The following is a 56,893-nucleotide window of genomic DNA, read 5'->3' on the forward strand; positions in this document are numbered from 1 at the left end:
TGAAGCCATCATAACCATGGATCAGAGGCCAATCATGCACTAACAATCATCTTGGCCCAGTCAGATGAGGCTGCTCAGTATCGGCTGCCCGAAATGAACTGAGAGCTGCCCGCGAAAACGAACCGGGATGCTTGCGTTTCGATGTCCTTGTTTTTGATGAACAGGAAGGAACTGGGGCCGTCGTTGCGGTTTTCGCTGACCAAGCTGCGTTTGATGAGCATCGCGAATATACTCATGTCAAAGATTTTTTCGATGCAATCAAGGATATCGACGTGAGCTGGACCGTTCATCGTGGAAACGCGCTCGTTTGATTGAAGACGAGTGATTTCGGTGCCGAAATGGGTCGTCGCAACCAGCTCCGGCAGGCATGGCAGTCGTTCGGCTAGCGCGCGGCGAATAGTTAAAAGAGCCCTTAGCAGACATAAACAACATCACCGATTAGCTATGCAGCTATTGACGGTGTGGGTCCTTTTCCGGAAGTGCATCGCGCAAGTCCTCGGCGTTTTTCCATTCTGGTTTAGCGCTGGCCCCGGTCTCGTCCGGTATAAAGGAGGAAGCAGCAGCTTTGGTCAAATCGGGGATATAGCGCGGACAGTTTGGGAAGATCTCGTCGGCGTCGACACGAACGGTCATCTTGTGGCCTTCCTTCGTTGGGCCGTCGACAAGAGTGCAATTGCCATTGACGCGCAGACGTTTTGGCTGAGCCCCATATTCTATGAATAGAAGTCCAATTCGCGGTGATTTCAATGCATTGCCGAGGCTGCGATACATTGAGTTGCCATCATAATCCGCCCACTCCAATCGCGTCGGACCTGTGACACGCACAAATCCGGGCGCACCGCCCCGAAAGGAACAGTCGACGCTTTGCATATGAGCAGTCGCTATGAAGAAAAACTCCGCGCCCTCAATGAATGCGACATCTTGCTCCCGGAACTCAGAAAACCGACGATGCTTTTCCAAAGCGTCTGCCATTCGGCGCCCGTCAAACCTATCCTGCAACTCGCGATGACCTTCATGAAACATGCTTTTTGATAGAGACGACATCCGATACCTCCCAGTGTGACCAAGACAGAATATCCGGATATTGCAAAAATTGCGAACGGCGGCTCCGTCCCGCTTTTTGCAAATGCTGCGCTACTTTGCCAACGGCCGCTTTCGTGACGCCGCGTTGCGGCGGAGGCAGGTCGCATGGAGGTCCCCATTGGGTCGACGGCGGCATATTCCGAACCGAGCACCGAGGCCAGCTTACCCGCAATCCAGTCCCAATCCCGTTCTCAATGAACGCCCATTGCGGGAGACGCGGCCGTTGATTGTTTATTTGCCTTCACCTCAAAGGACTGCCTCAGCCGGGCAGAGAACGCCCACCAGGCAACACTGTAAAAGAGTCGGGCGCAGGGTCGCTTATTTCTACATATTTGTACCTAACGCCATCTGACTTTACACGCTCGAAGCCAGCGCGCTCCATATGCTCCCTCCAGCGATCCGATGGCATGGCATGCACACTGTTTTGATGTGCCCAAACTTTGTAGTTATTGTACAGTTCGGAGGATTTTGGCCAGTTCACGTTGCTGCGGCCATCATCTGAGGCCTTTTTCAGGCACTCTGAAATCCAATTCTCAGGCGTAAGCTGTGTTTCTTTCCAATCGTCGAGTTCCGCTTCCACGGCTGAACACGTGGGCACTGACTTGCCATTCTCGAGCCACTTTCTGTGACCATCTATCAACCATTGTAAAACTGCCGGAGCTTCGTTCTTTAGCATTTCCGGCAGGTTCGGGTCAGCGGTGCTGGCGAAATCAGCTCTGAATGGCAAGATTTTCAAGCGTCTGGTGAAGGCTCTGTCCGCGTTGCGGCTTTTGGGCTTGTGGTTTCCAACAACGCAGAACTTGAACGTACGTTTGAACTCGAAAGTGGGGCCATGCATGAATCTAGCAGTCAGAGTCTCATTGCCCGTGATTTCTTTGAGAAGTGCCTCAGCAAAATGGGAATTTGCTTCAACCTCTGAGGCGATCACCAACCTCGCGCCCTGGAGGCGAGCAATACCTTCCCTATGGTCTGAGTGCTTCTTTTGCGCGATCAGACTTGAAGGGGCTACTTTCGCGTAATCTCCCAAGATCCGCTTGATCAAGTCAAACAACACGCTCTTTCCGTTCCGACCAGTGCCGTAAGCAAAACAAAACCAGTGTTCTTCGATCGCTCCGCTGAGGCAGGCCCCCAACATGGCTTGAGCAGTTTCAATCAAGTCTGCGTCACCACAGAAGACTTCATCTACGAAACTGGACCACCGCGTGTTTTCCATGTGTCTTGGGCCGACCACAGTCAACTTGGAAATCATGTCTTCTGCCTTGTGAGGCCGAACTATGCCAGTTCGCAGATCGACGGTCCCATCAGGTGTGTTCAGCAGGTAGTTATCCCTGTCGAAGTCGTCCGACTTTCGAGAAAAATCAGTATCGGCTTGAACGAGTGTCTCGACGTTCTTGATGAAGTTCGTAGATCGTGGGCTCTTGGCCTCTGGAAGGCTATTTCTGTCACAAAAAAAACGTATATCGTGAATGACGGCACCCTTCTTTTGCTCGCACCAGTGGGTGCCTTCGAACCGAAGCCAAACATTCTTGTCGTCGTTGTAGAAAAGATTGCCACGGTTTTCATTTGCATACGCTAATGCCATATCGTGATGCGTACGCCACGCAACCAACCGGCGGCTTGTAGCGTCGTCGACGTTGGTTTCCGTGGCTCCGGTATAGACGGCACCGACTTTCTCAGCGGCACTCTCGATCGTCCTGGAAACGTAGTCCTTTCGTTGTAGTTTCTTTTTGTCGGGTCGGGACGCAGCAAGCGGTGACTGCAACCACAACTGTTCGATCCGCGCGACGTCTTTCCCTGTCCAGAACGCCAGATGCGAACACAAAGCGGCGTCGGCTGACGACCGATCGAAATCGTCATCACTGTATGCTGGAAACACACGTGACAGCGCTTCAACGTCGCCGGTCCAGAGTTGTTTTAACGTCGCTTTCGATCCGAACGCTGCCGCGGGGCCGGGTCGTGACTGTAACATCATCCGGATCAATTCCGCGTCGTCTGTCGGTCCGGTATACTCCGGCACCGGACCGTCACCGGGCACCCCTGCCCCGGCCTCGACGGGACGCGGCGTCAACGCACCCCGCAACGCCTCGGTGTAATCCCGCCCAGGATCACCGCGCATGTCGGTTCCGAGTGCGATAAATCGACCGGACGTGTAGAATTCATATCCGTCGGCGCGATTCATGTATTCCTTGGCAATTGCCTGGTCGCAGCATCCCCAGAAGTGCAGACCCGTACCGGATCGGGACAGTTCGACCCCGGCCCCGGCAAGCACCCGGTGCCAGTGGTGCGCCCGCTCGTCATATGCACCGGACGCGTCGCGGCATTTGTCCAGATCAACGACAAAGAACGGATCCGCAGCGGTCAGGACGAACCCGACTTCAAGACCACATCGCGCCGCTTCCGCTTGCGCCTGGTCATGCGTCATCCATTGCGCCGGATTGTGCGGATCGATGTTCTGCCCGGTGGAGTCGCACGGCACCTTGTCGCGGTGCAGGATGTATTGCGGTCGGTTTGGATAAGTCATGATTGTGCCCTCCGGCAGTCTGCCAGTTTGAAAGGTGTTCATATCAAGTAACCCATTGATTCTAAGGGGATCTGTGTATATCATGAGGACATTCCAACGACCACATGACTATGTCGCCCGTGCCCGGTTTGAGGGGTGCGGGTGAGTTTACGCGACGGCCCGTTCGCGACTGTCCATCCAGGCTAGGGTAGTGCTCCACCAGTTCGATGGATCGTTAGAAATTTTAGCTGCGTCGACGGTCGGACCGCATGGCGCTATCGCAGGATTCGATTTCCCGCTCGCATCCATGAACTCCCACGTGATGAAGCGGTCAGGAAAGCACATCATTGGACTCCCGCTGCGCCGTCACCTTGCTACACGTGGCCTCCCATTTGATGATTTCTGAAAGTCGCCAGCGGCGGACTCGCTCAGAAAGCGCAACAGGCTTGGGAAATCTCGGCTTTGACTGCAACCAACGCCAAACGGTAACACGGTTGATGTTGTAGCGTTCGGCAATTTGAGCGTCCGAAAGGAAAAGGTCTTCTGAATACTGCATTGTAGCACCTGCTTCGTTGAAGGTGCTTCCCAATATTCCCATTTTGAGCGTTCAGGGAATATGGCAGCGCTCGCAATTTCAAAAATGCAAATCGGCTTTCTCTCTATCGGCCGAAGATTTCCGAACGGTTTTTCGAACGGTTAGTGAAATTCACAATTGCTTTTTCTAGATTCGGAAACTTGCCTAAGGACCAATATAAGCGGGCTTCATTGTGCCATTCGCAAACTACCATTTTGGCCAATGCGTCAACGGTCAAAGTCTCAAGACTGTCAGTCTGAACCACGATACTGCGGAGAAACACAATCCTTTCGTCTCGGGTGATACCGCCACGCCCCTTATTAGCACCGTGAAACGCAAGTCGTCCTTCTAGAACCCCATAATGCGCAGCCATCGCCCTGTCGCCAAAATCGGCCATCATCTCAAAGGCCATTTCAAGAGACGCGATCTTCTGCTCGACCGTTAGATCCTTCGAATTTGCGTTTTCTCGCAATGCCAATGCATCGCGTCTCAGCTTCAAGTCGGAAAACCCAAGAGGCGTCAGCTTTTGAACCTCATTGTGAACCTTGACCGCACTCACTGTTTTGCCTCCGAGTTAACGTCTTCCCAGTACGTTTCGCCCTGCAGAAAGCAAGCCCAATCCGCCATGAGGTTGCGCCGTCGGTCAATCATGTCAGAGCGCCGATAAGCACGCTCGGTTTCGGATCCCACTGCATGAGCTAGCACCAATTCAGCCAGGGTGTGATCAACGCCTCTATCGGCAGCCCAGTCGCGAAACGTGCTACGCAAGCCATGAACCGTCGCTGGTCGTCCCGATTGGCGATCTAGGTACCCGCCAGCGCGTGCTTCATTGATCCGCCGCATGCACGCTGACATCGCGGCGTCAGAGAGTGCACCGCCACGTGCAGCCGGAAACACGTACTCGGAATCCAAAACGCGCGGCGCATCAACCAAGAGTTTTACCGCCCCTTCAGTAAGTGGCACAATATGCTCGCGGCGTGCTTTCATTCTCTGTGCCGGGACAGTCCACTTACACCTATCCAGATCTATCTCGCTCCAAGTTGCTCCGCGCACTTCACCTGACCTGGCAGCGGTAAGGGCAAGGAATTCCAGCGCTCGTGTTGCAATACCATCGCGGTTACGAACGTCTGCATACCACTCGACTGCCTCGTCGATTGCTAATGCAGGTTGGTGGATGACCTTTGCTATTTTGCCAGGCTTTGCCAAAGTCGCGTCAAGGTTGCCGCGCCATCGCGCCGGGTTGTCACCTTCGCGGTGTCCATTGACCGTTGCCCAGGCCAGCACCATCTCAATGCGACCACGCAGCCGTGAAGCTGTTTCGGTTTTTTCCTCCCAGATCGGATTGAGGACTCGCAAGACATCGGCCACCGAGATCTTGTCGACCGGCATAACGCCGAGGACGGGAAGTGCATATGTATCCAGCGTCACACGCCATTGCTTGCGATGTTTGATGTTTTCGAACTCTGCGAGTTTCACCTTTAAAAATTCTTCCATCGCATTTGCGAATGTCATCCGACGCTTTGATCGTTCGGCACTTGGGTCAATTCCTCGCCAGACTTTATCCGCCATCTCTCGAGCACGGTCGCGCGCCATCGCCAGCGTCACGTCCGGATAAGGCCCAATGCCCATAGCTTTGCGCCGGTTGCAAAAACTGTATCGCCACAGCCATGACCTCGCACCGCTCGGGGCAGCAACCAAGTAAAGACCATTCACGCCACCCACGGGGAAGCGGTGCTTCTGGCCGCTGGCAGGATTTGGGTGCTGTAAGCGCTTAACATCCAACGCCGTGAGTTCCCGCGCTTTCTTCGGCATAACTTTTACTACCCCAATCTCTAGGGTGCCTTCTGGGACACCATAAATGTATGTAACTGTATGTAATACTGTGAGCGACTATGCAACAGACAATTCTGACTTATTGCGATATCTTAGTAGCTTAGAGCTATCTGAGTGGACCAATGTGTGTCTATGCATCACTGTCTCGGCGGCCTGTCTCTCCGCCACTACGCCCGCAACGGGCTTTCCCGGCAGCCCAAATCAGCGCAGGATGCAGGTTATGGTTTTCAACCTGTTCGCACCACTTGCCATCGCAATCCGATGGCAGGGCACATCGCTTGCGCCCTGCCCGTCTCGCTTGCCGATAACCGTCCTTTCGAACGGCCTCAATCCAGCGGCATGTTCAGCTTGAACCCAAGCCCCCAGGCCTCGTAGTCGCGCCGGCCGATGCCGTCATAGTTGGCGCTGAACTCCAGGGTCGTGTTGGTTCGCGTCTTCAGCGTCACCCCGGCCTCGATTCTGGCGCGCAGCCCGTTGGTCTCGTTCGAGGTATCGTTGGCGATCACGGCCCCCTGGCGATTGCCAAAGTTGTAGATCCCGCTGATCGAGATGGTCGGTGAAATCGCAAGGTGGTTGCCACGGTAGTATGTGGTGCCGAACGTGGGACCGAACCGGACCTGCCCCAGCGACACGGTCTGCGACGGGATCGCCACCCCAAGCCCATCGATATAGGCGCGCTGGTTCTCTTCGATATAGGCCAGGCTGAGGTTTGGCGATACGGTCCAGTTCTTCCATTCGAACTCGCCAGAGATGGTTGCATCCACCAGCCATCGCTTGGTCATGAACGTGTCGACATAGGTGTTGAACGGACTGATGTCGTTCGTGGATTCACCCACTTGAATCCGGCCGTCAAAATAGAGCCGTTCACCTAGTCGCGCCGTGACATAAGGTCCGAACATCCAGCCCTTCCCGGAAACGCTCGAATTGGTGACGGCAGACTCGTCTGTCATGGTGTCATAAGACAGGACCACCCCGGCCAGAACGTTTTCATTCACCAGATAGTCGGCACCCAGATGGGCGATGCCGAAATGCCCGCGCGACCCGCGGCTGGCGTTAAACTCGCTGTATTTGGCCTCGAACCACATGTCGAACCGGTTGGTGACAATGGTTGCTGTTTCATCCACCCCGTCATGGGCTAGCAGAAACATCTTATGTGCCCGTTGGGCCTGGCTCAGCGAGGTCGAGAACTTGTAGTTCCCCGAGCCCAGCGACAGGAAGTTGAAGCTGAACGGTGTCATCGACCCCAGATCGCCCTCCTGATAGGCCAGCCGTTCGACCGTACCATACCCACGCGACAGCCGCTCCATCCGGCGGGACCGGCTGGGCCCGTTGGTCAGGATCAGGTTGTTGCGCCGGTTGAGGAACGAGTTGATAACCTCGGTGGTGTGGGCCTGGGTCGACTGGCTGTCGAAAGTGCAGGTCACACTTTCCAGCCCGCTCAATCGCAGGGTCACGGTGCCCGAGATCACATCGACACTACTGTCGCCATCCGAGCAACTCACCGAGGTATTGCCAACACCTGCCGGTCGGGTTTGCTGCACCACATAGGTACCTTCGTTCAACGAGACCGGTCCGTGGCTGCCGGTGCCGCCGGCAGTAACGATGGTGAAGTTCAGGGCCGCCTCGGACGAACTGAACCCAAAGCTGCCATCGTCGCTGCTGTTCTGCACAAAAGTCACCTGGCCGATCGGGTTGCGGATAACCGACAGGGCATTCCCGACGACAAGCGCGCCGCTGCCCACATCGGTGTTCAACGTCGCGGCATTCGGCGGATAGCTCCCGATGATCGCCGAGGTGACCTGAACCGAAACTGTACAGGTGCTGCCGGTCGCCACCGTGCCACCGCTGAACCCGATGTTGCTGCCGCCCGCAGGCGCCGCTACCGTGCCGCCGCAAGTGGTCACGGGCGAGGACCCGGCAGCCACTTCCAACCCGGCAGGCAGCGTGGCGTCGAACCCAAGCCCGCCAACAGGCGCGGCAGCCGCAGAGTTGTCGATGGTGAATGTCAGAGTCGACACTTCGGTCTGGCGGATCTCATCCGGGGCAAACAGGCTCGAGAACCCGGGCACCGGGCTGGGCGCAACAGTCAGGCTGGCACTGGCCGTACCCCCCGGCCCTTGTGATGAGGCCAGGATGCCCGAGGTGTTTCCATAAGTCCCCAGGATCAGAGAGGTGACGTCGACGGATACGGTGCAACTCGCCCCGGCGGCCACATCGCCACCGGAAAAGGTAAATGCTCCGTCACCGGCGACGGCGCTGACCGTTCCGCCGCCACAGGTGGTGCTGGCATTGGGCGGCGTCGCAACCGTGACATTGGCTGGCAGGGTATTATCAAAGGCCAGCCCTGTGGCTGGAACCAGGATACCGGCATTGTCGATGGTGAAACCCAGGGTCGAAACCCGCCCCTGTTCGATCGACGCAGGTGCGAACCCGGCGCTGAAGGCAGGGGCCGCCGCCGCCGTCACCGTCATCGATGCCGTCGCCGAGCCGCTGTTGCCCAGCGACGAGGTCAGGTCCTCGGTGGTGTTGATATACCCGCCGACCGTGTCGGTGGTGATATCGACCTGCACCTGGCAACTCGCCCCGGCGGCAAGGCTGCCGCCGCTCAGCGACACGCTGGACGCACCAGTCGCCGCCGTCAGGGTCGCCCCGCTGCACGTGGTCGAGGCGTTGGCCGGTGTCGCCACAACCATGCTGGCGGGCAGGTTGTCGACAAAGGCCAGAGCGGTGGCTTCGACCAGGGCAGTGCTGTTGTCGATGGTGAAGGTCAGGTTCGTGCTGTCGCCCTGCACCATCGAAGACGTGCCGAACGCCTTGGAAAAGCTTGGCGCAGGCGCCGCTGTTACCGTCATCGACGCAGCAGCACCCGGGCTGGTGCCGAACCCACTGGTCAGGTCGGACGTTGTGCTGCTCACACCGCCCACCGTGGTCGAGGTCACGTCGAACTGGATCGTACAGCTTGCCCCAGCCCCGACCGAGCCACCGGCAAAACTCATGGACGCGGTGCCGCTATCTGCGGTCAACGTCCCGCCGCAACCCGTGCTCGCCCCGGACGGGCTCGCGATCGTCAAGCCGCCCGGCAGCGCATGGGTGAAGCCCAGTCCGGTTGCAATGCCGGAGCTGGCGCTGTTGTCGATAGTATAGGTCAGGGTGGAGATGTCGCCCTGGGGAATGCTGTTGGGGGCATAGGCCGCGGCCAGAGTCGGCGGCAACGGGTTCACGGTCAGCGCTCCGGCGACCGGATCGGCCACTTTGATGCCGCCATCGGTCAGGTCGCTTGACGTGCTCGACCCGGACTGGCCGGCCGCGCCCGCCGCGGCCTGCAATGTGACGGTAAAGCTGCAACTGTCACCCGGCGCAAGTATGCCGCCGCTGAACTGCACCGGGCTACTGCCGCTGATGGAAGACCCAGCCCCGCAGATCCCGGTTTTCGGCAAGTCGGTTATCGTAAGACCCGTCATCATGCCGCCAAGCCCATCGGTAAAGCCCAGCGACGCAAGCGACGCACCGCCCGGCGGATTGGTGATCGTGTAGGTCACCGTCGCGCTGTCCCCGGCGTTGATCGTACCGGGCGCAATGGACTTGGTGAAGGTCGGCTGGTCTGCACTGCGCACTTCGAGATTGGCACTGCGCGCATCACCGGTGACCGGTGTGGACAGGATAGTGCCGGACAACGTGCTGGTGGTATTGGTGTAGCTTCCCGGTGCCGTGCCACCCGGAATGGTCACATTCACTGTCACCGAACAGGACGCCCCGCCGGCCAAAGTGATTCCCGACAGGGAGAGCACGCCGCTTCCCGTAACCGTACCGCCGCAATCATCGGCGGTCGGCGCACTTGCTGTGGCGCCGGTGACAAACGCCCCGAGGTCGTCCGAAACAGCCAGGCCGGTTGCGGTATTGGCCGCATCGCCGTTGGTCAGGGTCAGGGTCATCGGCACCGTACCGCCCTGCAACACATGTGCCGCAGCGAAGGTCTTGTCGAGAAGCAGGCGCGCGCTGTTCACCGTCAGAAGCGGCGAGGCCGTGTTCCCAATCACGGTCGATGCATTGACAGTGGCGACAAGGTTCGAGGTCGACGAGGAATAATTTCCGCTCGCTGTCCCCCCCGGCACGGTCACGTTCACGTCGATGATACAGCTGCCCGCGGCAGGAATGGTCCCGCCCACGAACAGCAGATTGGTCGTTCCCGACATGGTGCCGCCGCAGCTGTTGCTGGCCGGTGGCATGCTTGCCGTCAACGCGGCTCCACCGCCGCCGAGGGCATGAGTGAAAAAGGCCGACGTTGCATCGACAGGGCCGGTATTGCGCAGGGTGTAGCGCAGCAATGCCGTGCCCCCAGGCAAAACCGGCGAATTCACATATTCCGCTTCGATGGCGATTGCCGAAATGGTCAGATCAGCCGAAGCGCCGGGGAAAGAATCGCTCCCCACCCCGTTCAGACCGGCAGTGAGGTTCGAGGTGGCAACGGAATGCGTGCCGCTTGGGGCTGCTGCCCCGACCACCAGCGGTACCGAAATCTGACAGCTCTCAGCCGCGTTCAGCGAGGCGGCGGACAGGTTGACCGATCCGGCGGTCACGTTCAGCGTTCCGCCGCAATCACTGGTCGGGGACCCTGCCGAGTCAAACAGGGTCGACGTTTCCGAAAACGTGATGTTCGTCGCTGTGCCCCCGGATTCCGGCTGGTTGTGAATGGTATAAAGCGCGGTGACGGATCCGCCCTGCCCAATCACGCTGGGCGTAAACAACTTGGTAAAGGTCATCTGCAGATCGCCACCAACGGCGAGCGTTGCACTCGCCGTTGGCGATGCCACCGGCGCTCCGGACATCGTGGCGGTAACCGCATTGCTGTGGCCAGTATAGGTGCCCGGCGGTGTGCCGGATGAAACCGTCCCTGTTGCCTGGAACGTACAGCTTGCCCCGGCTGCCAGGGTACCCCCTGTCATGCTCAGGGCCGCGGGTGTCACGTCGCCGGGCGGTGGCGGGTTGAAGCGCGATGTTGCCGCAAAGGTACTTCCGGCACCGCAATCGCCATTTGCAGGCAGAGCCGAAAACCCTTCAATCGGGAAATCCCCGGGGAAGTTCGTCGAAAACTCAATTCCCGTCGCCGATGAGACCGCGCTGCGGTTGGTAATGGTCACGCTCATGGTCGTATCGGCCCCGATGGCCGCATCGGTAAAGGACATCGTCACCGAAGGCGCCTCGGGATCGGGGATCGACAAGGTGGCCGAGGCTGTGTTGCCCGTGACCGGAGTCGCACCGATCATGCCGGTCACCGGGGTGGACGTGATCGTCTGCGGCCCGCCCGGGGTGGTTCCCGGGATGGTCAAAGCCACAATGATCGTGCAATCACCGGCGCCCAGCGTGCCGCCCGCAAGGCTCACAACTCCGGAGCCGACCGTGCCAACTGCACCGCCGCAACCATTGCTGACAACCGACGCGACCTGCGTTCCGGGCATGACTGCGCCGTAATCGTCGCTGAAGGCAAGATCGCTCAGCGTGCCATCCCGACTGGTATTGGCAATGGTATAGGTGACCTGCGTGCTGTAATTCGCGCCAACAATGCTGGGCGGGTTGGGCGCATAGGACTTGGTGATCAGGGGAGCATTTGCCGCCGTCCCGGTCACTTCAAGCGTCGCCGCCGCCGGACCGGTGGCTTGCGTTGCGTTGTAGACAACCGATGGCGCGACGAATGTGTGCTCCCCGATCGTGGTCCCTTTGACAGGGATGGTCATTTCACAGCTCGTTGCGGCCGATAGCGCCGGGAAATTCGGAAGAAACCCGTTGGCAAATAGATTGATGGTTCCGGTGGCCGGATCAGCCGAAAACGTTGCCCCAAACGCACCGCTGCAAGTGTTTGACGCTGGAAAAGCCGGGTCGATGGCAATTCCCGGCGGCAGGGTCCCGTTGAAACTGAGGGAGCCGATATCGCTGCTTCCGACCGCCGTGTTGTCGATTTCCAGCGTGAGAACCGAAGATCCGCCCGGTGAGACCTGGCTTGGAGCAAAGCTCGCATTGAATACAGGCCTGGTCGCATCAACCGTCAGCGTCACTTCCGCGCTGCTCGAGGTGCCGCCGTCGGTGGTCAAAGTGACTGGCGCCACCAGATGTGCCCCGGCGGTGCTGCTGGTAACAAAGGCCGTGAGAGTGCAAACAGCGCCCGGGCTCATCGAACCGGCCGTGTAGGTCACGGTGGAACTGCCCACCACGCCACCGGCACTGGCTCCCAGGCAGGTCGTGCTCACCCCGCCGGTCCCGATTGTGACCGCCGCCGGAAGATTGGCGGTGAAACTGAGGTTGCGCACCCCGACCCCGACCGAATTGTCCAGGGTGAACGTGATCTGCGACGCGCCGCCAACCGCGATTGTGTCCGGAACCAATGCGGCCTGGAAGGTCGGTGTTGTCGGTGCTGCCTGAGCGATTGCCGCCCCTGCGCTCAGCAGAAACGCTGCGCCCGCGGCCAAAAAAGAAGTCAATTTTTGAAACGAAATAAAGCCTGTCATCTGGGTCCCCAATATCCAGAACTATCCAGCGGTAACGTATTATCCCCAAAACTTTTTAAACGCTGATTTTTTCTTGTCATCAAATCTGCACGTTTTGCTTGAATTCGCAACGAAAAGCTTCCCAGCGAAGTCGGAAACCGTGGACATGCGACGGATGTAGCGCGGAGCATCGCCCTTGGACCTGTTGTTGCTCTTCGCAAGACATGAAAGGACAATTGCAAAATCGTCCTGCCGGAAAAACCGGGATATGTCGCATTCGGTCAAGATCACCGGTCGAATCGACGGCTCACTTGGCTCTAGTCATAGCTGCTCAGGAAAGGCCGTAAGACGATGTCCTTTGAACCCGTCGCCGATTTCATCCTTGGCGCCCCGACTATTCCCGACACTGCGCTCGATATGGGGGCAACCCTGCTTTTGGACACGATCGGCATCGCCGCCGCCGCCAATGTCATGCCCGCCGGCCGGATTGCGCGCGACCATGTCGTGAACTTCCATGCCGCTGCCAGCAAGGAAAATGCTGCCAGGTTGATGTTCGACGGGCGCAGCGCATCGATCCCCGGCGCCGCTTTCGCCGCCGCGACCCAAATCGACAATTTCGACGGACACGACGGCTATAACCCGACCAAGGGCCATATCGGCTGTGCCGTGGTGCCCGCGCTTTTTGCCTTTGCCGAGCCACGCCCTGACCTGTCGGCGCGCGATGCACTGGTAGCTCTGGTCATCGCTTACGAGGTCTCGGCCCGTGCCGCGATCACGCTGCACGCAACCGTCAGCGATTATCACACCTCGGGGGCATGGAACGCGCTGGGTGTTGCCGCCCTGGCCGCGCGACTGATGGACATGAGCCCCGATCGGCTCCGCCATGCCATGGGCATTGCCGAATACCACGGCCCACGCAGCCAGATGATGCGCGAAATTGCCAACCCGTCGATGTTGCATGATGGTTCGGGCATGGGGGCGTTGGTCGGTTCAATGTCGGCCCTCCTGGCGCGTGATGGCTTTACCGGTGCCCCGGCGATTACCGCCGAAGGTGACGAGGCCACGCCATTCTGGGCGGATCTGGGACAGGACTGGACGGTGGAAAAGAACTACATCAAGCCCTACCCGATCTGTCGCTGGGCTCATGGTGCATTGGATGCGCTGGCGTCGATCCTGCACGATCACGCGTTCTCAGCACATGATGTCGCATCCATCGAAGTCAGCACGTTCGCTGAATCCGCCGCTCTGGCGCCGGGCATGCCGGACAGTTCCGAACGGGCGCAATACTCGCTGCCCTTCCCGCTTGCGGTGCTGCTGCTCTACGGCAAGATCGGGCCGGGCCACATTACCGGCACGGGCCTGTCGGATCCGCGGGTTGCCGAAATCCTGCCGCGTATCTCGGTGCGCGAAGAGCCGCGCCATTCCGTCCGCTTCCCGTCCGGACGTTGGTCGGACGTGAGCGTGACGCTGTTCAACGGTGACAGCTTCCATTCCGGCGATGTAAACGCCCGCGGCGGACCCGAAGCCCCCATGGCGCTGGGTGAGGTCAAGGAAAAGTTCCGCACCATGACCGCGGCATTGACCCAGGACCGCGCCGAAGCGTTGTGGCAGATGCGTGAACGGATGATGGACCCAGAGATGCCATTTTCGGCGCTGGCGGGCCTCGTCGCTCCGGCCATCTAAAGCGGTTTCGGCAGCAGTTTCGCAGACTGCTATGGCGGTGTGCGCCGCCGCATGATGCCGGCGCGCGCTGCTGGTTCCCTGCCCCAATTCCCGGCCAAAAACCACGAAATCGGTGTGATTTTGGACCGAATTTGCCGCATTTCCACGTGATTTTGAGCCTGATCCAGGCCAGATCCGGCCGTTTTATTCAGTTTCAAGGGACCAAGTAAAGATGACACACGAGATGCCGATGACCAGCGAACCGCGGACCGCACGCCATGCGCGGCTGTTCGAATTGATCCGCCAGTCGAACCTGGCTGCAATGCAATCACAAAAGGCGGCCCGCCCGCCCCGCCCGACAGCTACACGGAGATTTGCCCATGAGGCGCGTAAATCGCTGACTCCGCAAGAGCAACAGGTTCTCGGAATCTCGGAAAGCTTCGGCCGCTGAGCCAAGACGTTCAATCAACATGAAAAAAGCGCCCGCCAGAACGGGCGCTTTTGTCGTTTTCAAGGATCACCAAGTCGGCTTATTCAGCCCCTTCATCCACGGTCGCAATCCGCGCGCCCGATTTGTTGGTTGTCACAACACCGAGGCTCTTGAGTTTCCGGTGCAGCGCCGAGCGCTCCATGCCAACAAACTGCGCCGTGCGTGAGATGTTGCCGCCAAACCGATTGATCTGGGTCAGCAGGTATTCCCGCTCGAACGCCTCGCGCGCCTCGCGCAGAGGCAGCGTTGCCAACACACCAGACAGAACCACGCGGCCGTCATCAGCAGGTTTTTCCTCTTCCGAAGGCAGTTCCTTGGCCTCGATCTCACCCGTGCCATCACCCAGAATAAGCAACCGCTCGATCATATTGCGAAGCTGGCGCACATTGCCGGGCCAGGTCATGGTCTGCATCAGGGCAACCGCCTCCTCCGACAACGGCCGTTGCGGCAGACCCTGGGTCTGGTTGAACTCCTCGATAAAATACGCTGCCAGGTGTGGAATGTCTTCGCGCCGCTCTTCCAGCGCCGGTACCGGGATCGGAACCACGTTGAGCCGGTGATAGAGTTCTTCGCGGAACCGCCCCGCCTCGATTTCGGACATCAAGTCACGCGAGGTCGATGAAATCACCCGCAGGTCAACCCGCACCTTGTCATTGCCGCCAACCCGAAGAAATTGCTGGTCCACCAGCACACGCAGGATTTTTGACTGGGTGCCAAGCGGCATATCGGCAACCTCGTCGAAATAGATCACCCCGCCATGGGCCTCTTCCAGAAGGCCGGGTTCGATGCCGCGCTCACCGCTTTCACGGCCGAACAGTACCTCTTCCATCCGGTCCGGTTCGATCGAAGCGCAGCCCACGACAACAAAAGGCCCGTCACTGCGGGTCGATTCCGTGTGGATGTAGCGCGCTGCGATCTCCTTGCCCACGCCGGAAGGCCCCGAGAGCAAAACCCGCCCATTCGATTTCGTCACCTTGTCCAGTTGCCCGACCATCGTGCGGAACGCCGCTGACTGACCGATCATCTCGGCGCTCGAAGTATCCTTGCGCTTGAGCTGAGTGTTTTCCCGGCGCAACCGGCTGGTCTCCATTGCGCGGCGGATCACCACCAACAACTGGTCTATATTGAACGGCTTCTCGATGAAGTCATAGGCACCCTGTTTTATCGCCGCGACCGCGATTTCAATGTTGCCGTGGCCGGAAATGATCACCACCGGCACATCCGGGTAATCCCGTTTCACCGCCTTCAGGATGTCGATCCCGTCCATCCGGCTGTCCTTGAGCCAAATATCCAATATCAATAGCGCCGGTTGCTCTTCGATGACCGCGCTCATGGCGTCATCCGAATTGCCGGCCAGCCGGGTGGCATAGCCTTCGTCTTCCAGAATATCGGAAATCAGTTCACGAATGTCGCGTTCGTCATCGACGATTAGAATATCGCTCATGGTCCTGTCTCACACTGCTTTCGTTTTCAAATTATCTTCACTGCTGGTTTCGGGGCTCACGGGCAGGCGGATCACCGCCATGGCACCGTGATGTGTGCCCTCGGAAAATGCGGGCGCATCTTCAAGGGCAAGGTTGCCGCCATGCTCCTCGATGATCTTCTTGACGATCGGCAGGCCAAGGCCCGTGCCCTTGTCGCGCGTCGTAACGTAAGGCTCGAACAGCCGCGCCCGGTCTTCCGGCAACCCGATGCCATTGTCGGCTATGGTGATCACCGCCTCGTTTTCATCTCGCGTTGTCTGAACCCGGATTTGTGGGAGATAGCCCTCGGCTCCTTCATTGGCCTCGCGCCATGTCTCGGTCGCCTCGCCTGCATTCTTGATCAGGTTGGTCAGCGCCTGGCTGATCATCGTGGCATCGAACTCGCCCTCTAATGTATCCTCTATTAGATTAGCATTGATGGTCACGTCGGGTTGCCCGGCCTCCTGCAACAGCACCGCATCGCGTACCAGCGTGCTCAGGCACTCGCGGCGACGGTCCGGTTCGGGCATGCGAGCGAATTTCGAGAACTCGTCGACGATCCGGCGCAGATCACCGGTCTGGCGCACGATCACATCTGTCAACTCGCCCAGCTTGTCGGCGTTTTCATCTTCCAGCTCGCGGGTAAACTTGCGCTTGATACGCTCGGCGCTCAACTGAATCGGCGTCAGCGGGTTCTTGATCTCATGGGCAATGCGTCGGGCCACGTCACCCCAGGCGGCCATGCGCTGGGCACTGACCAGATCGGTCACGTCATCAAAGGCGACAACATAACCTTCCAGTTCTCCCTCTTCGCCAGCGCGCGTCGACATTCGCACCAACAGGTTTTCCAACCGTCCCCCACGGCTGACCTTAACTTCTTCCTGAACGACCCGGCCCGACCCGTTGCGCAACTTTTCGAACAGCGGCCCGAACTCGGGCACCGCCACGTGCAGCGCCACCTGCGCCTGGTCTTCCTGCCAGTCCAACAGCCGCTCGGCCGAGCGATTGACAAAGGTCACCCTGCCCTCTGGGTCCACGCCGACGACGCCTGACGTCACCGAGGTCAGAACAGAATCGAATTGCCGTCGCCGCCGCTCGATCTGTTCGGTATTGCTTAGAAGAGTGTCGCGCTGGCCCTTCAACTGCCGTGTCATCTGGTTGAAGTAGCGGCCCAGCATGGCGATCTCATCATCGCCCTCCTCTTCAATCACCTGAACGTCCAAATCCCCGGCACCGACTTGTTGCGCCGCACCGGCAAGCCGCCCCACTGGGCGCGCCAGCCGTTCGGCAAACCACAATCCCAACCAGATTGCGGCCAGTATCAGGATCACCGCAAAGCCGAGATACAGCAACCCGAACTCGAACAGCGATCGGCCACGTTCGGATTCGAGTTGATTGTATAGCCGCACGTTTTCCTGGGTTTCATCCAGAAGATTTAGAATACCGCCATCCACCGTGCGGCTGACATAGACCAAACGGTCCGGGAAATTTTCAAGCGGTACGATGGCGCGGAACTCGTCATTGGTCCAATCCTGGATGATCGCAATGCCGTTTTTTCGCGCTTCGCTGATCTGTTCAGTGGTGGGTTTTTCAAAGTCGAATAGATATGAGCTTTCTCCCCGTACCCGCAACTCGCCGGTGCCGTCGATTACATAGGCCTCGCGCATTGCCGGCTGGAACAGGCGCTGACCGATGGTCAGGGCATCGCGAATCTCGGGATCAAGCATGAAGGGTCGTGCAACGCGTTCAAGGTCGATGGCGCTGGTGATCGCGCGGGCATTGCCTTCGAGAGTTTCGCGATGTTCCCGCTCATATGCCTGCGCCGCCGAATAGGAAGACCCCACGACTTGACGCACCCGGTCCGAAAACCAGCCCTCAAGCCCGATATTGATCATCAACACGGCAAAAATTGCCACAATCACCGTCGGAATCAGCGCCATGATGGCAAACACACCGGTCAATCGCAGGTGCAGCCGCGATCCAGTCGATTGCGATCTCCGGTCGACGATCATCCTTGCCACCCGGCTCATCACCAGCGCCGCAACGATCACGACATAAACCATGTCGGCCAGCATCACGATCCTGAGCGTGGTCGAGCTGTTGCCCTGCTGAACGTTCCACAATGCAAGCGACGTCGCCAACACCAGGAACGGCGCCAGAACCACGAGACCGAAATTGGCAATATTCTGCGCACGACGCTCGCGCCGCAGCCGAACAAATCTGTTCCACCAGGATGATTGTGCCCGGGATGTCACCCGCCGACCTCTTGATTTAGTGGCGCTTTCGCGCCAACACCGCTTATATTGTGGCTGTTTTTGTGCACTGAGGCGTGCGCGCCACTGTTATGTTGCGGTTTTACATCAATTTGCGGCGGCGTGTCACGTGAATATCCAGATCGGTAATCTTCTTACGCAAAGTATTTCGATTGATGCCCAGAAGATCAGCGCATTTGGCCTGATTCCCGCCGGTGGCATCCAGAGCGATCTCGATCAGCGGAAGTTCCATCTCACGCAAGATCCGGCCATAGAGCCCTGGCGGCGGTAGCATGTTGCCGTGCAAGTCGAAATATCGCCGCAGGTGCCGTGCCACGCTGGCCGAAAGCTTGTCTCCATCGGCCATGCCAAGAACCGGTTCGTTTCCCGGCTGGTTGCCTAGCACCGCCTCGACTTCGACGCGGGTGATCTCGTCGGTACGCGCGGTCAGGTCCAACCGTTTCACCGCGTTTTCCAGCTGGCGCACATTGCCGGGCCAGCTGTATTTACGCATCAATTCCATCGCCTTATCCGAAAAATAGCGGCTCGGCGCACTTTCGCGATCCGATTTGCTCAGGAAATGCGCGACCAAAAGGGGAATGTCCTCGACCCTCTCGCGCAGGCTGGGCACGTGGATTGCCGCACCATCCAGCCGGAAATAAAGGTCCTGGCGCAGAGACCCTTCCTCCATTGCGGTGGCCAAGTCCCTTTGACTGGTCGCCATGAATCGCGGCACGTGATCGCCGGGATTGTCAATCATTCGCACGATACGCGCCTGAAGTTCAGTATCTATATCATTGATTTCGTCAAATAAAATCGTTCCACCCTTGGCGCGTGCCAGGATTCGCGCTGGTCCCTCAAGGTCGCGCAAGTCGCCGGCCGTTACGGTTACGAACGGCAGAGTCCGCCGGTCGGAAAAGTCATGGATCGCCCGTGCGATAAGCGACTTTCCGGTGCCGCTTTCGCCGGAGATCATCACCGCCATATCGGTGTTCATCACCCGCGCCACCAACTGGTAGAGCTCCTGCATTGCCTGCGTTCGCCCCACTAGCGGCAACTCGTCCGATCGCTCACTCTCAACGTCACGCGCACTTGGCCCCCGGCGACGGTTTTCCAGCGCCTTGGCGGTGCGTTTCATCAGGTCCGGCAAGTCGAACGGCTTTGGCAGGTAATCATAGGCGTCGGCCTCGTTGGCTTTGATCGCCGTCATGATCGTGTTTTGAGCCGAGATCACAATCACCGGAAGCTCCGGCCGATCCTCGTGGATTTTCGGCAGCATTTCCAGACCATTACCGTCCGGCATTACCACATCGGTGATCACAGCATCACCCTTGCCCTCGTCCACCCATCGCATCAGCGTGGTCAAGCTCGACGTGGCATGCACCTTGCACCCCGCCCGGGTCAGCGCCTGGGTCAGGACGGTTCGAATTGTCCGGTCGTCATCGGCAACAAGTACGGTACCATCCATGGTCTTATTCCTTTGCGTCTTTTGGGGCCAATGGCAGGGAAATCCGGAACACCGTGCGGCCGGGCACTGAGTTCACCGATATCCAACCGCCATGATCGGATATGATCTTTGCCGTCAGCGCCAGGCCCAGTCCGGTACCGTTTTCGCGCCCCGATACAAACGGGTCGAACACATCCGCCTCGATCTCCGGCGGCAGGCCAGGCCCGTCATCGACAACCTCGATCTGCAACGGCAGGCTTTCTGAGCCTCCATCCGAGCGGCGCAGGCGGAAAGAATGCTCATAATAGCTGCGCAGAACGATGGTACCGCCTGCCGCGCCCGCCGCTTCAGCGGCGTTTTTCAGCAGGTTCTGCATCACCTGCACCAACTGGTCCGGGTCGCCCCAGGCCAGTGGCAGCGATGGGTCGAACTCCTCGCGGATACTCATATGCGCGCCAAATCCAAGAAGCGCCGAACGCCGCGCCCGGTCCACCACGTCGTGGATGTTAACCGGCTTGAAATCCGGTGGCGACAGGTTGCCGAACTGTTCGACCTGCTCCAGCAGCTTCACGATCCGCCGCGTTTCACTGACGATTAAGTCCGTTAATTCAAGGTCTTCCGGGGACAGGTTCATGCTTAGTAACTGAGCCGCGCCAGTAATCCCTGCCAATGGGTTCTTGATCTCATGCGCCAGCATTTCGGCCATGCCAATAGCCGACTTCGCCGCCGATTTCACCGATTGCGCACCGGTCATGCGACCGGCCAATTCGCGCGGGGAGATCAGGAACAGCATCACCCCAGGTCGGCCGCTCACCGGGGCAATCTGCAGGTTGCACTGCATCGGCACCCGTTCCCCAGTACCTACGTCCACGTCATTGACAAAAAGCGGCGTGGTGTTGGCCCGCGCCCGCTTAAAGGCCTGTTCCAATGGCGCATCAATGCTCAACCGGTCGAACACCGGCTGGCCGCGCAGGGCCTTGGCCGAGCTCAACATGAACCCTTCCGCCGCGGGGTTGATGTCGAGGATCAGATCGTCCTCGTCCACGATCAGCGCAGGTACGGGAAGCGAGATCCAAAGCGTATCGTCCATAACGCTCATGCTGCCACCTGTTCGTCAGGATTTAGGATCGCGCGCGGGATCAGCCTCAACACCTGTGCCGGGTCGCGGCTGGTCAGCACCGCGCGCCGAAGCCCGCGCGCAGTGCCCGCCACATCCATGTACCAGCCAAGGTGTTTGCGTGCGACCCGGTTGCCCAAATCGGCTCCATAGAACCTCAACATTGAATCGTAATGCCCTGAAATCATTCTAATAAGATCTTCGCCCTCCGGCACAACAGGTGCCTCGGCTCCAAACAGCTCATGCGCCACCTGCTGCAACAGCCAGGGCTGGCCTTGCGCCCCGCGCCCGATCATCACGCCATCGGCGTCCGATACCGCCAGAGCCGTCCGCGCGTCCTGTGGCGAACAGATATCGCCATTGGCAATCACCGGAACATGCACGGCCTGTTTCACTGCCCGGATCGCGGCCCAATCGGCCTGCCCCTTGTAGAACTGACAGCGCGTACGTCCGTGGATCACGATCCGCTGCACCCCGGCCGCCTCGGCCCGCTGCGCCAGTTGTGGTGCATTCAGGCTCTCGCCATCCCAGCCTAACCGGGTTTTCAGCGTCACCGGCACGTCCACCGCGTCCACCACTGCTTCGATCAAGCGTAAAGCGTGATCGAGATCACGCATCAGGGCCGAACCCGACATGCCACCCGTCACCTTCTTGGCCGGGCAACCCATGTTGATGTCGATCACCCGCGCGCCCATACCGGCCACCTGCCGCGCCGCCTCGGCCATCGACCCGGTCTCGCGCCCGGCGATCTGAACGGCGGTGTTGGCCACATCCAACCCCAGCTCGGCCTTTTCCCGAGTACCAGGGCGCGACGTCAGGAACTCGCCACTCGCGATCATCTCGGACACGACCAGCCCGGCACCAAAGCTGCTTACCAATTGCCGGAACGGCAGGTCAGTGATTCCGGCCAGCGGCGCCAGCGCCACCGGAGGATCAAAATCGGCAAGTTGAGATGTCTGGGCCAAAGTGCCTAATCCTTGTGCATGTCTCCTGAGTTATGCTCCACTCGGGCAAATCACAATGAAACAAAGGGAAATTTCCCGTTCCCTGTAAGCATCTGCCTATTTTTTAAGCAACTCCATCCTTCCAATGCCCGATTGCCCTTCACCTTGGCAACGCCTATTCACGTTTCATGACCACCACTGCCGCCATCATCGTCGCCGCAGGCCGCGGCACACGGGCCGGTCCCGGCGCGCCAAAACAATGGCGTCCGCTGGCTGGACGCCGGGTGATTGACTGGACGCTCGATGCCTTTCTGGCCGTCCCGGGCATCGGCCCCATCATGGTCGTGCTGCACACCGACGACATTGCCGACTTCACCCCGCCGCAGGGTGTACAAACCTGCATCGGCGGCGCCACCCGAGCCGCATCAGTGCGCGCTGGCCTCGAAGCTCTGGTCGACATCGCGCCAGACAATGTCCTGATCCATGACGTCGCCCGACCTTGCGTAACTCAGCACATCATAGCGGACGTGATTGCGGCACTTGCCATCGGCCCCGGCGCTGCCCCCGCCGTGCCGGTCACCGACGCGCTTTGGCGTGGTAGCAATGACAAAGTCAGTGGGACACAGGACCGGGACGGCCTCTATCGCGCGCAAACCCCACAGGGGTTTCACTTCGCCGAGATCCTTGCCGCCCACCAAAGCGCCCCCGGAGACGCAGCCGACGATGTGGAAATCGCCCGCGCCGCAGGGCTTGAGGTTGCCATCGTTTCGGGCCATGAGAACAATCTCAAGATCACTCACTCTCCCGATTTCCAGCGGGCTGAAACCATATTGCGAGGGACCATGGACATTCGCCTTGGCAACGGCTTCGACGTGCATGCCTTCACCGAGGGTGATCACCTCATCCTGTGCGGAGTCGAAATCCCCCACACTCAGGCCCTCAAGGGCCACTCGGACGCCGACGTTGGCATGCATGCGGTGACTGACGCGATCTACGGCGCCGTGGCCCAAGGCGACATTGGTCGCCATTTCCCACCGTCCGATCCGCAATGGAAAGGTGCCGCCAGTCACATCTTCCTACGTCACGCGGTAGAGCTCGCCCGCGAAATGGGGTTCACCTTTGGCAATATCGACTGCACTCTGATCTGTGAACGCCCCAAAGTCGGCCCCCACGCCGGAGCCATGACCGCTGCTATGGCCGAGATCCTGCAAATTGATCCGACCCGCGTCTCGATTAAGGCCACCACCTCGGAACGGCTTGGCTTTACCGGGCGCGAGGAAGGTATCGCTGCGCTGGCCACCGCCACATTGATCAAAGAATGAAAGACGCCCTCCCCCCGTCAACTGCGCGAAAACATCCCGGAGGAGCGGGGGTTAGCCCCCGCACCGGTGACCGCCACAAACGAAACGGACACAAATGACCCGCCTCATCGCCACCTTCTTCTACACCGGCTATCTCAAGCCCTTCTCCGGCACCTGGGGTTCCGCCGCTGGCGTGATCGCTGCCTTTCTTCTTTTCCTTCTCGGTGGTTGGGTGCTCGTTGCACTTCTGACCCCGGTCGCCTTTGGCCTCGGCTGGTGGGCCACTGCGGTCGAGACCGCCGGCAAGGAAAACCACGACCCGTCCGAAGTGGTCATAGACGAAGTCGCTGGCCAGTGGATCGCCCTCCTGCCGGTCCTGATCGGCGCGACCCACGCCGGACTAACCGGCCCGAACGTATTGGAGCTTTGGCCGGGCTGGCTCACCGCCTTCTTCGCCTTCCGCTTCTTCGACATCCTGAAGCCCGGCCCCATTGGATGGGCTGATCGCCAGCACGGGCCGCTGGGCGTGATGCTTGACGACATTTTCGCCGGGATCGCCGCCGCAATCACGGTGGGCTTGGCGGCCTATGTCTATCATGGCATCCTCGGCGCATGACCGCTGCCCATGTTTTAGAAGCTGCCCGAAGCCGATCCTTGCGCATCGCTGCCGCCGAAAGTTGCACCGGTGGCATGGTGGCGGCGGCGCTGACTGATATTCCCGGTTCCTCGGACGTGTTCGAGCGCGGCTTTGTCACCTATTCCAACGCCGCGAAAGAAGAAATGCTGGGCGTCTCTCGCGCCACACTCGACCGATATGGTGCGGTTTCCGAAGAGGTCGCCCGCGAAATGGCCGAAGGCGCGCTGGCCAATTCCCACGCCCAGGTTGCCGTTGCCATCACCGGCATCGCCGGCCCCGGCGGATCCGATTTCAAACCCGAAGGCCGCGTCTGCTTCGGTCTCGCCATGCAAGACCGCGTCACCGACTCTGAGACCCAGGAGTTCGGCCCCCGCGGCCGCGACTGGGTTCGGCTGGCAGCCCGCGACCACGCGCTCTTTCTCCTGCTGTCGGCCCTGCGTTAGGCCGTTCGTCCAAAGCCCGCGTTTTACGCAACGACTGACATTTCCGCACAAAAAACGGGCAGTTCACAAACCGGGCGTTTTTTCCGCGCCCTGCCCCTTTTTCCCGCAGTCCCATTCGGCTTTGACCCGCTCCAACCAAACCCAACTGGAAGGAATTGGATCATGGTAGGTGCAGATACCGCCTGGATCATTGTGGCAACCGCCCTCGTCTTGTTCATGTCGCTGCCAGGACTGGCGCTGTTTTATGGCGGGCTTGTTCGCGCCCGCAACGTGCTCAGCGTCTTCATGCAGGTCTATGCCATTGCCTGTTTGATGAGCGTTCTGTGGCTGGCGGTGGGCTATTCCATCGCCTTTGGCGACGGCGGGGCTTACTGGGGGGGCTTGGGCAAGGCGTTCCTTTCGGGCATCGGTGCCGACAGCGTGATTGAGGGTCAGACCATCCCCGAGATCCTCTTCTTTGCCTTCCAGATGACCTTTGCCGTGATCACTCCTGCGCTGATCGTCGGTGCCTATGTAGAACGGATTGGCTTCGGCTTCGTGATGCTTTTCTCGGGTCTGTGGATGCTGTTGTGCTACGCGCCCGTGGCCCATTGGATCTGGGGCGGAGGCTTTCTCTCCGACGGCGGTATTTTCGGTGCAACCGGGGTGAAGGATTTCGCCGGTGGCATTGTCGTGCACGAAACCGCTGGCCTGGCCGCGCTGGTTATCGCGGTTATCCTCGGACCGCGCCGCAACCGAACCACCCCGCCGCATTCGCCCGGTTTCGTGATGATTGGTGCCGGCATGCTCTGGGTCGGCTGGTTCGGCTTCAACGGTGGCTCGCAACTGGCCGCTGATGGGGGGGCCGCCATGGCGCTGACCGTGACCCATATCTCGGCCGCCACCGCCTCGCTGACCTGGGCGCTGTGGGAAAAGATCAAATATGGCAAGGCTTCGCTCGTTGGCCTGGTGACCGGTACCATCGCAGGGCTGGCTTCGATTACTCCGGCCTCGGGTTTTGTCGGCCCGCTTGAAGCGCTGCTCATTGGCGCGGTGGCTGGCGTCCTCTGCCAGGAGGCGGTGACCCTCATTCGCAACAAGCTGAACATCGATGATACCCTAGACGTCTTTGCCGTGCATGGTGTCGGTGGAGTTTTCGGGACTGTCATGATCGCCGTCTTCGGCGCAGGGTCCTGGGCGGCCCAGTTTGGCGGCCTCGCCGTTGTCGGGGTCTACACCCTGGTGGTCTCGGTTGCCTTGGTCAAACTGGTGGCCCTGATCACCCCGCTGCGGGTCGATCATGAGACCGAAGTCAACGGACTCGACCTCTCGGTCCACGGCGAGCGCGCCTACGACATCACGTCCTGACCGGAACATTGTTCCTTACAGCGGGCCCTATCGGGCCCGCTCGTGTTTTTGGTGACCACGTCTGTTTCAGAAATTGAAGCCAAGGCCAACACTGATCGTGACGTCTTCAAGGCTGACAGAAGTTGGTCCGCAGGCCGTGCACTGCAGATTGAACGACCCGTAATCGGCATACCGCGCCTCTCCACGAAGGAACATGCCTTTGCCCATGTCAAACTCGGCGCCCAGACCCAGAACATAGCCGGTCCTGGTATCAGACTGGCTCGGGAACCCGCCGCTATACTGGCCAGTGACGTTCATCCAGCTGGCACCTGCCAACCCGTACAAGAACGTCTTATCGCTTACCATCCCACCGGCGCGACCAACAATCGAGGCTTCCCAATTGCCATCGACCGAGAAGGTTTCGCCCGGCACTGCGGTAGCGACCACGTCCGACGTTCCCAGGGCATTGACGCCAAGCTCGACGCCATAAATCATCGACCCCGAACTTGCGAAGTTATAGCCGACAAAAGCCCCGAACCCCGCACCGTTCAAGTCGATGCCATAGTTGGGCGGCGCATAGGCCGGAATGGTCAAGGTCCCATTGCCGGAATGATACCCGACGCCGATCCCGCCATAGAGTCCTTCTTTGGGCTCAGCCACGGCAAGGGCTGGCACAAGAATGGCTGCAACTGCTGTGAAAACGAATCCAAAACGTAACATCAAGACACCTCCGTTCTTGATTTTGCGCAATCAATCGCGCGCGGTTGAGTTGCGCTTTGACGCGGTAAGTTTACCGCGTTTCTGCTTGTGTATCAACGTGACCTACTTGCACACGGGTCCAGCTTTACACGGGTGTCACCGCCGGAAAACCAATCCGGTTGGCAAGCCCGGATAGCGGTTAAACCGCTTCGGACCGGCTCGGATCAGATCCGACCCGCGCTGGGGCTCACCCACATCGGCCAATCCAAAACGTGCACAGCGCTAGACAGCTAACTCTGCAGCCAGTTCCCTCGGTGCCGCACGCGTTTCAACCAGGGTCTCGATCCGTTGTGCGCGGGTTGTCCCCAACAGCGCCGCCGCCTTGGCCGCGATCTTGGCCCGGCGGTCTTTCAAAGCCATCGGCACATCCAGATCGTGAAAGGCGTGCAGCACCTCGCCCGCCCTGGTTTCCACTGCCAGGCGCGCTTGCATTTCGCCTACATCCTCATTTGCAGACACCTCCACGCGACCCCGCAGCGCCCGCACATGCGCGTCCCCACAAAGCCCATCGCTATAACTCTCCAACCGCGCCGTATCATGGCCCAGGAAATGCATCGCTAAAACGGTGGAGTAAGAAAACTTTGCCCCCAGCCCGGTCTCGGGGGCCGCCTGGTTGCACACGCTCATCCAGCGCGGATGGGTCTCAACCCGGACCGCGGCAATCGCGTCCGGCGCTACATCCAAACCCGCCGCCGCCTCCAGCACCGCATGCAGCCCGTGACAGCAGGCGTGAAACTTGTGACTGACAGTCTCAAACCGCCACGCCTCACCGATCCCGTCAAACGCCTCCTCGACAGCTTCACCATGATGCGTCGGCCCGAACCCCAACGGCCCTTCAAGCGCGCCCAGCCGCGCCTCCATGCCCAGCCGCGCCATCTGCGCCGCTTCGACCCCGTTGCTGGCAGACAACCCGGCATTGAAAGGCTTGGCGCTGGTGCCGAACTGTGACTTGAGCCCACTCGCCCGCGTCGCCACCAGCCCAAGCGCCGTGGCCATCTGATCCGGCTTCAACTTCAACAATCGCCCGGCCGCCACACAGGCCCCGACGGCGCCCGCCGTCGCGGTCTGGTGAAACCCGACCTGGTAATGAGCCCGCCCCAGCCATTCGCCAAACCGAATCGACGCCTCCATGCCGATCAGCGCTGCCTCCTGCAGCGCCGCGCCACCGGCCGCGTCCTGTTCCGCCACCGCCAACGCCGCCGGGATCACCCCAACCGAGGGATGCCCGATATGGCCGAAATGCGTATCGTCATAGTCCAGCGCGTGGGAAACCGTGCCATTGACCAGCGCCGCCATTCGCATTGGCGCTCGCCCGCCACCGATCAAACCAGCCTGTCCTGTGCCGCCCTCTTCCCCGGCAAACGCGCGCATCACCGCTGCTACCGGCTCGCTCTTCCCGGCAATTGCCACTGCCATCCAGTCGATCAGCGACAGCCGCGCCACCGCCCGGACCGCCTCCGGCGCCCGACAGTCACCCAACGCAAACGCAACCAGCTTGTCGGAAATACCCATCCCCCGCCTCCTCTACTTCAGGGCAGCGTAGAACCGCTCCCACCACAAGGAAACCACCCGGGCTCTCTTTCTTGGCAAAAAACTCAAACCGACAGTCGCAACCCTGCGCGGGTCTCAGCGATAAAGCACTGCCGCGCGTTCCTCGAACGCTCGCACGATCCGCATCATTGCCTCGTTGAACACCAGCCCGATCGCCTTTTGCAGCACAAAGTTCTTGAACTCGAAGTCGACCATGAATTTCACTTCGCAGGCGTCGTCGTCGACATCGCGAAACTCCCAGACCGAGCGCATGTATTTGAACGGCCCGTCCAGATAGTCGATCTCGATCCGTTCGTCGTCACGATATAGACGTGCCCGCGACCCGAAGCGTTCACGAAACACCTTGAAGGAAATCACCAGGTCGGCCAGCATCTCGTCGCCGCCATCCACCATCGGCCGCACCTCTCTGATGCGCGCCGCCGCACACCAAGGCAGGAATTGCGGATAGGACGCCACATCCGCGACCAGGTCGAACATCTGGCGGGCGTGATAGGGCAGAACCCTGGTTTCCGCATGGGTCGGCATGTCGCTGATTTAATCCCCAAAGTGGCGTGACACTGACGTTTCATGTCGTATGCTGGCCCGACAGGATCAAGGGGAAAATATGCCACACCGCGACTATGAGATCGACGAGATGATCTCGGCCAAGACCATCGCTGCCCGGATCGAGGATCTGGCCCGCGAGATACGGGAAGAGTTTTCTGGCACTGACAAACTGGTGGTCGTCGGCCTTCTGCGAGGCTCGTTCGTCTTCATTGCCGACCTCGTGCGCGAACTCGACATGCCCGTCGAAGTCGATTTCCTCGAAGCATCCTCCTATGGCGATGCCATGGAAAGCAGTCGCGAGGTGCGTATTCTCAAGGACATTCGCGGCCAGATCGAAGGCCGTGACGTTCTGGTGGTCGAGGACATCGTCGACACAGGTTACACGCTCGAACATGTCGTTCACCTGCTCGAAAGCCGCGGCCCGCGCAAGCTTCGCACCATCGCGCTTCTTGACAAGCCCTCACGGCGCGAAGCCGAGATCCGCGCCGACTGGATTGGCTTCGAAATCCCTGACGAATTCGTTGTCGGCTATGGTATCGACTTTGCCCAACGCAACCGCAACCTGCCCTTCATCGGCAAGGTGCGCTTTACAGGCATAGACGCCGAGGTTTGATCCTGCGCCCATACTTTGCCTGGGCCCGGACGGGTTTCCCTTGCGGCACCCACCAATTTAGCTGATAGAAGCCCGGTAGGGCGTAACAATCGCGCACTCATTTCGGCGCCTGTCATGACGCCAGGTTCCTCTCATGACCCAACTCGGCACGACAAGGCTGCAACCGCGACAAGGGTCCATGACAGACACTCCCTCTCCCCGCGAGACCGCACTCACGCCCATCGACCCTGCGGCAGTGCGCCTGTTGAAACGCGCCATTCTGATCCTGTTCGGCCCGTTCTATTTCCTGTTCATTGCCTTCGTGCCGCTGCTCTGCCACCGACGACGCGGCTTTCGCGGCTGGTACTGGCGGCTGGTGAAACGCGCCTGTACCCGGCTGTTGTGGCTGTTGTCGATCAAGGCCTCGATGTCGGCCGAGGTCCGCGCAGACCTGGCCGAAGACGAAAACAGCATCATCGTCATCAACCACCGCAGCCACCTCGATGGTTTCACCCTGATGGACGTGATCCCCGACCGTAAATGGTTCACCTTCGCCGCCAAGAAGGAGCTTTGCGACGCTGCACTCCTGCGTGTGGGCTTCAAAGGCGCAGGGCTGGTCGAGATCGACCGCGCCTCCGGCAAGGTGGCGCTCGACACCCTGACGCAAGCCGTCAAGACCATGCCGGCGCGCCGCTCGGTCGTACTCTTCCCCGAAGGCACCCGCACCAAGGGCCAGTCGCTGGGCCCGTTCAAACCCGGCGCCGTGCTGGTCGCCCGCGATACCGGACGCGCCATCCGGCCCATCGTCATCCACGACAGCAACCGCTTGTTGCCGCGGGGCAAGTTCTTCCCGCGTTCGGGCACCATCCATATCGATGCCTTGCCACCGTTCCATTGTGATCCGGCCGCAACGGTTGAAGAGGATGTCGCCCGCCTGCGTGACACGATGATCGCGGTTTTCGACAAAGACTGACTTGCACTAGAAATCCGCGCCAAAGGGCTGTGCTTTCTTAACCCAAGTGTTACATTGTCCGTGTGAAGAGCTTGCCAAGGTAAGAAGCAGGACGGCACGACAATGAGCAGTACGACCAAGGACATGTTCCGCCTTCTGGGCGATACCGCCCGCGATCTGGCCCCGATCCTGGTGATCGTCGGGTTCTTTCAACTCGTGGTCCTGCGGCAACCGATCGAGAACCTAGACCAGATCGCCATCGGCTTCGTCTTTGTCCTGCTGGGCCTGACAATCTTCATTCGCGGCCTCGAAATGGCGCTCTTTCCCCTGGGCGAGGCGTTGGCCAATGCGCTGGCACAGCGCGGCTCATTGATCCTGCTCATTGTTTTCGCCTTTGGTCTTGGTTTTGGCACCACAGTTGCCGAACCGGCCCTGATTGCCGTCGGCGAAGAGGCGACCAAAGTCATGTCGATTGCCGGGGTCATCGGTGACGATCCCGACACGCTGGCCCGTACCGCCACCGCCCTGCGCTACACTGTGGCAGCCTCGGTCGGTACCTCGCTGGTGCTGGGCGTGTTCCGCATTCTCAAGGGTTGGCCGATTCAATGGCTGATCATCGGCGGTTATGTGGTGGTGGTGGCGCTCACCACCATCGCCCCGCGCGAGATCATCGGCATTGCCTATGACAGCGGCGGCGTGACCACTTCGACCATCACCGTGCCGCTGGTGACCGCACTGGGCGTCGGCCTGGCCTCGGTCATCAAGGGGCGCAACCCGATGATCGACGGCTTTGGCCTGATTGCATTTGCTTCGCTGATGCCGATCATCTTCGTGCTGATCTTTGGCCTGGTGATCGCCGCATGATGACCGAGATGATCATAGATTTGTCGCTGACCATCACCAGCGTGTTGCGCGACGTGGCCCCCATTGTGGTGGTCATGTTCGTCTTCCAGTTGGTGATCCTGCGCAAGCCTATCCCGCATCTGAGCCGCGTACTTTTCGGCCTGCTCTACGTCATCCTTGGCCTGGCCTTTTTCCTCTTCGGCCTCGAACGGGCGTTGTTCCCGCTGGGCAAAGCGATGGCGGCCCAACTGACCGACCCTGAGTTCCTCGGCATCGCGGCGGACGCCACCGTGCATTGGCTGTCCTATTACTGGGTCTATATCTTTGCCTTTGCCATCGGCTTTGCCACCACCATCGCCGAACCTTCACTCATCGCCGTCGCGCTCAAGGCACAAGAGGTTTCGGGCGGTGGGGTCAAATCCACCGGCTTACGCCTTGCCGTGGCCCTTGGTGTGGCGCTCTCGCTCGCCGTTGGCACTTTCCGTATTGTTACCGGCACGCCGCTCTATCTCTATATGGTCGTGGGCTACGTTATTGTCGTGTTCCAAACGCTTGCTGCACCAAAGATGATCGTTCCGCTGGCCTATGATTCCGGCGGTGTCACAACCTCGACTGTCACCGTACCGCTGGTTGCCGCGCTGGGCCTTGGGCTGGCCGGCTCAGTTCCCGGCCGCAGCCCTCTTCTGGATGGGTTTGGATTGATTGCCTTGGCGTCGCTCTTTCCCATGATCACCGTGATGGGCTATGCCCAGATCAGCGCGTGGCGGACCAAACGGCTTGATACCCATTCCCCTCCGGCACAAGGAGACTGAAAAGATGAAGTTCAAACTGATCATCGTACTGACCCAGGACGACCTGACCGATACCGCCATTTCGGCGGCACGCGCCAAGGGAGCCACCGGATCAACGGTCATCACCTCGGCCCGGGGCGAGGGGCTGAAGCCAACCAAGACCTTTCTTGGCCTGAGCGTCGCCGGACAGCGCGACATGATCCTGCTTCTGGTCGAAGCCCATCACTCGCGGCTGATCCTTGAATCTATTGCCGAGGCCTGCGGTTTTGAATCCGATCCGGGATCGGGCATGGCATTCCAGATCGATATTGAAGACGCCATCGGGCTCTCCAGCCAGATCACCGCAATCAAACAGGAAATCGACAAGGAGGATCTGTAATGCCTGACATAAACATGAAAGTCGAAGACGTCATGCAGACCTCTATCCACATGGTCAGCGGGCTTGCCACTGTGCGCGAAGCAATTGTCGAGATGAAGCAGATCGGTGTCAGTGCGTTGATTATCGAACGCCGCGACGAGAGCGATGAGTACGGCATTGTCTCGGTCGAGCAAATCGCCACCAAGGTGATTGCACAGGACCGATCGGTTGACCGCGTCAGCGTTTACGAGATCATGGACAAGCCGATCCTCACGCTGAACCCTCACATGGCGGTCAAATACGCGATCCGCCTTCTGGCCCGTTTCGATAGCCGCCGCGCTCTGGTTGTCGACGAAAACGGAGCCCGCGGCTTGGTTACCCTTCGCGAGCTGATCCATGTCCATGCCGAAACCCCCGCCAGCGAACCCGTTGGCAAGGACGAGTGATCCGGCCAGCCAGGGCAAGCCCGGCACCTAGAACTGCGTGTTGAAAATTACCTCGCCTTGCTTGGCGTCCGCATCGCTGATCGTTTCGCGCAAGTCCTTGCAAGTCATCCGCAGTTCCATCGCCTGGCGGGCATCATGCGCCATCCTTTGCCCCAACAGGCAAAACGCCCAACCGCGTGGCGCCGACTGCCATTCTCCCGGCTGATTGACAAGGAACTCGCCCAGGTTCACGGCCGCATTGCCGTCGCCACGGGCAACCGCCTCTTGGTAGAGTGCGTGCGCTTTCTCGACATCCATCTCGCCGCCGATGCCCTCTTCATACATGATCGCCAGGTTACCGATGGCGACGCCATAGCCGGTTTTCGCGGCTTCCTCGTAAATCGCCCGCGCCCGCGCCGGATCGGCCTCGACCCCGTGCCCGGTGCGATACATCTCGCCCAACCCGACACCGGAAAGCCCGTCACCCGCCGCATGGCCGCTTTCAAACACCGCGCGGGCTGCATCCAGATCGGCGTCACCGCCGATCCCGTCGCGCAACATCCGACCGCGTTCCCAGAACGACGGGGCAAACCCCTGCGCCATGGCCGCCTCAAACAGGCGCGCGACGCGTGGCATATCGGCAGGCACCGCGTCTTCGCCGCGCAACAGGACCAGGCCAAGGTTATGCTGACCCTTGGCAAATCCCTGCGCGGCGGATTTCTCGTACCACGCGACGGCCGTCACAATGCTCCGCGGCACGCCATTGCCATCTTCATAGGCCGCCCCCACGATATTCTGGGCATTGGCGTCGCCGCCCTTGGCCGCCGGAACAAGGATTTTCAATGCCGCATCATATTGCCCGGCGATATAGGCCAGCCGGGCATCATCGATATCCCCGGCATCGGAGTGCGCGGGTAACACCAGGGACACAACAAGGAAGAAGGCAGCAAACAATCGTTGGGTCATGGCAAGCTCCGGTCTAAAATGGTCTGCAACGCAGCAAACCGGTTTCAAGGGCAAAACACAATGTTCAAACCCAGACATTTCCTGCGCATGGCCCGCTGGGCGCGCAATCCACCCTCGGCCTCTGCGGTTAAGCTGGTTTTCGGCATTGTTCTTGTTGCGCTGATCATTGTCGGGATCGAACGCTACATCGGCTGGCCCGATGCCCTGACTCTGGAAAAGCCGCCACGCCGGGTCAACATGCAACCGCTTCCAAGCGAGTAACTCGATCACGAACCTGTGAACTTCGTGGATCAACGCACACTTGATCTGCGCTCAGCCACAAGTGGCAAACGCCCCGCCTGCGATATACTTCCGGGTATTCAACACCCATCACAGGGAGGTCCCCAATGAAAAAATCGCTTACAATCTTAACCAGCCTGGTCCTTTCGGCCAGCTTTTCCGCATCGGCCATCGGCGACGAAAGCGGTGACGCCGCTACCAAAGCAGCTATCAAAGCCCGCCAGGCACAAATGCAGCTATACGCTTTCAACATCGGCCTTCTGGGCGGGATGGCCAAAGGCGAAATCGAATACAATGCCGACGCCGCTAGCAAGGCCGCAGCCAATCTCGCCGCGCTTTCACGACTGGATCAGTCGCGTTCGTGGCCAATGGGTTCCGACAATGCGAAAATGGGCGCCGAGACAACAGCCGCTCTGCCGGCGATCTGGGCCGAAGGCAGCGATATCATGTCCAAGGGCATGGCTTTAGGCGAGGCAGCAGCCGCTATGGAACAGGCCGCCGGTGGCGGGCTTGACGCGTTGCGTGGGGCCATTGGCCCGCTTGGAAACTCCTGTGGCGGCTGTCACAAGAGCTATCGCCAGTCCGACGATTGATGATTTGGTCCGGGCCATCGCGGCCCGGCCAAACCAATAAAGGTGAGCCACCATGCGTCGAGCCATCCGATACCTTGTCCTCTTGGGTGTCCTTGCCGCCATAGTCATGTGGTGGCTCACTGCCCCCGCGCGGGTTGACCGGGCGGTCTTTGCCGACCTGACCGGTGATGCCGCGCGCGGGGAGCGTGTGTTCTGGGTCTCGGGCTGTGCCTCATGCCATGCCGCCCCCAAGGCGGAGGGCGCAGAGCGCCTGATCCTGTCGGGCGGCATGGCCTTCCCTTCACCCTTTGGCACGTTCTACGCACCCAACATCTCCTCGGACCCTCAGTATGGCATTGGAAACTGGACGGTTGTGCAACTGGCCGACGCGATGGTGCACGGCACCTCACCTGAAGGGGCGCATTACTACCCGGCCTTTCCCTACACCAGCTATGGCCGCGCCATGCCGGGGGATATCGCCGACATCCACGCCTTCCTGCAAACCCTGCCCGCCTCGGATCAGGCCAGCCTTGCCCATGACGTCGGCTTTCCCTTCAACATCCGCCGTGGTCTGGGTGTTTGGAAACTTCTGTTCCCCGCGCCTTCACGTGTCATCGACGTGGCCGGCGATCCTGCCAGTCAGGGTCAATACCTTGTGGAGGGCCTAGGACATTGCGGCGAATGCCACACCCCGCGCGGCGCGCTCGGGCAGCTGGATTACAGCCAATGGATGGCGGGTGCGCCCGCACCGGACGGCAAAGGCAAGGTTCCGGCACTGACACCCGACAAGCTCACTTGGTCCGACCGTGATGTAACGGCCTATCTCTCGACCGGATTCACCCCGGAATATGACAGCGCCGGTGGCCATATGGCGGATGTGGTGCAAAACCTTGCCCATCTGCCCGAAAGCGACCTTCAGGCCATTACTGCCTATCTCAGGGTTTTGCCCGTCAACAATTGACCGGTGAGACCTCAGCCGCCGACAATCCAGCCGACCCCAAAGGCCACGACGCCACAGATCGTCCCCACGGCCACCGTTTCTAAGACACACCGCGCCAGTCGCTCACCGGTTGCATTCCAGCGCAACAAACCCAACGCCACCAGCGCTGCAAAGCTGGCCGCCAGTGACAGACGAAAAGCGGTATTGTCGGCAGGCAACAGGAAGTAGGGTATCAGCGGCACCGACCCGAACACGACGAAACTGAAGAAGGTGAAAAACCCGTTCACCGCCGGATTGTCGGCATCCGGGTCGCTCATGCCGAACTCGTAGGTCATCATCAGATCCGCCATCATCGCCGGATTGCGAGAGATGATTTCCGTCGCTGCTTCGGCGTCCTCGTCCGGCAACCCGCGCTGGCGCAGGATGGTATTGAGTTCGAACCGTTCCTGGTCCGGGTTGGCGGCGATCTCCTGTAGTTCACGCGCCCGACGTGCATGGAACAGGTCATGCGCCGAACGGGTCGAAAGAAATTCCCCGAACCCCATGCTGACCCCGTCTGCGAACAGGTTGGCCAAGCCAAAGACCAGCACCGCCAGCGGCCCGACCTGCGCCACCCCGTCGGCGGCAGCCCCGGCAAAGCCCGCAACAATGGCAAAGGTGGTGACGATGCCGTCATTGCCACCATAGGTGATCTGCTTGAGAAACTCCTGCGTGCGCCCCAGCGAATGCGCGACGCGACGATGCTCTTCCCAATCCATGCCTGTGCCCCTGAGTTTGTTCTCCGTTTCCTGCCTGCACGATCAGCGGTGATTTGGCAAGAAAACGGCCCGCCGGCAGGATGCGCGGCGGGCCCTCATTTCGTCCTGCAATGGCGCAGATCAGGCGACCTGAACTGCTTCTTTGAGGTAGGCCATCACGGTTTCCGGCGAGGATTCGCCGTAGGGATCTTCGAGGTGGTTGTCCTCGCGGCCGGGCTCTTCGAACCAGGCTTCGATCACGCCGTCGTTAACGATGGCGGCATAGCGCCACGAACGGTAGCCAAAGCCAAGGTTGTCCTTCTTGACCAGCATGCCGATCTTGCGGGTGAATTCGCCCGAGCCATCGGCGATCACCTTAACGTTTTCAAGGTCCTGCGATTCGGCCCATTTGTTCATCACGAAGCTGTCGTTGACCGACATGCAGTAAATCTCGTCGACACCCAGACCGGCAAACTCGGCTGCGGCCTTCTCATAGCCGGGCAACTGGTAGGTCGAGCAGGTGGGTGTAAAGGCACCGGGCAGCGAGAACAGGATCACCCGTTTACCTTTGAAATAGTCATCGCTGGTCATGTTCTGCCAGCGGAACGGGTTCGGTCCCTCGACGCTTTCGTCGCGGACACGGGTCTTGAACGTTACGTTGGGAACTTTGACGCCTTGCATCATCGGGTTATCCTCGCTTTTGGTTATGCTTCCAAGCGTCGGATTAGAACGATTCTAACCCCTTCGCAATGCGACATTCACTCCCTTTTCCAAAGGGTTGATCAGGACGCATGGCGGCATCCCGGCTTTGGCCGTGACAGCATGCCATTGCACACTATATAAGGGGGCGATTTGAAAGGACCCTGCCCGATGCGCGACCTGAAACTGCCCGGCGAACGCCACCCCGAAAAGGCCCATCGCCCCGACAAGGCGCAGCCGAAAAAACCCAAGTGGATCCGGGTCAAGGCGCCCAGCGGCCCGGGCTATGCCGAGACCCACCGCATCATGCGTGAAAACAAACTGGTAACGGTTTGCGAAGAGGCCGGATGCCCCAATGCCGGCGAATGCTGGTCGCAGGGTCACGCCACCATGATGATCATGGGCGAGATCTGCACCCGGGGCTGTTCCTTCTGCAATGTCGCCACCGGCCGCCCCGATGCTTTGGACACGTTCGAGCCGGGCCGCGTGGCCCACGCGGTCAAGACGCTTGGCCTCAGCCACGTGGTGATCACCTCGGTAGACCGCGACGACCTTAAGGATGGCGGCGCCGAGCACTTCGCTCAGACCATCCGCGCCGTGCGCCACCAGTCACCCGAGACCACCATCGAGATCCTGACACCGGATTTCCTCAAATGCGATGACAGCGTGCTTGAAGTGGTGGTCGAGGCCCGCCCGGACGTGTTCAACCACAATCTTGAAACCGTGCCAGGTCTCTATCCCACCGTGCGCCCCGGCGCGCGCTATTTCCACTCGCTGCGCCTGCTCCAGCGGGTCAAGGAACTGGACCCGTCGATGTTCACCAAGTCCGGCATCATGGTCGGCTTGGGAGAGGACGAACAGTCCGTGCGCCAGATCATGGATGACATGCGCGCGGCGGATGTGGATTTCCTGACAATTGGGCAATACCTGCAACCGACACCGAAACACCATGCGGTGGATCGCTTTGTGACGCCCGGCGAGTTCAAGGCCTATGAAAAAGCTGCCTATGGCAAGGGCTTTCTGATGGTTTCGGCCACGCCCCTGACCCGTTCGTCCTATCACGCCGGCGATGATTTCGCCCGGTTGCGTGAAAATCGGCTGGCGAAACTCGGTCAGGGCTGAGCCGCTCACTGCTCGCGAACGGGCGCGTCTCGCTTGGCGGATCGCACAAACCTTCGTAGGGTGGGTTTCCAACCCACCTACCCTGCGAGGACGCTCATGCTCACCGACGCCTACGGCACCCCCCTGCACACGACCAAAGCAGAAGCCCGCGACGCCTATATCGACGGCATGACGGCCTATCTCGAGGCCCAGCCCGGCGTCGATGTCGCCTATGACCGCGCGATTGCGGCTGATCCGGGTTTTGCCATGGCCTACGCCGCCAAGGCCCGCAATGCCCAGGTCTATGCCCGCATCCCCGAGGCGCGTGCCCTGATGGGCCAGGCGATGGAGCGGGCCGAAGGCATCACCGGTCAGGCCCGCCAGCATCTTGAGGCATTCGACCACCTGATCCACTCGCGCGTACGCGAAGGCTATGCGCTCGTGCGCCAGCACCTTCTGGACTATCCCCGCGACGCGCTGGTGGCACAGACCTGCATGGGGGTGTTTTCCCTCATCGGTTTCTCCGGACAGTCGGGCCGCGAGGCCGAACATCTGGCGCTCGCTGAAATGCTCGCCCCGCACTATGGCGACGACCCCTGGTTCCTGTCGCAACTGGCCTTTGCCCAGATGGAGGCGGGGCAGTTGGACCCGGCGCTGAAATCCATTGACGCCTCGCTGGCCGCGCGACCCCGGTCCGGCCATGGCAGCCACATCCGGGCGCATCTATACTATGAAATGGGTAAAACCGCCGAAGGGCTGGCCTATCTCACCGACTGGATGAAGGACTACGACCGCGCCGGCATGATGCATTGCCACAATTCATGGCATTGTGCGCTCTGGTCGGTGGGATCGGGCGACGCGGCCACCATGTGGCAGATCGTCGACCGCGACCTGCTTCCGGACGTGACCCAAAGCCCCGGGCTCAACGTGCTGACCGATCTTTCTTCGCTCTTCTACCGTGCCGGACTCGCCGGTGTCGAAGTGCCGCCGGAACGCTGGGCACAACTGTCGAACTATGCGGCGCGCGCCTTCCCCAATCCCGGCCTCGGCTTCGCCGATATCCACGCCGCGCTGGCCCACGCCATGGCTGGTCGTGACGAAGCCCTGCGCAAGATCATCGAAGGGGCCAAAGGCCCCGTCGCCGATCAGGTTGCCCCCTGCGCAACCGCTTTCGCGTCAATTGCCAAAGGCGATTGGGCCGCCGCCGAATCCGCGCTCTTGCCGGTTATGGCCAGCCACGAACGCTTGGGCGGCAGCCGGGCACAGCGCGATCTTCTGGAGTTGACCATGCTGCATGTGCTGATCCGCCAGGGTCAAGCGGGGGCCGCGCGGCGCCTTCTGACCATGCGACGTCCGATGACCGACAACAAAGCGGCAGTTCAGGGACTGGCCGCCTGACCGGGCAACGGCCCGCAACTCAACGCCTCACGGATTGCGTCGGCCCGCCCGTTGCCGCCGGTCAGCACTCCCGCGGCCTCCAACATCTCACGACTAGGGCGCCAGAGCTGGTCATGCGACGTGGCAAAGACCTTGGCAATGAAACCCGGATCAACGCCGCGCTCCTTCAACCAGACCCGATCCCGTGCTTCTTCTTCGGCGATTGAAGACGCAGGCACATAACCCAGCAAGGCATATCCATGAAACCCCAATGCGCCTTCGGGGCCAAGACCGCGATTGTGCCCAGCCATGAAGGCCAGCGTGCAGGCCGAAGCACACAATCCAACGGCCTGCGTGTCCAGCCCGTTCTCGGCAATTCTTGCGGCGAATGCTCTTGCTACCGGAACCAACCCACCTTCGCTGGTGAGACTGATGACCTCAAGATCGGGGTGGAACAAAAGCGTGGTACAGAAGCGGTTGTAGAGCGGCCATGTCATCGTGCCCTCGACAAACGCCGTTTGCCCCGCAACCGGTAAGGGCATCACTGGCGGCAGCCCGCCCGTATCCGCCCCGCGGGCGGCGTAACTGTCAAGTTCAGCCACTCCGAACAGGACCGTGGCAGCCCCGATCCCGGCCAGCGCTCCGCCAGCAGCCATACCGCTTTTTTCGCGTCGCGCCGCCCGCCAGGTGCCAACTACCTGCCAGATCAGCAAGCCAGCACTGGCCAGGGTGAACAGCGCAAACGCCACCAGCGGCCACTCTACCGGTCGCATTCGGCTGAGCCCGGACACACCAAGCCGCAACCCCAGCAGCGTGAGCAGCACCGTTGGCAACAGCGCCACCTGCCCTTGCCAATGCAATCGGGCAAAACCTGTTATTCGGGATAACATGGGATCAGCTTAAGGCCCTTGCCCGCCTGCGTGCAACACTCGCCCGCTTCGCGCACGCCCCTCGATTATTCACGAAAAATCGCGCCGGGCCTTACAGGTTACGAAATTTCTGTTCCTGCCGGTCATTCCACAGCACGGTCAGAACAAATCCTTCTTCGGTTTGCTCCTCCGTCTCGATTACCCCTTCCTCGTGCAGCCAAGCGCGTTTGCGACCCTCCGCATAGGGCAGAACCAGCCGGGTCTCGTGGCGTATCCCCACCAGCCTCTGTGACACGGTTTCCAGGAAGGCTGCCATCCCTTCACCGCTGATCGCCGACAGGGCCACCACGTCATCATCGCGCGCCGCAGAGTTAAGAACCGCCTGGTGCGCATCTTCCGGGAGCAGATCGATCTTGTTCCAGACTTCGAACTGAGGCGTGTCTTCACCGACACCCAGGGAAGACAGAATTGTGTGCACGTCCGCCGCCTGATCTTCGGTTTCGGGGTGCGAGATATCGCGCACATGGCAGATCAGGTCCGCCGCCAAAACCTCTTCCAGCGTCGCGCGGAAGGCCGCGACCAGTTCTGTCGGCAGGTCCGAGATGAATCCCACCGTATCGCTGAGGATCACTTCGGGGCCACCATCGGGCAGCACCACCCGGCGCATGGTCGGGTCGAGTGTGGCAAACAACATGTCCTTGGCCATCACCTCGGCTCCGGTCAGCCGATTGAAAAGCGTGGATTTACCGGCATTGGTATAGCCCACCAGCGCCACGATCGGGAACGGCACCTTGGCGCGCGCCTTACGGTGCAACTCGCGGGTCTTGACCACCTTGGCCAGTTGCCGCCGCAACCGCACCAGCTGCTCGTCAATCGCCCGCCGGTCGGCCTCGATCTGGGTCTCACCGGGGCCGCCTACAAATCCAAGCCCGCCACGTTGCCGTTCAAGGTGGGTCCAGGCCCTGACCAGCCTTGTCCGTTGATAGGACAACGCCGCCATCTCCACCTGCAACACGCCTTCGCGGGTGGCGGCACGGTCGGAGAAGATTTCCAGGATCAACCCGGTCCGGTCGAGAAGCTTGACCTTCCATTCCTTCTCGAGGTTGCGCTGTTGTACTGGCGACACCGGCCCGTCGATCAGGACCAGTTCGACCTCATTGGCCTGCATCCGGTCCTTCAGCTCGGCAATCTTGCCAGATCCGAACAACAGCCCCGGATGCGGCCTGGGCAGGCGCACAACCTCGGCGCCCACCACCTCAAGCTCGGGCAGTGCTGCGGCCAGCGAAACGGCTTCTTCCAGCGCGCGCTCGGGATCGCGCGTGCGGTCATCGTTGCGGATATCGGGATGCAGCACCCAGGCGCGGGTCACATGCGTCTCACCGGTTGCGGGGTCACCCATCAGCTGGCGTCTTCACCCTCGTAAAGGCTGATCGGTTGGGCTGGCATGATGGTGGAAATCGCATGTTTGTAAACCAGTTGCGATTGGCCATCGCGGCGCAACAGCACGCAGAAATTGTCGAACCAGGTGATAACGCCCTGCAGTTTCACGCCGTTGATCAGAAAAATCGTGACGGGAACCTTGGTCTTGCGGACATGATTGAGAAACGCGTCCTGGAGGTTTTGCTTGTCGGAAGCCATGTTGGTTTTTGCCTTTTTCTTGCTCCGGCACCCACCGGTCATGGATCGGCGGGCACGTCCCCTGTTCCGCGCGAGTATGTCGCGGCGCCGCCCGGGCGTCCAGAGCAAAAATCCTCATGGCCGGGCGCGGTGTATCCGGCGCGTCAATCTCGCCACAGCACCGGGTTGATCAATGCGATAATCGCCAACAATTCCAGCCGCCCCAGCACCATTGCGGCCGAGAAAACCAGCTTGCCCGCCGCCCCCATTTCAACCAGGAAAATCGGCGTGTCGGCAGCCGCCGCGACCAGTGGGCCCGTGGTACTGAGCGCGGCCACGGCCAACACGACGGCGTTTTCGAACCCGACGCCAAGATAGGCCAGCACGGCCGAAACCAGGGCCAGGGTCAGCGCAAACAGCATGAAGAAGACCCAGGCGACGAAGGCGCCTTTGCGCCGGATGCGGCGACCGTGACCCGCCGCCCGCCCGACCGAACTTGGATGAACCAGCCTGTCCATTTCGCGCAGCCCGTTGAGGTAAAGCGCGTAGACCCGCAAGAGCTTGACCCCGCCTGCGGTGGTGGCCACGCCGCCGCCCATCATCGCCAGACCCATCAGGATCATCCCCGGCGTGTTCAGCCCCGACCAATTGCGCGCCGCTTGCCAGCTGTCACTTTCGAACCCGGTGGTGGTCAGGAAGGACATCACCGTGAACACCGCGCCCCACAGCGCATGGGCTGCGGCGGCAAGGTTTTCCACAGCATCCACATCGTAGGCCGCCAGCCAGTGACGCAGCATCAACAGCATCGGCACCCCAGCCACCAGCAACAGACCAATGCGAAACTCCGGATCATGGTGAAGTCCTTGGCGCGCACTGGTTAGCGTATCAGACGAAAAGGTCAGCCGTGACAGCCCGAAGAACAGGAACAGGAAGACCAGCACCTCGCCGGCATAGCCCGCCTGCCCCCCGGCAAGGCTGCTGTTCAACGCGGTGATGCCACTTGTGGCCAGGGTCGACATGGCGTGGATCGCCCCGTCAAGCGGCCGCTCGCCGGCGATCACCAGGCAGAACCACAGCACGGCAGTCAGTCCGACATAAACCGGTGTCAATTGCCGGGCCGAGCGTTGCAAACGGCGATTGGCCTGGGTCACTTCATAGCGTTCCAGCGGCGTGTCCCCACGGCCCGGCTCGGCCGACGCCGTCACCTCGAACCCGCCCAGCGACAGCGGTGCCAGGATGGCAGCGGCAGAAATCCACATGATCAGTCCACCGAACCAGCCCACTTGCGCCCGCCACAGATGCATCGAACCACTGAGCCGCTCGGCATCGAACAACGTCGCGCCGGTGGTGGTCAGCGACGACACCATTTCGACATAGGCATTCAGATAGGACGTGGTGCGCAGCCCCTCATAGAGCGGCAGCGCCAGAAACAGCGGCAGGACCGTGAACCCGGCCAGCAACGCAGCCAGATCGGTCAATCCGCCGCGCGATTGTCGCGGCCGCCCTGACAGGGTGATGGTTATGACCGAAACGGTGAACAGCCCCAGGGTTCCGGCGTAAAAAAACGCCCGTGCCTCGCGGAACCCTTCCTGCACCAGCGCATGCAGTGCAGGGACATACATCGACAACGCCATCAGCCCGGCCAGAGCCAGGAAAAGCGGGATATGCCGAAACCGGTTCACCCGACCGCTCGTCGCTCCCTCACGGGCGCGCCTCGCTGTATCTGAGGGAGTTGCCCCGCAGCCATACGCGCCCTCCCTTAGAAGAAGTCAATCGAGACCTGCATGAGCCGCTCAACCTCCTGCACGTCCTTGGCCATGGCAAAGATCACCAGCACATCACCCTCTTCTATCCGCATCGTGCCAGTCGGTTTCATCACCTTGCCGTCCTTCAGCACCGCGCCGACCAGCGCCCCTTCGGGAAAGTCGATATCGCGGATCTGCTGTCCGGTGACCGGCGAAGTCGTCATCACCTCGGCCTCGATGATCTCGGCCTCGGCATCGCCAATGGAATAGACGCCCTTGACCCGACCATGGCGGATATGGCGCAGGATAGAGCTCACCGTGGTGGCGCGCGGGTTGATATAGGCGTCGATCCCCATCGGTGCCATCAGCGGCGCAAAGCTCGGGTCGTTGATCAGGGCAATCGCCATCGGACACCCCGCTTCCTTGGCACGCACCGCGCTCAAGAGGTTGGTCTTGTCGTCATCGGTTACGCACAACACCGCGTCGGCCCGGTCGATGCTGGCCTCGTTCAACAGCGCCACGTCAAGCCCGTCACCATTCAGGACGATGGTGCGTTCCAGAGCGTCCGCCGCCCGTTCCGCCACCGCGCGATTGGATTCGATCACCTTGGCCCGGATACGATCCTCTTCCGCCTCAAGCGCACTGGCGACGGCAAGGCCGACATTGCCCGCGCCGATGATCACCACGCGCTCCTGCTTGACATGTTTCTTGCCGAACACCTCGAGTGTGCGTGGCACATCCTCGGTTGCCAGGCACAGGTAGCATTCATCGCCCGCGAATATCTGATCTCCTGCTTCCGGGGCAAAGAGCCGCCCGTTGCGGCGCAACCCGATCACGATCACCCGCAGCGTCGAGAACAGGTCCGACAATTGCCTCAGCGGGGTGTTCGTCACCGGGCAGTCGGCATCAATACTCAACCCTAGAACTTGAGCCTTGCCGTCAAGGAAGGTCTCCGCATCGAAGGCCGCCGGGGACTTGAGACGACGCAAGGCGGCCTCGGCAACCTCGCGCTCAGGGCTGATCACCACGTCGATGGGCAGGTGATCCCGGCGGTAGAGGTCGGAATAGATTGCGGTGAGATAGCTTTGCGCGCGAAGCCGGGCGATCTTGCGCTTGATCGAAAAAACCGAATGTGCCACCTGGCAGGTCACCATATTGACCTCGTCAGAATAAGTGGCGGCGATGATCATGTCGGCATCTTCCGCCCCGGCACGATCCAGCACATCCGGGTAGGAGGCAAATCCCGCGATCCCCTGCACGTCCAGCGTATCGGTTGCCCGGCGCACCAGATCGGCATTGTTGTCGACCACGGTGACGTCGTTCTGTTCGCCCGACAGATGCCGCGCGATCTGCCAGCCCACCTGACCGGCGCCGCAGATAATGACTTTCATCGGGTTAGAGCCCCCTGCTTTGCCTCGTTTGGATGGCAGATGGGCGCGCAGAGGTCAATGGGAGGTCAATTGCTTTGTCGCTGCATCGCGGGCGCGGTATACTGCGGGCACTGTTGTTGTAAGTCCATGGTGGCTGTGATGAAAACCCCCGCCTTGTTTGCCTGCGTGATGTTGTCCGCCTGCACGCCGCTGGGCCTGTTTTACAAAGCCGGAACACCGGTCGCACGTGCTGACCGTGACCTGCTGAACTGCCGGGTTACGGCCGAGAATAAGGTGCCGGCAAGAATGGTGACGCGGGTGATCCCCGGCCCGGTATTGCCGCCGCAACGGATTTGCACTGCGGCCGGGGTTTGCCGCATGGTGCCGGGCCGCCACCTGCCCCCCGAAATCGTGACCGAAGACGCAAATGCCGGCCTGCGCCGCGAGGTCGTGGCCCAGTGCATGGGCGACCGAGGTTATGAATACGTGCGCATCCCGCATTGCCCGGCGGGAATTGCCAATGCCGTCACGCCGCAACAGACCAAGGTGATGCCACGGCTTGCGGCAAACTCTTGCGTCATTCGCGGTCAAGGTGGGGTTTGGCAGATCGTGACACCCGGATAAGCATCTGCATATGGCACCAACTACGTCACGTCGGCGCACATTGCATGTGACATGGCGTTGCAACCGTGGCCCGGCTTCCTCATGCTGCAAACCCAGACGCCGCGAAAGACAACAACCCCATGCCCACCCCCTTCATCTTCGAAACGACTGTCGATCCGGAGTGGATCGACTACAACGGCCACATGCGAGACATATACTACGGGATGGTGTTCAGCCTCGCGGCAGAAGCCGTACAGACCGAGATCGGCTTGGGCGAGGCCTATTGCAATCGCACCGGGTGCTCGGTTTATCTTCTCGAGGATCACAAGTATTTCTTAAAAGAAGTCAAAGCCGGCGCACCACTTCGCGTGGAAATCTCGGTTCTGAGCTGCGACGACAAGCGCTATCACCTCTATATGCGGATGGTCAGCGACGGGGCTGAGGCTGCAATCTCCGAACTCATGGAATTGCATGTCAGCCAACACCCAAAGCCTCATGCCACCGAAATGCCGCCCGAGGTTGTAGACAAGCTTAGGTCGGTTTGCCTCTCAAACGAAGACGCGCGCGCATTGAGATATCGCTCTCGATCACTGGCGCTGAGGTAACGTTTATCAGTCGGCTTCACCCGCGAAACCCGGTCGCGATGACGAACTTCTCGGAACTGTCTGATCGGCTGGAAGGCGGTTTCACATTCGCCACCTTGGTGAATTTCTGCTTCAGAAGTTTCTGTAACTCACCCTCGGCCCCACCGGCCAGCACCTTGGCGACAAAGGTGCCACCCTCTTCCAGCACGTCAAATGCGAAATACGCCGCCGCCTCGCACAGCGCCATGATCCGCAAATGGTCGGTCTGCTTGTGGCCAGAGGAGGCCGCCGCCATGTCGCTCATCACAACGTCGGCCTTGCCGCCAAGCCAATCCTTGACCCGATCGTCGGCGTCGTCCTCCATGAAATCAAGCTGGTAGAGCTCGGCTCCGGCAATCGGTTCAACCTCCTGCAGATCCACACCGATGATCCGCCCCACGGCCTTGCCACTTTTCTCACCCAAAGAATTGATCCGCGGCACTGCCACCTGAATCCAGCCACCCGGCGCACAGCCAAGATCAACAACCCGCGCACCGGGCACCAGAAAGCGGTACCTGTCATCCAGTTCCATGATCTTGAACGCGGCCCGACCGCGATAGCCTTCTTTCTGGGCGCGCAGCACGTAAGGATCGTTCAACTGCCGCTGCAGCCAGCGGGTCGAGCTCAGCTTGCGGCCTCGGGCCGATTTAACCTTGACCTTCAGGTCGCGTTGCCCGCGCCCGGACGTGTTCTTGCCAGTTGGTTTTTTTGTCATTGTCCAGTCCCCGCCGCGTCAGAACGGCCCGTCTTCCAACACCCCATCGGCGCTCATCTGGGCATAAAGCAGCCCTTCGCGCAGCCCCCGGTCGGCAACGCTCAACTGATCCGTCGGCCAGCATCGCAACAACGCCTGCAGGATCGCCGAGCCGGACATGATCAACGCCTGCCGGTCCTGGCCAATGCGCGGGTCGCGCCGCCGGCCACCGGGACCAAGCCGCAAATAGCCCTGAATCACCTTGTCGATCTGATCGCCGGTCATGCGCAGACCGTCTACCTTGGTCCGGTCATAGCGGCGTAATCCAAGATGGCTGGCCGCCACCGTCGTTACAGTACCGGAGGTGCCGACAATCTGGAAGCCTTCGCGGGCCTGCTCGTCCTTGTAGGGGGCAAACTCGGCCAGGTTTTCCTCGAAGAACCAGCTCATCAGCGCAAAGCGCGCCGAGTCGTCTTCGACATCACGGAACTGGTCGCGCAGCGTCGCCACCCCCAACGGCACGGAAATCCAATCCACCACTTTGGCCGCTGGAAACGGGCTGTTGCCATCATGGAACCCGGCATGCAGCCGCATGATCGCCCGGGGCCGTTCGCGATTTGGCACCGCGCTCAGATCAATCCACACCAGTTCCGTAGACCCGCCGCCAATATCGACGACCAGCAACTGTTCTGTCTTGGTGCTGACCAGCGGCGCGCAGGAAATCACCGCCAGCCGTGCCTCTTCTTCCGGCTGGATGATCTCGAGCCGCAACCCGGTTTCACGCCTGACCTGTGCAATGAAATCGTTGGCATTGCGTGCCCGCCGACAGGCCTCGGTCGCCACCAGCCGCATCCGCTTGACCTTGTGGCGCTTGAGCTTCTGCTGACAGATGCGCAGCGCCTGCACCGTGCGCCCCATCGAGGCGCGCGATAGCCGCCCGGTCTGCTCCAGACCCGATCCCAGTTGCACCGATTTCGAGAAGCTGTCCACCACATGAAACTGACTGCCCTTGGGTTGGGCAATCAGCATGCGACAACTATTCGTGCCCAGATCGAGCGCGGCATAAAGCTGCGATGGATCCGGCGGATTGGGCGCGGGGCTCTCAACCGGTTTCGGGAATGCGCCCGCACCTTCGGGACGCTTGGGCGCCATGACGTAACGCCCTCCATTTCGAGTTGCCTTCAATCTAGGCACGCGTCCTGTGCCGCGCAAGTGAATTCGCCAGCCAATGTCACACGGGTTTCACATATCGCGCCCTAGTCTTTGCAGGGCACGCGGTCGATTCGACAAAGCGTCGCCGCTACAACAGATTTCCACGACAGGAGAATGCAATGTCGGACCATGATGAGCTCAGCTTTGATGACTTTGATGAACAGGTAAACCCGCGCCCCGAAGGCTGTGAATTCGACGATGTTGTCGAAGCCGCCTTGTCGCGCCGCGCCTTCATGGGCGGTGTTCTGACCCTGGGTTGCTTTGCAACTCTTGGCGCGTCCCTGCCCACCGGCACAAAGGCGGAAACCAGCCGTTTTGCCTTTGACGCCATTGCCACGTCCACCGAAGACACGATCATCGTACCGCCGGGCTTCAAGTCCGAAGTTGTGGTCCGCTGGGCCGATCCGCTGTGGTCGGATGGCGTTGAATTTGACGGCGAAACCCGCGGCACCGCCGCCGCGCAGGCCCGCGCCTTTGGCGACAACACCGACGGGATGGAAATCTTCGCCCATGAGGGCCGCACTCTGCTGGTCGTCAACAATGAATACACCAACCGCTCGATCATCTGGGGCAACCGCCCCGGCGGCAAGGCAGAAACCGACGATGACGTCGAAAAAGGTATGCTGGCCCATGGGGTTACCGTCGTGGAACTCGCCCACGCCGAAACTGGCTGGGGCATCGTCAAGGACAGCCCCTTCAACCGCCGCATCACGCCGCGCACCGAGATGGCGATCACTGGCCCGGCCGCTGGCCATGACCTAGTGAAGACAGAGGCCGATCCGACCGGCACCAAGACATGGGGCACCTGGAACAACTGTGGCTCCGGCACCACCCCCTGGGGCACCTACCTGGCCTGCGAGGAAAACTTCAACGGTTATTTCTCGGCCACCGAAGAAGACCACAAAGTAACGGACGAGCACAAACGCTATGGCATCTCGTCACAGGATTGGGGCTATGGCTGGGCTCGGATCGACCACCGGTTCGATGTCCTGAAAAACCCGAACGAGCCAAACCGCGCCGGTTACGTCGTTGAAATCGACCCACGCGATCCGCAAAGCACCCCTAAGAAACGCACCGCTCTTGGCCGCCTCAAACACGAAAACGCCGAATGCGTCATCAACAGTGATGGCCGCCTGGTGATCTATATGGGCGACGATGAACGTAGCGAGTTCCTCTACCGCTACATCTCGGATGGCGTTTATGCCCCGGGCGTGGATACCGACGACCTGATGGAAAACGGCACGCTTTACGCGGCCAAATTCTTTGACACCGGCGCCGGTGAATGGCTGGCCCTGTCCGAGGACGCCACCGGTATGAGCAAGCCCGAGATCTGCATTCACACCCGGCAAGCCGCCTCGAAGGTCGGCGCCACCACGATGGACCGCCCCGAATGGGTTACCGCCAACCCGAACAAGGCCGAGGTCTATTGCGCGCTCACCAACAACAAGAACCGCGGCGTCAAGCCCAACAAGGGCGGCGATCTGACCCCGGTCGAAGGCCCCAACCCGCGCGAAGGCAACAAATACGGCCAAATCGTGCGTTGGCGCCCCAACGGCGGCGATCATACGGCCGAGGGATTTGCCTGGGACCTCTACGTGCTGGCGGGCAACCCAACGGTGCATGACGATGACCGCGCAGGCTCGGATAACGTGACCGCCAACAACATGTTCAATTCGCCCGACGGATTGGCCTTCGACTCGACCGGCCTGTTGTGGATCCAGACGGATGGAAAATACTCCAACGCCGGTGATTTCGCTGGTCAGGGCAACAACCAGATGCTGGCCGGTGATCCGGTGACCGGTGAAATCCGCCGCTTCCTTGTCGGCCCGAACGAAAGCGAAGTCACCGGCCTGTGCTGGTCCGCAGACAAGCGCACCATGTTCGTTGGCATCCAGCACCCCGGCGAAAAGGGGGACAGCCACTGGCCAGACGGTGGCAACAGCGTGCCGCGCTCGGCCATTATTGCCGTCACGCGCGATGACGGTGGGCTCCTAGGCTAGAGCCGCCCCTCAACATCTTCATGAAGAAATCGAAAGGGCGCCCGGGTGGCGCCCTTTCCTTATGCGGCATATCCTGTCGATCCAAACGTCGCATTGTCCCCTCGCGAAGTCGAAAACCGACCCTGTAACACGGCCTACGTGGATTACAGAGAGACAGGGAAACAGGAGGAATCAACCATGGTGGATGTCACCGTCGTCTATTGGCGCGATATCCCGGCGCAGGTCATCGTCGGCAAGGGCCGTCGTGGGGCCAAGATGCAACTGCCCGAACGCTTCGAGCAGGCCATCGATCGCGCCGCGATGAAGGTCAATGCCAAGGACGCCGATGCCTATCTCGCCGAATGGCGCAAGGCCCCTCCCTATTCCGTTGACGGAGAGGCATCGGAGGTTGCGGCAAACGAAGCCGACCGCCTTGATGCCGAATATGACCAGGACCGGATCAAGGCCCTGATCGCCAATGATGGTTGGGCGTGACGCCCCCATGCGCCTTTGGAGTGCAATGATGTCTCTTTTGAATTTCCGCCGGAAAGAGGCCGATATGGCCGCAACCCCCGTCTCGCCCGAAATGGAAGCCTTTCTCAAGGGCTATTCCATCGAGGTGATGCCGCGCACCGTGGCCAAGGTTGAAGACCTGCGCGATCACCTGGCCGAAGGCACCCGGGTCTATATCGCCCATATCGAGGGCACCCCGATCGAGGACATGGTCGGCGCCGCAAAGCGCATCGCGGACGAAGGCTTCGATGTGATGCCGCACTTCCCGGCCCGCATCATCAAGGATGCCGCGACGCTGGAAAACTGGATCGCCATGTATCAAGGCGAAGCCGGTGTGAAACAGGCCCTCCTGCTGGCCGGTGGCGTGGATCAGCCGCACGGCGATTTCCATTCGTCGATGCAGCTGCTGGAAACCGATCTCTTCGGTGAGGCGGGCTTCACCCATCTGCACGTCGCCGGTCACCCCGAGGGCAACCGCGACATCGACCCCGATGGCGGCACCAAGCTGGTTGATGAGGCCCTGCAGTGGAAACAGAAGTTCTCAGAAACCTCGGACGCCAAGATGGCGCTTGCGACCCAGTTCGCGTTCGAGGCTGGCCCGATCATCGAATGGGCCAACAGCCTCAAGGCCGCTGGCATCGACCTGCCGGTCCATATCGGCATCGCCGGTCCGGCCAAGCTGCAGACCATGATCAAGTTCGCCGTCACCTGTGGCGTCGGCCCGTCGATCCGCGTGCTGCAACGCCGCGCCAAGGATGTCAGCAAGCTGCTCCTGCCTTACGAGCCGACCGAAGTTCTGAGCGAACTGGCCGCCCACAAGGCCGCCAACCCGGATTTCAACATCGAACAGGTACACTTCTTCCCGCTTGGCGGCATCAAAACCAACGCCAAGTGGGCGATCGACCACGGCGGTGCCTCCACCGCCCCCGTAAACGCGCAAGGATAAGATAAAAACATGACCCAAACGATCGTCGAATCGAACAGTAAAACCGCCATCATCGGTTTTGATCAACCCTTCTGCGTGATCGGCGAACGGATCAACCCCACGGGGCGCAAGATCCTCAACACCGAACTGGAAGCGGGCGATTTCAGCCGGGTCGAAGCCGACGCGCTGGCCCAGGTCGCCGCCGGGGCCACCGTTCTGGATATCAACTCGGGCGCGGTGTTCTCGAACAAGATGGCCGAGGACGTGCGCTACGCCGACAACAACTTTGTCGAACCCACACTGATGAAACAGTTGGTCGAAACCGTGCAGGCCGTCACCGATTGCCCGCTCTGCATCGACAGCTCGGTTCCTGGCGCGCTTGAGGCCGGTCTCGAGGCCGCCAATGGCCGCCCGCTGCTCAATTCGGTGACCGGCGAAGAAGAGCGCCTGGAAATGGTCCTGCCGCTGGTCAAGAAATACAACGTTCCGGTGGTCGCCATTTCGAACGACGACACGGGCATTTCCGAAGACCCGGACGTGCGGTTTGCCGTGGCCAAGAAGATCGTCGAGCGCGCCGCGGATTTCGGCATCCCGGCGCATGACATCGTGGTTGACCCGCTGGTTATGCCGATCGGCGCCATGGGCACCGCCGGCTTGCAGGTCTTCACCCTGGTCCGCCGCCTGCGCGAAGAGCTGGGCGTCAACACCACCTGTGGTGCCAGCAACATCTCGTTTGGCCTGCCCAACCGTCACGGCATCAACAACGCCTTTCTGCCGATGGCGATGGGCGCTGGCATGACCAGCGCGATCATGAACCCGGTTGCCCTGCCCGTCGGCCCGAAAAAACTGGCCGAGAAAAAGACCGAGGTTGAAGCCGCTGGCATCATCCTGCCCGCCGACATGGATGACGAAACCTTCTGCCAGATGTTCGGCATTGGCAGCACCAAACCGCGCCCCGGCAAGGAAATGGAGGCCATCCGCGCCGCCAATTTCCTGACCAACAACGACGACAGCGGCGGCGAATGGATCAAGTTCAACAAGGTCCCCGCCAAGGCTGGCGAAGAAGGCCGTGGCCGGGGTGGCCGCGCCGGAGGCCGTCGTCGCCGGGGCTGATCCTCAGCGTCATAACCAAATGGAAACCCCGCCATCATCGACGGGGTTTTTTCTTGCCTTCAAGCGGTTATGCTCGCCCCATGATCACTGCACCGCTCCTCGTCGCCGATGTCGGCGGCACGTCCAGCCGTCTCGCCTTGTCTGACGGGCCGACATTGCGCCTCGACACGGTGCGCAGCTTCGGAAACGAAGGTTTTTCCAGTTTCACGGCCGTGCTGCGTAGCTACCTGGCCGAACACCCGGTTGCGCCTGCCGCTATTGCGCTGGCTGGTGCTGGGCCGGTGACGGGGGACCGCATCCGGCTGACCAACCGCAACTGGACGATCTCCGCCCCGGAGATCGCCACCTTAACCGGTTGCACCAACATCACCCTGATGAACGACCTGCAGGCCATGGGCCACGCCCTCGCCGTGCCTTCCATCGCTGGCAGTCCGCTGACCCAAACCCGGCTCGTCCTCGCCATCGGCACCGGGATAAATGCCGCCGTGGCCCATCCCACACCGGGCGGTGCCTTCGTGCCCACTTCGGAGGCGGGCTACTCCACCCTGCCTGTCACCACGCAGCAAGACGCCGCCCTGCTCGCGAAACTCCCCGTTCCAGCGATCGAATCCGTGCTCTCCGGCCCCGGTCTCACTCGCCTGCACCAGCTGCGCACCGGTGACATGCTCCCCCCCGAGCAGATCACCCGCACCTCATCCGACACACTTAACATGGCGCTACGCCTGCTCGGCGCCCATCTCGGCACACTGGCCCTGACCCATCTGCCAATGGGCGGTCTCTACCTTGCCGGCTCGGTCGGGCGCGCCCTGCACCCGCATCTCAACCATCCGGAATTTCGCGACCACTATACCAACCGAGGTCCTTACTCCGATCTGGTGAGCGCCATCCCGCTGCGCGTGATCGAAAGCGACACCGCCCCCCTTCTCGGCTTGGCGCAACACATGGCAAACCGGACCGCTCCAGCCCCTTCATTTTGCTGAAAATACTTGAAAACCACCCCGCAGAACCCACCACCTGCCAGAGCAGCGCGACAAGATACCATAGGGCCCGAGCGAAGCGAGGCCCCCCGGCGACGCCGTCAGGCGGCGCAAAACCTCAAGTATCGCAGATCACTCGCAGGGCCACGCCGCCCCGACGTCAAAGGCGCGATGTTGCATCTCGCTGCCCTCGGCAATTCCGAACGCCCGGGCCTGACCGCCATTGATCTCCAGAACCGCCAGGATCCCCGGCCCACCGGGAATCTGTTTCAGGTCTCCGGGCACCGCGTCGTGATGCACCCTGCGCACCACGCCACGTTCATCAAGAAAGATCATATCGAGCGGAATACGCGTGTTCTTCATCCAGAAGGACACGAATGTCGGGCGTGCGTAGATGAACAGCATGCCGCCGTTCTTGGGCAGGCTGTCGCGAAACATCAACCCGCGTGAGCGTTCGCGCACGGAATCAGCGATCTCGACCGTGAACTGCGCCTGCCCCCAAGGCCCGCGCAGTTTCACTAGGTCGTCGCGGCAGTCTCCCGCCCAGGCAGGCCAAGCCAGCACACTCATCAAAACGACCAAGACGGCCTGTTTCAATGCGTATACAAACCGGCCCAACACCGGATCAGTGATCGTCAGGCTTCAGGGCTGCTTCCCAGGCACAAACCTCGGTCGCCATGCGTCCGCGTTTACCGTCGATCACTCGGATCGCCAGTGCCTCGCCGGGCTGCAGATCGGCAAGCCCCGATCCGCGCAGCACTTCGATATGTACGAACACGTCTTCGCTGCGGCCAAAGACATTGGCAAAGCCGAATCCCTTCCCCTTGTCGAACCACTTGACCCTTGCGGGTTCAAGCGGTGCCGCGCGCATCACTTCCGGATCGATCTCGGCGAAATCGGCCAGAGGCATCATGCCTGTGCCCTCTGGAGGTTCGATCTTCAGAACCTCGATCGCCTGAACCCCTCGGTCCGTTTCCTGTACCAGTATTTGCACGCGTGCCGCATCGGCAACCGAGCTCTGCCCGAAATTGCGCAGAACATTCGCGTGTAAAAGAATATCCGGTCCGCCCTCGTCGGCAATCACAAACCCAAATCCCTTAGCGGGATCAAACCACTTTACCTGACCAAAGACTTCACGGGTGCTATCCGCATCCTGTCTCAAGCTTCCTGTCCATCATTGTCTTCATCCCCAGTTACTGTCTTGCGCTTTGCGAGGCCGAGTTTCAAGGAGAAAAACTCTTTCCCTTTCAACACCTTGCATTTCACGTTACGCGAAATTCAAGGGCTCAGGCGGTGAATCTGCCAGTTCGCATCCACATTTTCACGACGCCAACGGAATCTGTCATGCAACCGGAACGCACCATCTGCCCAGAACTCTATCTCCAGTGGTGTAATGCGATAACCACCCCAGAAAGGCGGGCGCGCCGGGTTTGGCCCTTGCGCCGCGGTGACCTTGGCCACCTCGGCCATCAAGGCGGTGCGTGAACTGAGCGGTTGCGACTGACGCGACGCCCAGGCCCCGAGCCGGCTTTTAAGTGAGCGAGAGGCATAATAGGCATCGGCCTGCGGTCCACTTTCTCGGCTGACCAGCCCGCGCACGCGGATCTGGCGACGCAGGCTTTTCCAGTGGATCACAAAAGACGCCTTTCCGGCCCCGTCGATCTCCTGAGCCTTTGCGCTACCGTAATTGGTATAGAAAACGAACGCCCCATCCTCGATATCCTTCAGCAGCACCATCCGCGCATTGGGCAGGCCGTCGGCGTCCACCGTCGAAAGCGCCATCGCATTGGGGTCGTTGGGCTCACTCGCCTCTGCTTCGGACAACCAGGCGCGGGCGATGACGAAGGGATCGTCGCCTGCAAATTTACCACTTCTGTCCGTCATTGATCGGTCACCTGTCAAACCCGGTCTTTGATCTTCTGGTCAAATCCCTTGTGGCACTCATGGCTATGCTGCGCAACAGGACATTGGTCTCGAAAACACGGCGCGTATCCAACCTGCCCGTCGTCAGCCCCTTGATGCACCCCATTCTATCGCCTAAAGAAATCAGACAGCAGAAATGCGCCAAGAACATGCGGGACGGGAAAAAAATGCCGAACAACCTGATGGCGGGCAAACGTGGCCTTATCATGGGCCTTGCCAACGACAAATCGATTGCCTGGGGTATTGCTAAGGCCTGTGCCGATGCCGGGGCTGAGCTGGCCTTCTCCTATATGGGCGACGCATTTCGCAAACGGGTCGTGCCACTCGCCGAGCAATTGGGTGTCGAAACACTGATCGATTGTGACGTATCGGACCCGGACTCGATCGACGCCGCCTTCGAAAAGATTCGTGTCGAATGGGGTAAGATCGACTTCATCGTTCACGCCATCGGCTTTTCCGACAAGAACGAGTTGCGCGGCCGATACGTCGAAACGTCGCGCGATAACTTCCTGATGACCATGGATGTGTCGGTCTATTCTTTCACCGCAGTAATGCAACGGGCCGAGAAACTGATGACCGAAGGCGGCAGCGCTTTGACCCTCACCTATTACGGCGCTGAACAGGTCATGCCACATTACAATGTCATGGGTGTGGCCAAGGCCGCGCTCGAGGCGTCGGTCAAATACCTGGCCGAGGATCTGGGCAAGGACGGGATCCGCGTCAACGCCATCTCGGCTGGCCCGATCAAAACCCTGGCCGCATCAGGCATCGGCGATTTCCGCTATATCCTGAAATGGAATGAATACAACTCGCCCCTGCGCCGCAATGTCACAATCGACGATGTCGGAAATTCGGCGCTCTATCTGCTCAGCGATCTGGGCAGCGGCGTCACCGGTGAAAACCTGCATGTCGATGCGGGCTACCACATTGTCGGCATGAAGGCGGTCGACGCCCCCGACATCGAAAAGGGCTGAGGGACGATGCGGCGCGGTTCGGCCCCGGTTGCGGTTGCCATCGCAATGCCGGCGCCGGATTGTATCGCCCATTTGCCAGGGACGTTTGACATGGCGGGTGACGGCACATGACCACTATGACCATCGCCCACCTCATCGCCTTCAACCTGACGCTGTTCGTGGCCATCGTTAGCCCGGGCCCGGCCTTCCTGTTCCTGCTGCGCACCACGCTGGCCAATGGCCGCGCCACCGGATTGCTCACGGCCTTGGGTCTGGCCACCATGGCCTCGGGCTGGACCGGGCTCGCGCTTTTTGGCCTCGACGGGATATTCAAACTCTTTCCGTGGGCTTATCTGACACTCAAGATCGTCGGCGCCAGTTACCTGATCTGGATCGCGATCAAAACCTGGCAACACGCGCGCGCGCCGGTCTCCGAAGCCGTACCGCCACCGGCCCACCGCGCCTATCTCTCGGGCCTTCTGGTCAACCTCGCCAACCCGAAATCTGTGCTGTTTTCGGCCGCCGTTATCGTCGTGATTTTCCCACCCGGCCTGACTGGCGCGGAAAAGTTAATCATCTACCTCAATCACTTCGCGGTCGAACTTGTTGTGCAGCCCGCATTGGCGTTGCTCTTGTCGACCTCGCTCATTCGAGGGCGCTATATCGCGCTCAAACCCGTCTTCGACCGCGTCGCGGCGTCCGTTCTCGGCACGCTCGGGTTGCGGCTTCTCATCGACC

At 60.5% G+C, this 56,893-nt stretch carries 54 protein-coding genes (1 of these 54 cut by a window edge); 27 read left to right on the forward strand and 27 right to left on the reverse strand.

All coding sequences use genetic code 11. The features are described 5' to 3' along the window. Positions 1-98: 98 nt before the first annotated feature. The gene (locus RXV86_RS20020) at positions 99-311 is read left to right on the forward strand and encodes an antibiotic biosynthesis monooxygenase (protein WP_316302466.1); all 213 of its coding nucleotides are present in this window, start codon (positions 99-101) and stop codon (positions 309-311) included. Between the two features lie 139 nt (positions 312-450). Here RXV86_RS20020 and RXV86_RS20025 read toward each other — a convergent pair whose 3' ends face one another. From RXV86_RS20025 to RXV86_RS20050, 6 genes are all read right to left on the reverse strand, one after another. After that, positions 451-1,044: a pyridoxamine 5'-phosphate oxidase family protein gene (locus RXV86_RS20025; RefSeq protein ID WP_316302307.1), complete on the reverse strand. Its 594-nt coding sequence runs from the start codon at positions 1,042-1,044 to the stop codon at positions 451-453. Between the two features lie 298 nt (positions 1,045-1,342). Then, entirely contained in the window at positions 1,343-3,604 is a 2,262-nt protein-coding gene (locus tag RXV86_RS20030) for a phage/plasmid primase, P4 family (RefSeq protein ID WP_316302308.1), read from the reverse strand. A 310-nt stretch (positions 3,605-3,914) separates the two neighbouring features. Beyond that, the gene (locus tag RXV86_RS20035) at positions 3,915-4,181 is read right to left on the reverse strand and encodes an AlpA family phage regulatory protein (RefSeq protein ID WP_316302309.1); all 267 of its coding nucleotides are present in this window, start codon (positions 4,179-4,181) and stop codon (positions 3,915-3,917) included. 61 nt (positions 4,182-4,242) lie between these two features. Beyond that, positions 4,243-4,716, reverse strand: coding sequence for a hypothetical protein (locus tag RXV86_RS20040; RefSeq protein ID WP_316302310.1), 474 nt, complete (start codon positions 4,714-4,716; stop codon positions 4,243-4,245). Then, the gene (locus tag RXV86_RS20045; RefSeq protein ID WP_316302311.1) at positions 4,713-5,969 is read right to left on the reverse strand and encodes an integrase arm-type DNA-binding domain-containing protein; all 1,257 of its coding nucleotides are present in this window, start codon (positions 5,967-5,969) and stop codon (positions 4,713-4,715) included. The genes RXV86_RS20040 and RXV86_RS20045 overlap by 4 nt, the downstream gene beginning before the upstream one ends. A 347-nt stretch (positions 5,970-6,316) precedes the next feature. Beyond that, entirely contained in the window at positions 6,317-12,463 is a 6,147-nt protein-coding gene (locus RXV86_RS20050) for an autotransporter domain-containing protein (protein ID WP_316302312.1), read from the reverse strand. Between the two features lie 357 nt (positions 12,464-12,820). Between RXV86_RS20050 and RXV86_RS20055 the strand changes: the two genes are divergently transcribed. Then, positions 12,821-14,152 carry an MmgE/PrpD family protein gene (locus RXV86_RS20055; RefSeq protein WP_316302313.1) on the forward strand — a complete coding sequence of 444 codons (1,332 nt, stop codon included), beginning with the start codon at positions 12,821-12,823 and terminating at the stop codon, positions 14,150-14,152. 211 nt (positions 14,153-14,363) lie between these two features. After that, positions 14,364-14,582 carry a hypothetical protein gene (locus RXV86_RS20060; protein WP_316302314.1) on the forward strand — a complete coding sequence of 73 codons (219 nt, stop codon included), beginning with the start codon at positions 14,364-14,366 and terminating at the stop codon, positions 14,580-14,582. A 79-nt stretch (positions 14,583-14,661) separates the two neighbouring features. Here the strand turns inward: RXV86_RS20060 and RXV86_RS20065 are convergent, their stop codons facing one another. The 5 genes from RXV86_RS20065 to dusB form a co-directional block, all read right to left on the reverse strand. Then, a complete protein-coding gene (locus tag RXV86_RS20065; protein WP_316302315.1) occupies positions 14,662-16,065 on the reverse strand; it encodes a sigma-54 dependent transcriptional regulator in 1,404 nt (467 codons plus the stop codon). Positions 16,066-16,074: 9 nt separating this feature from the next. Beyond that, positions 16,075-18,339, reverse strand: a complete 2,265-nt coding sequence (locus tag RXV86_RS20070; RefSeq protein WP_316302316.1) for a PAS domain-containing sensor histidine kinase — start codon at positions 18,337-18,339, stop codon at positions 16,075-16,077. A 100-nt stretch (positions 18,340-18,439) separates the two neighbouring features. Further along, positions 18,440-19,804, reverse strand: coding sequence for a response regulator (locus tag RXV86_RS20075; protein WP_316302317.1), 1,365 nt, complete (start codon positions 19,802-19,804; stop codon positions 18,440-18,442). A 4-nt stretch (positions 19,805-19,808) separates the two neighbouring features. Next, the gene (locus RXV86_RS20080; RefSeq protein WP_316302318.1) at positions 19,809-20,882 is read right to left on the reverse strand and encodes an ATP-binding protein; all 1,074 of its coding nucleotides are present in this window, start codon (positions 20,880-20,882) and stop codon (positions 19,809-19,811) included. Next, positions 20,879-21,865 carry a tRNA dihydrouridine synthase DusB gene (gene dusB / locus RXV86_RS20085; protein WP_316302319.1) on the reverse strand — a complete coding sequence of 329 codons (987 nt, stop codon included), beginning with the start codon at positions 21,863-21,865 and terminating at the stop codon, positions 20,879-20,881. The genes RXV86_RS20080 and dusB overlap by 4 nt, the downstream gene beginning before the upstream one ends. 167 nt (positions 21,866-22,032) lie before the next feature. Between dusB and RXV86_RS20090 the strand changes: the two genes are divergently transcribed. The 4 genes from RXV86_RS20090 (at position 22,033) to RXV86_RS20105 (ending at position 25,572) form a co-directional block, all read left to right on the forward strand. Next, entirely contained in the window at positions 22,033-23,166 is a 1,134-nt protein-coding gene (locus RXV86_RS20090; RefSeq protein WP_316302320.1) for a bifunctional 2-C-methyl-D-erythritol 4-phosphate cytidylyltransferase/2-C-methyl-D-erythritol 2,4-cyclodiphosphate synthase, read from the forward strand. Positions 23,167-23,260: 94 nt separating this feature from the next. Then, the gene (locus tag RXV86_RS20095) at positions 23,261-23,761 is read left to right on the forward strand and encodes a phosphatidylglycerophosphatase A (RefSeq protein WP_316302321.1); all 501 of its coding nucleotides are present in this window, start codon (positions 23,261-23,263) and stop codon (positions 23,759-23,761) included. After that, positions 23,758-24,225 (forward strand): CinA family protein, encoded by a 468-nt coding sequence (locus tag RXV86_RS20100; RefSeq protein WP_316302322.1) that lies wholly within the window; start codon positions 23,758-23,760, stop codon positions 24,223-24,225. Before RXV86_RS20095 ends, RXV86_RS20100 begins: the two co-directional genes overlap by 4 nt. A 162-nt stretch (positions 24,226-24,387) precedes the next feature. Then, positions 24,388-25,572, forward strand: coding sequence for an ammonium transporter (locus tag RXV86_RS20105; RefSeq protein WP_316302323.1), 1,185 nt, complete (start codon positions 24,388-24,390; stop codon positions 25,570-25,572). 66 nt (positions 25,573-25,638) lie between these two features. Here the strand turns inward: RXV86_RS20105 and RXV86_RS20110 are convergent, their stop codons facing one another. The 3 genes from RXV86_RS20110 to RXV86_RS20120 all read right to left on the reverse strand — a co-directional run bounded on the left by RXV86_RS20110 (position 25,639) and on the right by RXV86_RS20120 (position 28,386). Next, complete coding sequence (locus RXV86_RS20110; RefSeq protein WP_316302324.1) at positions 25,639-26,271, reverse strand: outer membrane beta-barrel protein; 633 nt, start codon at positions 26,269-26,271, stop codon at positions 25,639-25,641. 261 nt (positions 26,272-26,532) lie between these two features. Beyond that, positions 26,533-27,822, reverse strand: coding sequence for an MmgE/PrpD family protein (locus RXV86_RS20115; protein ID WP_316302325.1), 1,290 nt, complete (start codon positions 27,820-27,822; stop codon positions 26,533-26,535). 114 nt (positions 27,823-27,936) lie between these two features. Then, positions 27,937-28,386 (reverse strand): type II toxin-antitoxin system RatA family toxin, encoded by a 450-nt coding sequence (locus RXV86_RS20120; RefSeq protein WP_316302326.1) that lies wholly within the window; start codon positions 28,384-28,386, stop codon positions 27,937-27,939. Positions 28,387-28,465: 79 nt separating this feature from the next. On the opposite strand from RXV86_RS20120, the gene hpt reads away from it, so the two are divergent. From hpt to RXV86_RS20150, 6 genes are all read left to right on the forward strand, one after another. Beyond that, the gene (hpt, locus tag RXV86_RS20125) at positions 28,466-29,020 is read left to right on the forward strand and encodes a hypoxanthine phosphoribosyltransferase (protein WP_316302327.1); all 555 of its coding nucleotides are present in this window, start codon (positions 28,466-28,468) and stop codon (positions 29,018-29,020) included. A gap of 178 nt (positions 29,021-29,198) precedes the next feature. Then, on the forward strand, positions 29,199-29,972 hold the full coding sequence (locus RXV86_RS20130; RefSeq protein WP_316302328.1) for a lysophospholipid acyltransferase family protein: 774 nt from the start codon (positions 29,199-29,201) through the stop codon (positions 29,970-29,972). A gap of 102 nt (positions 29,973-30,074) precedes the next feature. Further along, positions 30,075-30,815, forward strand: a complete 741-nt coding sequence (locus RXV86_RS20135) for a DUF1538 domain-containing protein (RefSeq protein WP_316302329.1) — start codon at positions 30,075-30,077, stop codon at positions 30,813-30,815. Further along, positions 30,815-31,606, forward strand: coding sequence for a DUF1538 domain-containing protein (locus RXV86_RS20140; RefSeq protein ID WP_316302330.1), 792 nt, complete (start codon positions 30,815-30,817; stop codon positions 31,604-31,606). Before RXV86_RS20135 ends, RXV86_RS20140 begins: the two co-directional genes overlap by 1 nt. 4 nt (positions 31,607-31,610) lie before the next feature. Further along, positions 31,611-31,964 (forward strand): P-II family nitrogen regulator, encoded by a 354-nt coding sequence (locus tag RXV86_RS20145; protein WP_316302331.1) that lies wholly within the window; start codon positions 31,611-31,613, stop codon positions 31,962-31,964. Next, positions 31,964-32,389, forward strand: coding sequence for a CBS domain-containing protein (locus tag RXV86_RS20150; RefSeq protein WP_316302332.1), 426 nt, complete (start codon positions 31,964-31,966; stop codon positions 32,387-32,389). The genes RXV86_RS20145 and RXV86_RS20150 overlap by 1 nt, the downstream gene beginning before the upstream one ends. 27 nt (positions 32,390-32,416) lie before the next feature. Here the strand turns inward: RXV86_RS20150 and RXV86_RS20155 are convergent, their stop codons facing one another. Beyond that, positions 32,417-33,334, reverse strand: coding sequence for a tetratricopeptide repeat protein (locus tag RXV86_RS20155; protein WP_316302333.1), 918 nt, complete (start codon positions 33,332-33,334; stop codon positions 32,417-32,419). A gap of 60 nt (positions 33,335-33,394) precedes the next feature. On the opposite strand from RXV86_RS20155, the gene RXV86_RS20160 reads away from it, so the two are divergent. From RXV86_RS20160 to RXV86_RS20170, 3 genes are all read left to right on the forward strand, one after another. Beyond that, entirely contained in the window at positions 33,395-33,595 is a 201-nt protein-coding gene (locus tag RXV86_RS20160) for a hypothetical protein (protein WP_316302334.1), read from the forward strand. Positions 33,596-33,720: 125 nt separating this feature from the next. After that, a complete protein-coding gene (locus RXV86_RS20165) occupies positions 33,721-34,206 on the forward strand; it encodes a cytochrome c (RefSeq protein WP_316302335.1) in 486 nt (161 codons plus the stop codon). A gap of 52 nt (positions 34,207-34,258) precedes the next feature. Beyond that, on the forward strand, positions 34,259-35,146 hold the full coding sequence (locus RXV86_RS20170; RefSeq protein ID WP_316302336.1) for a cytochrome c: 888 nt from the start codon (positions 34,259-34,261) through the stop codon (positions 35,144-35,146). An 11-nt stretch (positions 35,147-35,157) separates the two neighbouring features. Here the strand turns inward: RXV86_RS20170 and RXV86_RS20175 are convergent, their stop codons facing one another. Beyond that, the gene (locus RXV86_RS20175) at positions 35,158-35,883 is read right to left on the reverse strand and encodes a VIT1/CCC1 transporter family protein (protein ID WP_316302337.1); all 726 of its coding nucleotides are present in this window, start codon (positions 35,881-35,883) and stop codon (positions 35,158-35,160) included. A gap of 120 nt (positions 35,884-36,003) precedes the next feature. Beyond that, positions 36,004-36,546: a peroxiredoxin gene (locus RXV86_RS20180; protein ID WP_316302338.1), complete on the reverse strand. Its 543-nt coding sequence runs from the start codon at positions 36,544-36,546 to the stop codon at positions 36,004-36,006. Positions 36,547-36,732: 186 nt separating this feature from the next. Between RXV86_RS20180 and lipA the strand changes: the two genes are divergently transcribed. Both lipA and RXV86_RS20190 read left to right on the forward strand, forming a co-directional pair. Beyond that, on the forward strand, positions 36,733-37,683 hold the full coding sequence (lipA, locus tag RXV86_RS20185; RefSeq protein WP_316302339.1) for a lipoyl synthase: 951 nt from the start codon (positions 36,733-36,735) through the stop codon (positions 37,681-37,683). 96 nt (positions 37,684-37,779) lie between these two features. Continuing rightward, complete coding sequence (locus RXV86_RS20190; RefSeq protein WP_316302340.1) at positions 37,780-39,060, forward strand: tetratricopeptide repeat protein; 1,281 nt, start codon at positions 37,780-37,782, stop codon at positions 39,058-39,060. On the opposite strand, the gene RXV86_RS20195 is transcribed toward RXV86_RS20190, so the two are convergent. The 5 genes from RXV86_RS20195 to trkA form a co-directional block, all read right to left on the reverse strand. Further along, positions 39,042-39,929 carry a hypothetical protein gene (locus RXV86_RS20195; protein ID WP_316302341.1) on the reverse strand — a complete coding sequence of 296 codons (888 nt, stop codon included), beginning with the start codon at positions 39,927-39,929 and terminating at the stop codon, positions 39,042-39,044. The genes RXV86_RS20190 and RXV86_RS20195 overlap by 19 nt on opposite strands. A gap of 91 nt (positions 39,930-40,020) precedes the next feature. Further along, entirely contained in the window at positions 40,021-41,307 is a 1,287-nt protein-coding gene (gene hflX, locus RXV86_RS20200; protein ID WP_316302342.1) for a GTPase HflX, read from the reverse strand. Further along, entirely contained in the window at positions 41,307-41,546 is a 240-nt protein-coding gene (gene hfq / locus RXV86_RS20205; protein WP_109464662.1) for an RNA chaperone Hfq, read from the reverse strand. Before hfq ends, hflX begins: the two co-directional genes overlap by 1 nt. 143 nt (positions 41,547-41,689) lie before the next feature. Continuing rightward, positions 41,690-43,159, reverse strand: coding sequence for a potassium transporter TrkG (locus RXV86_RS20210; RefSeq protein WP_316302467.1), 1,470 nt, complete (start codon positions 43,157-43,159; stop codon positions 41,690-41,692). Positions 43,160-43,284: 125 nt separating this feature from the next. After that, positions 43,285-44,661, reverse strand: coding sequence for a Trk system potassium transporter TrkA (gene trkA / locus RXV86_RS20215; RefSeq protein ID WP_316302343.1), 1,377 nt, complete (start codon positions 44,659-44,661; stop codon positions 43,285-43,287). A 138-nt stretch (positions 44,662-44,799) separates the two neighbouring features. On the opposite strand from trkA, the gene RXV86_RS20220 reads away from it, so the two are divergent. Both RXV86_RS20220 and RXV86_RS20225 read left to right on the forward strand, forming a co-directional pair. Next, positions 44,800-45,264: a hypothetical protein gene (locus tag RXV86_RS20220; RefSeq protein ID WP_316302344.1), complete on the forward strand. Its 465-nt coding sequence runs from the start codon at positions 44,800-44,802 to the stop codon at positions 45,262-45,264. Between the two features lie 119 nt (positions 45,265-45,383). Continuing rightward, the gene (locus tag RXV86_RS20225) at positions 45,384-45,848 is read left to right on the forward strand and encodes a thioesterase family protein (protein ID WP_316302345.1); all 465 of its coding nucleotides are present in this window, start codon (positions 45,384-45,386) and stop codon (positions 45,846-45,848) included. 16 nt (positions 45,849-45,864) lie between these two features. Here RXV86_RS20225 and RXV86_RS20230 read toward each other — a convergent pair whose 3' ends face one another. Continuing rightward, on the reverse strand, positions 45,865-46,581 hold the full coding sequence (locus tag RXV86_RS20230; protein ID WP_316302346.1) for an RlmE family RNA methyltransferase: 717 nt from the start codon (positions 46,579-46,581) through the stop codon (positions 45,865-45,867). Between the two features lie 18 nt (positions 46,582-46,599). After that, positions 46,600-47,712, reverse strand: coding sequence for a Ppx/GppA phosphatase family protein (locus RXV86_RS20235; RefSeq protein ID WP_316302347.1), 1,113 nt, complete (start codon positions 47,710-47,712; stop codon positions 46,600-46,602). A gap of 179 nt (positions 47,713-47,891) precedes the next feature. On the opposite strand from RXV86_RS20235, the gene RXV86_RS20240 reads away from it, so the two are divergent. The 5 genes from RXV86_RS20240 to RXV86_RS20260 all read left to right on the forward strand — a co-directional run bounded on the left by RXV86_RS20240 (position 47,892) and on the right by RXV86_RS20260 (position 53,282). Beyond that, the gene (locus RXV86_RS20240) at positions 47,892-49,772 is read left to right on the forward strand and encodes a PhoX family phosphatase (protein WP_316302348.1); all 1,881 of its coding nucleotides are present in this window, start codon (positions 47,892-47,894) and stop codon (positions 49,770-49,772) included. 177 nt (positions 49,773-49,949) lie between these two features. Further along, the gene (locus RXV86_RS20245; RefSeq protein ID WP_316302349.1) at positions 49,950-50,246 is read left to right on the forward strand and encodes a virulence factor; all 297 of its coding nucleotides are present in this window, start codon (positions 49,950-49,952) and stop codon (positions 50,244-50,246) included. Between the two features lie 28 nt (positions 50,247-50,274). Next, positions 50,275-51,210: a methylenetetrahydrofolate reductase gene (locus RXV86_RS20250; RefSeq protein WP_316302350.1), complete on the forward strand. Its 936-nt coding sequence runs from the start codon at positions 50,275-50,277 to the stop codon at positions 51,208-51,210. Between the two features lie 9 nt (positions 51,211-51,219). Continuing rightward, entirely contained in the window at positions 51,220-52,302 is a 1,083-nt protein-coding gene (locus tag RXV86_RS20255; RefSeq protein ID WP_316302351.1) for a methyltetrahydrofolate cobalamin methyltransferase, read from the forward strand. Positions 52,303-52,355: 53 nt separating this feature from the next. Then, positions 52,356-53,282, forward strand: coding sequence for a glucokinase (locus RXV86_RS20260; protein WP_316302352.1), 927 nt, complete (start codon positions 52,356-52,358; stop codon positions 53,280-53,282). Between the two features lie 129 nt (positions 53,283-53,411). Here RXV86_RS20260 and RXV86_RS20265 read toward each other — a convergent pair whose 3' ends face one another. The 3 genes from RXV86_RS20265 to pdxH all read right to left on the reverse strand — a co-directional run bounded on the left by RXV86_RS20265 (position 53,412) and on the right by pdxH (position 55,163). Further along, positions 53,412-53,849: a DUF192 domain-containing protein gene (locus RXV86_RS20265; RefSeq protein WP_316302353.1), complete on the reverse strand. Its 438-nt coding sequence runs from the start codon at positions 53,847-53,849 to the stop codon at positions 53,412-53,414. Between the two features lie 55 nt (positions 53,850-53,904). Continuing rightward, positions 53,905-54,441: a cold shock domain-containing protein gene (locus tag RXV86_RS20270; RefSeq protein WP_316302354.1), complete on the reverse strand. Its 537-nt coding sequence runs from the start codon at positions 54,439-54,441 to the stop codon at positions 53,905-53,907. 116 nt (positions 54,442-54,557) lie between these two features. Then, the gene (gene pdxH / locus RXV86_RS20275; RefSeq protein WP_316302355.1) at positions 54,558-55,163 is read right to left on the reverse strand and encodes a pyridoxamine 5'-phosphate oxidase; all 606 of its coding nucleotides are present in this window, start codon (positions 55,161-55,163) and stop codon (positions 54,558-54,560) included. A 206-nt stretch (positions 55,164-55,369) separates the two neighbouring features. On the opposite strand from pdxH, the gene fabI reads away from it, so the two are divergent. Beyond that, positions 55,370-56,176, forward strand: coding sequence for an enoyl-ACP reductase FabI (gene fabI, locus RXV86_RS20280; RefSeq protein ID WP_316302356.1), 807 nt, complete (start codon positions 55,370-55,372; stop codon positions 56,174-56,176). 107 nt (positions 56,177-56,283) lie between these two features. Next, positions 56,284-56,893, forward strand: the 5' portion of a protein-coding gene (locus tag RXV86_RS20285; RefSeq protein WP_316302357.1) for a LysE family transporter. It continues 5 nt past the right edge of the window; the window shows 610 of its 615 coding nt (coding positions 1-610); the start codon lies at positions 56,284-56,286; its stop codon lies off the right edge, out of view.

The organism is Aliisedimentitalea sp. MJ-SS2 (genome assembly GCF_032586155.1).
In the GTDB taxonomy this organism is placed as follows: Bacteria; Pseudomonadota; Alphaproteobacteria; order Rhodobacterales; family Rhodobacteraceae; genus JAWHTC01.

Excerpts from the sequence above, each read along its gene's own strand:
- RXV86_RS20025 (WP_316302307.1), bottom strand. The coding sequence starts at position 1,044 with ATGTCGTCTCTATCAAAAAGCATGTTTCATGAAGGTCATCGCGAGTTG.
- RXV86_RS20030 (WP_316302308.1), bottom strand. The coding sequence starts at position 3,604 with ATGACTTATCCAAACCGACCGCAATACATCCTGCACCGCGACAAGGTG.
- RXV86_RS20035 (WP_316302309.1), bottom strand. The coding sequence starts at position 4,181 with ATGGGAATATTGGGAAGCACCTTCAACGAAGCAGGTGCTACAATGCAG.
- RXV86_RS20045 (WP_316302311.1), bottom strand. The coding sequence starts at position 5,969 with ATGCCGAAGAAAGCGCGGGAACTCACGGCGTTGGATGTTAAGCGCTTA.
- RXV86_RS20055 (WP_316302313.1), top strand. The coding sequence starts at position 12,821 with ATGTCCTTTGAACCCGTCGCCGATTTCATCCTTGGCGCCCCGACTATT.
- RXV86_RS20060 (WP_316302314.1), top strand. The coding sequence starts at position 14,364 with ATGACACACGAGATGCCGATGACCAGCGAACCGCGGACCGCACGCCAT.
- RXV86_RS20065 (WP_316302315.1), bottom strand. The coding sequence starts at position 16,065 with ATGAGCGATATTCTAATCGTCGATGACGAACGCGACATTCGTGAACTG.
- RXV86_RS20075 (WP_316302317.1), bottom strand. The coding sequence starts at position 19,804 with ATGGATGGTACCGTACTTGTTGCCGATGACGACCGGACAATTCGAACC.
- RXV86_RS20080 (WP_316302318.1), bottom strand. The coding sequence starts at position 20,882 with ATGAGCGTTATGGACGATACGCTTTGGATCTCGCTTCCCGTACCTGCG.
- RXV86_RS20090 (WP_316302320.1), top strand. The coding sequence starts at position 22,033 with ATGACCACCACTGCCGCCATCATCGTCGCCGCAGGCCGCGGCACACGG.
- RXV86_RS20095 (WP_316302321.1), top strand. The coding sequence starts at position 23,261 with ATGACCCGCCTCATCGCCACCTTCTTCTACACCGGCTATCTCAAGCCC.
- RXV86_RS20100 (WP_316302322.1), top strand. The coding sequence starts at position 23,758 with ATGACCGCTGCCCATGTTTTAGAAGCTGCCCGAAGCCGATCCTTGCGC.
- RXV86_RS20105 (WP_316302323.1), top strand. The coding sequence starts at position 24,388 with ATGGTAGGTGCAGATACCGCCTGGATCATTGTGGCAACCGCCCTCGTC.
- RXV86_RS20110 (WP_316302324.1), bottom strand. The coding sequence starts at position 26,271 with ATGTTACGTTTTGGATTCGTTTTCACAGCAGTTGCAGCCATTCTTGTG.
- RXV86_RS20115 (WP_316302325.1), bottom strand. The coding sequence starts at position 27,822 with ATGGGTATTTCCGACAAGCTGGTTGCGTTTGCGTTGGGTGACTGTCGG.
- RXV86_RS20120 (WP_316302326.1), bottom strand. The coding sequence starts at position 28,386 with ATGCCGACCCATGCGGAAACCAGGGTTCTGCCCTATCACGCCCGCCAG.
- hpt (WP_316302327.1), top strand. The coding sequence starts at position 28,466 with ATGCCACACCGCGACTATGAGATCGACGAGATGATCTCGGCCAAGACC.
- RXV86_RS20130 (WP_316302328.1), top strand. The coding sequence starts at position 29,199 with ATGACAGACACTCCCTCTCCCCGCGAGACCGCACTCACGCCCATCGAC.
- RXV86_RS20135 (WP_316302329.1), top strand. The coding sequence starts at position 30,075 with ATGAGCAGTACGACCAAGGACATGTTCCGCCTTCTGGGCGATACCGCC.
- RXV86_RS20140 (WP_316302330.1), top strand. The coding sequence starts at position 30,815 with ATGACCGAGATGATCATAGATTTGTCGCTGACCATCACCAGCGTGTTG.
- RXV86_RS20145 (WP_316302331.1), top strand. The coding sequence starts at position 31,611 with ATGAAGTTCAAACTGATCATCGTACTGACCCAGGACGACCTGACCGAT.
- RXV86_RS20150 (WP_316302332.1), top strand. The coding sequence starts at position 31,964 with ATGCCTGACATAAACATGAAAGTCGAAGACGTCATGCAGACCTCTATC.
- RXV86_RS20155 (WP_316302333.1), bottom strand. The coding sequence starts at position 33,334 with ATGACCCAACGATTGTTTGCTGCCTTCTTCCTTGTTGTGTCCCTGGTG.
- RXV86_RS20160 (WP_316302334.1), top strand. The coding sequence starts at position 33,395 with ATGTTCAAACCCAGACATTTCCTGCGCATGGCCCGCTGGGCGCGCAAT.
- RXV86_RS20165 (WP_316302335.1), top strand. The coding sequence starts at position 33,721 with ATGAAAAAATCGCTTACAATCTTAACCAGCCTGGTCCTTTCGGCCAGC.
- RXV86_RS20170 (WP_316302336.1), top strand. The coding sequence starts at position 34,259 with ATGCGTCGAGCCATCCGATACCTTGTCCTCTTGGGTGTCCTTGCCGCC.
- RXV86_RS20175 (WP_316302337.1), bottom strand. The coding sequence starts at position 35,883 with ATGGATTGGGAAGAGCATCGTCGCGTCGCGCATTCGCTGGGGCGCACG.
- RXV86_RS20180 (WP_316302338.1), bottom strand. The coding sequence starts at position 36,546 with ATGATGCAAGGCGTCAAAGTTCCCAACGTAACGTTCAAGACCCGTGTC.
- lipA (WP_316302339.1), top strand. The coding sequence starts at position 36,733 with ATGCGCGACCTGAAACTGCCCGGCGAACGCCACCCCGAAAAGGCCCAT.
- RXV86_RS20190 (WP_316302340.1), top strand. The coding sequence starts at position 37,780 with ATGCTCACCGACGCCTACGGCACCCCCCTGCACACGACCAAAGCAGAA.
- RXV86_RS20195 (WP_316302341.1), bottom strand. The coding sequence starts at position 39,929 with ATGTTATCCCGAATAACAGGTTTTGCCCGATTGCATTGGCAAGGGCAG.
- hflX (WP_316302342.1), bottom strand. The coding sequence starts at position 41,307 with ATGGGTGACCCCGCAACCGGTGAGACGCATGTGACCCGCGCCTGGGTG.
- hfq (WP_109464662.1), bottom strand. The coding sequence starts at position 41,546 with ATGGCTTCCGACAAGCAAAACCTCCAGGACGCGTTTCTCAATCATGTC.
- RXV86_RS20210 (WP_316302467.1), bottom strand. The coding sequence starts at position 43,159 with ATGGCGTTGTCGATGTATGTCCCTGCACTGCATGCGCTGGTGCAGGAA.
- trkA (WP_316302343.1), bottom strand. The coding sequence starts at position 44,661 with ATGAAAGTCATTATCTGCGGCGCCGGTCAGGTGGGCTGGCAGATCGCG.
- RXV86_RS20220 (WP_316302344.1), top strand. The coding sequence starts at position 44,800 with ATGAAAACCCCCGCCTTGTTTGCCTGCGTGATGTTGTCCGCCTGCACG.
- RXV86_RS20225 (WP_316302345.1), top strand. The coding sequence starts at position 45,384 with ATGCCCACCCCCTTCATCTTCGAAACGACTGTCGATCCGGAGTGGATC.
- RXV86_RS20230 (WP_316302346.1), bottom strand. The coding sequence starts at position 46,581 with ATGACAAAAAAACCAACTGGCAAGAACACGTCCGGGCGCGGGCAACGC.
- RXV86_RS20235 (WP_316302347.1), bottom strand. The coding sequence starts at position 47,712 with ATGGCGCCCAAGCGTCCCGAAGGTGCGGGCGCATTCCCGAAACCGGTT.
- RXV86_RS20240 (WP_316302348.1), top strand. The coding sequence starts at position 47,892 with ATGTCGGACCATGATGAGCTCAGCTTTGATGACTTTGATGAACAGGTA.
- RXV86_RS20245 (WP_316302349.1), top strand. The coding sequence starts at position 49,950 with ATGGTGGATGTCACCGTCGTCTATTGGCGCGATATCCCGGCGCAGGTC.
- RXV86_RS20250 (WP_316302350.1), top strand. The coding sequence starts at position 50,275 with ATGTCTCTTTTGAATTTCCGCCGGAAAGAGGCCGATATGGCCGCAACC.
- RXV86_RS20255 (WP_316302351.1), top strand. The coding sequence starts at position 51,220 with ATGACCCAAACGATCGTCGAATCGAACAGTAAAACCGCCATCATCGGT.
- RXV86_RS20265 (WP_316302353.1), bottom strand. The coding sequence starts at position 53,849 with ATGAGTGTGCTGGCTTGGCCTGCCTGGGCGGGAGACTGCCGCGACGAC.
- pdxH (WP_316302355.1), bottom strand. The coding sequence starts at position 55,163 with ATGACGGACAGAAGTGGTAAATTTGCAGGCGACGATCCCTTCGTCATC.
- fabI (WP_316302356.1), top strand. The coding sequence starts at position 55,370 with ATGCCGAACAACCTGATGGCGGGCAAACGTGGCCTTATCATGGGCCTT.